The organism is Streptomyces sp. NPDC006207 (assembly GCF_040613835.1).
GTDB lineage: Bacteria > Actinomycetota > Actinomycetes > Streptomycetales > Streptomycetaceae > Actinacidiphila.
The window spans coordinates 1-55,004 of record NZ_JBEXSX010000051.1; the positions used below are offsets into that span (position 1 = coordinate 1).

At 72.8% G+C, this 55,004-nt stretch carries 56 protein-coding genes and 1 pseudogene (1 of these 57 running past the window's edge); 21 read left to right on the plus strand and 36 right to left on the minus strand.

What is annotated here, in order from left to right:
* Positions 1–110: 110 nt before the first annotated feature.
* From ABZ312_RS32000 to ABZ312_RS32010, 3 genes are all read right to left on the minus strand, one after another.
* Positions 111–770 carry a hypothetical protein gene (locus ABZ312_RS32000; protein WP_500439276.1) on the minus strand — a complete coding sequence of 220 codons (660 nt, stop codon included), beginning with the start codon at positions 768–770 and terminating at the stop codon, positions 111–113.
* Entirely contained in the window at positions 767–1,411 is a 645-nt protein-coding gene (locus ABZ312_RS32005; protein ID WP_500439277.1) for a hypothetical protein, read from the minus strand. Before ABZ312_RS32005 ends, ABZ312_RS32000 begins: the two co-directional genes overlap by 4 nt.
* Before the next feature lie 132 nt (positions 1,412–1,543).
* The gene (locus ABZ312_RS32010) at positions 1,544–1,912 is read right to left on the minus strand and encodes an ATP-binding protein (RefSeq protein WP_500326459.1); all 369 of its coding nucleotides are present in this window, start codon (positions 1,910–1,912) and stop codon (positions 1,544–1,546) included.
* Between the two features lie 222 nt (positions 1,913–2,134).
* On the opposite strand from ABZ312_RS32010, the gene ABZ312_RS32015 reads away from it, so the two are divergent.
* On the plus strand, positions 2,135–3,001 hold the full coding sequence (locus ABZ312_RS32015) for a SigB/SigF/SigG family RNA polymerase sigma factor (RefSeq protein ID WP_500439278.1): 867 nt from the start codon (positions 2,135–2,137) through the stop codon (positions 2,999–3,001).
* Positions 3,002–3,079: 78 nt separating this feature from the next.
* Complete coding sequence (locus ABZ312_RS32020; RefSeq protein WP_500326456.1) at positions 3,080–4,276, plus strand: low temperature requirement protein A; 1,197 nt, start codon at positions 3,080–3,082, stop codon at positions 4,274–4,276.
* A 57-nt stretch (positions 4,277–4,333) separates the two neighbouring features.
* On the opposite strand, the gene ABZ312_RS32025 is transcribed toward ABZ312_RS32020, so the two are convergent.
* Positions 4,334–6,511, minus strand: coding sequence for a pectate lyase-like domain-containing protein (locus ABZ312_RS32025; protein ID WP_500326454.1), 2,178 nt, complete (start codon positions 6,509–6,511; stop codon positions 4,334–4,336).
* Positions 6,512–6,936: 425 nt separating this feature from the next.
* On the opposite strand from ABZ312_RS32025, the gene ABZ312_RS32030 reads away from it, so the two are divergent.
* Positions 6,937–7,389 (plus strand): hypothetical protein, encoded by a 453-nt coding sequence (locus ABZ312_RS32030; RefSeq protein WP_500326452.1) that lies wholly within the window; start codon positions 6,937–6,939, stop codon positions 7,387–7,389.
* Here the strand turns inward: ABZ312_RS32030 and ABZ312_RS32035 are convergent.
* Entirely contained in the window at positions 7,337–8,836 is a 1,500-nt protein-coding gene (locus ABZ312_RS32035) for a hypothetical protein (RefSeq protein WP_500439280.1), read from the minus strand. The genes ABZ312_RS32030 and ABZ312_RS32035 overlap by 53 nt on opposite strands.
* Positions 8,837–8,918: 82 nt before the next feature.
* Between ABZ312_RS32035 and ABZ312_RS32040 the strand changes: the two genes are divergently transcribed.
* Positions 8,919–9,254 carry a YkvA family protein gene (locus ABZ312_RS32040; protein WP_500439281.1) on the plus strand — a complete coding sequence of 112 codons (336 nt, stop codon included), beginning with the start codon at positions 8,919–8,921 and terminating at the stop codon, positions 9,252–9,254.
* Positions 9,255–9,278: 24 nt separating this feature from the next.
* Here ABZ312_RS32040 and ABZ312_RS32045 read toward each other — a convergent pair whose 3' ends face one another.
* From ABZ312_RS32045 to ABZ312_RS32055, 3 genes are all read right to left on the minus strand, one after another.
* Positions 9,279–10,736 (minus strand): ATP-binding protein, encoded by a 1,458-nt coding sequence (locus ABZ312_RS32045; RefSeq protein WP_500326448.1) that lies wholly within the window; start codon positions 10,734–10,736, stop codon positions 9,279–9,281.
* Complete coding sequence (locus ABZ312_RS32050) at positions 10,733–12,391, minus strand: NAD(P)/FAD-dependent oxidoreductase (RefSeq protein ID WP_500326446.1); 1,659 nt, start codon at positions 12,389–12,391, stop codon at positions 10,733–10,735. The genes ABZ312_RS32045 and ABZ312_RS32050 overlap by 4 nt, the downstream gene beginning before the upstream one ends.
* A gap of 145 nt (positions 12,392–12,536) precedes the next feature.
* The gene (locus tag ABZ312_RS32055) at positions 12,537–12,893 is read right to left on the minus strand and encodes a DUF427 domain-containing protein (RefSeq protein WP_500326445.1); all 357 of its coding nucleotides are present in this window, start codon (positions 12,891–12,893) and stop codon (positions 12,537–12,539) included.
* Between the two features lie 160 nt (positions 12,894–13,053).
* Between ABZ312_RS32055 and ABZ312_RS32060 the strand changes: the two genes are divergently transcribed.
* Positions 13,054–13,548 (plus strand): hypothetical protein, encoded by a 495-nt coding sequence (locus ABZ312_RS32060; protein WP_500439282.1) that lies wholly within the window; start codon positions 13,054–13,056, stop codon positions 13,546–13,548.
* A gap of 161 nt (positions 13,549–13,709) precedes the next feature.
* Here the strand turns inward: ABZ312_RS32060 and ABZ312_RS32065 are convergent, their stop codons facing one another.
* The 4 genes from ABZ312_RS32065 to ABZ312_RS32080 form a co-directional block, all read right to left on the minus strand.
* Positions 13,710–14,555 (minus strand): endo alpha-1,4 polygalactosaminidase, encoded by an 846-nt coding sequence (locus ABZ312_RS32065; protein WP_500439284.1) that lies wholly within the window; start codon positions 14,553–14,555, stop codon positions 13,710–13,712.
* 88 nt (positions 14,556–14,643) lie between these two features.
* Entirely contained in the window at positions 14,644–14,910 is a 267-nt protein-coding gene (locus tag ABZ312_RS32070) for a hypothetical protein (RefSeq protein WP_499515626.1), read from the minus strand.
* A gap of 175 nt (positions 14,911–15,085) precedes the next feature.
* Positions 15,086–15,238, minus strand: coding sequence for an MFS transporter small subunit (locus ABZ312_RS32075; RefSeq protein ID WP_499515627.1), 153 nt, complete (start codon positions 15,236–15,238; stop codon positions 15,086–15,088).
* Positions 15,235–16,626 carry an L-lactate MFS transporter gene (locus ABZ312_RS32080; protein WP_500326439.1) on the minus strand — a complete coding sequence of 464 codons (1,392 nt, stop codon included), beginning with the start codon at positions 16,624–16,626 and terminating at the stop codon, positions 15,235–15,237. Before ABZ312_RS32080 ends, ABZ312_RS32075 begins: the two co-directional genes overlap by 4 nt.
* Positions 16,627–16,957: 331 nt before the next feature.
* On the opposite strand from ABZ312_RS32080, the gene ABZ312_RS32085 reads away from it, so the two are divergent.
* From ABZ312_RS32085 to ABZ312_RS32095, 3 genes are all read left to right on the plus strand, one after another.
* Positions 16,958–18,490 carry a GMC family oxidoreductase gene (locus ABZ312_RS32085; protein WP_500439285.1) on the plus strand — a complete coding sequence of 511 codons (1,533 nt, stop codon included), beginning with the start codon at positions 16,958–16,960 and terminating at the stop codon, positions 18,488–18,490.
* An 88-nt stretch (positions 18,491–18,578) separates the two neighbouring features.
* A complete protein-coding gene (locus ABZ312_RS32090) occupies positions 18,579–20,369 on the plus strand; it encodes a SpoIIE family protein phosphatase (protein WP_500326436.1) in 1,791 nt (596 codons plus the stop codon).
* 6 nt (positions 20,370–20,375) lie between these two features.
* Positions 20,376–21,221 carry a GNAT family N-acetyltransferase gene (locus tag ABZ312_RS32095; RefSeq protein ID WP_500439286.1) on the plus strand — a complete coding sequence of 282 codons (846 nt, stop codon included), beginning with the start codon at positions 20,376–20,378 and terminating at the stop codon, positions 21,219–21,221.
* A gap of 98 nt (positions 21,222–21,319) precedes the next feature.
* Here the strand turns inward: ABZ312_RS32095 and ABZ312_RS32100 are convergent, their stop codons facing one another.
* Positions 21,320–22,192, minus strand: coding sequence for a chitosanase (locus ABZ312_RS32100; protein ID WP_500326433.1), 873 nt, complete (start codon positions 22,190–22,192; stop codon positions 21,320–21,322).
* Between the two features lie 242 nt (positions 22,193–22,434).
* On the opposite strand from ABZ312_RS32100, the gene ABZ312_RS32105 reads away from it, so the two are divergent.
* On the plus strand, positions 22,435–24,585 hold the full coding sequence (locus ABZ312_RS32105; protein WP_500439288.1) for a SpoIIE family protein phosphatase: 2,151 nt from the start codon (positions 22,435–22,437) through the stop codon (positions 24,583–24,585).
* Positions 24,586–24,658: 73 nt separating this feature from the next.
* Here ABZ312_RS32105 and ykgO read toward each other — a convergent pair whose 3' ends face one another.
* The gene (gene ykgO, locus ABZ312_RS32110; protein ID WP_018562490.1) at positions 24,659–24,781 is read right to left on the minus strand and encodes a type B 50S ribosomal protein L36; all 123 of its coding nucleotides are present in this window, start codon (positions 24,779–24,781) and stop codon (positions 24,659–24,661) included.
* 120 nt (positions 24,782–24,901) lie between these two features.
* On the opposite strand from ykgO, the gene ABZ312_RS32115 reads away from it, so the two are divergent.
* Positions 24,902–25,420, plus strand: a complete 519-nt coding sequence (locus tag ABZ312_RS32115; RefSeq protein WP_500326429.1) for a DUF1003 domain-containing protein — start codon at positions 24,902–24,904, stop codon at positions 25,418–25,420.
* On the opposite strand, the gene ABZ312_RS32120 is transcribed toward ABZ312_RS32115, so the two are convergent.
* Positions 25,415–25,762 carry a hypothetical protein gene (locus tag ABZ312_RS32120; protein WP_500439289.1) on the minus strand — a complete coding sequence of 116 codons (348 nt, stop codon included), beginning with the start codon at positions 25,760–25,762 and terminating at the stop codon, positions 25,415–25,417. The two genes, ABZ312_RS32115 and ABZ312_RS32120, sit on opposite strands and share 6 nt — an antisense overlap.
* A 23-nt stretch (positions 25,763–25,785) precedes the next feature.
* Positions 25,786–25,977: a hypothetical protein gene (locus ABZ312_RS32125; protein ID WP_499515636.1), complete on the minus strand. Its 192-nt coding sequence runs from the start codon at positions 25,975–25,977 to the stop codon at positions 25,786–25,788.
* Between the two features lie 207 nt (positions 25,978–26,184).
* Here ABZ312_RS32125 and ABZ312_RS32130 point away from each other — a divergent pair, with 207 nt between their 5' ends.
* On the plus strand, positions 26,185–27,951 hold the full coding sequence (locus ABZ312_RS32130; protein ID WP_500358111.1) for an ABC transporter ATP-binding protein: 1,767 nt from the start codon (positions 26,185–26,187) through the stop codon (positions 27,949–27,951).
* An 87-nt stretch (positions 27,952–28,038) separates the two neighbouring features.
* On the opposite strand, the gene ABZ312_RS32135 is transcribed toward ABZ312_RS32130, so the two are convergent.
* The gene (locus tag ABZ312_RS32135) at positions 28,039–28,272 is read right to left on the minus strand and encodes a hypothetical protein (RefSeq protein ID WP_500439290.1); all 234 of its coding nucleotides are present in this window, start codon (positions 28,270–28,272) and stop codon (positions 28,039–28,041) included.
* A gap of 295 nt (positions 28,273–28,567) precedes the next feature.
* On the opposite strand from ABZ312_RS32135, the gene ABZ312_RS32140 reads away from it, so the two are divergent.
* Positions 28,568–29,767, plus strand: a complete 1,200-nt coding sequence (locus tag ABZ312_RS32140) for a PP2C family protein-serine/threonine phosphatase (protein ID WP_500326421.1) — start codon at positions 28,568–28,570, stop codon at positions 29,765–29,767.
* Positions 29,768–30,004: 237 nt separating this feature from the next.
* A complete protein-coding gene (locus tag ABZ312_RS32145) occupies positions 30,005–30,163 on the plus strand; it encodes a hypothetical protein (RefSeq protein ID WP_179279708.1) in 159 nt (52 codons plus the stop codon).
* Positions 30,164–30,286: 123 nt separating this feature from the next.
* Here ABZ312_RS32145 and ABZ312_RS32150 read toward each other — a convergent pair whose 3' ends face one another.
* The 8 genes from ABZ312_RS32150 to ABZ312_RS32185 form a co-directional block, all read right to left on the minus strand.
* A complete protein-coding gene (locus tag ABZ312_RS32150; protein ID WP_500358114.1) occupies positions 30,287–30,739 on the minus strand; it encodes a DUF5990 family protein in 453 nt (150 codons plus the stop codon).
* Between the two features lie 2 nt (positions 30,740–30,741).
* The gene (locus ABZ312_RS32155; RefSeq protein WP_500326417.1) at positions 30,742–31,113 is read right to left on the minus strand and encodes an ASCH domain-containing protein; all 372 of its coding nucleotides are present in this window, start codon (positions 31,111–31,113) and stop codon (positions 30,742–30,744) included.
* Between the two features lie 74 nt (positions 31,114–31,187).
* Positions 31,188–32,135, minus strand: coding sequence for a carbohydrate kinase family protein (locus ABZ312_RS32160; RefSeq protein ID WP_500439291.1), 948 nt, complete (start codon positions 32,133–32,135; stop codon positions 31,188–31,190).
* Complete coding sequence (locus ABZ312_RS32165) at positions 32,132–33,121, minus strand: zinc-dependent alcohol dehydrogenase family protein (RefSeq protein WP_500326414.1); 990 nt, start codon at positions 33,119–33,121, stop codon at positions 32,132–32,134. The genes ABZ312_RS32160 and ABZ312_RS32165 overlap by 4 nt, the downstream gene beginning before the upstream one ends.
* Positions 33,118–33,969, minus strand: a complete 852-nt coding sequence (locus ABZ312_RS32170) for a carbohydrate ABC transporter permease (RefSeq protein ID WP_500326412.1) — start codon at positions 33,967–33,969, stop codon at positions 33,118–33,120. The genes ABZ312_RS32165 and ABZ312_RS32170 overlap by 4 nt, the downstream gene beginning before the upstream one ends.
* Positions 33,966–34,940 carry a carbohydrate ABC transporter permease gene (locus ABZ312_RS32175; RefSeq protein WP_500358119.1) on the minus strand — a complete coding sequence of 325 codons (975 nt, stop codon included), beginning with the start codon at positions 34,938–34,940 and terminating at the stop codon, positions 33,966–33,968. The genes ABZ312_RS32170 and ABZ312_RS32175 overlap by 4 nt, the downstream gene beginning before the upstream one ends.
* Positions 34,941–34,947: 7 nt before the next feature.
* A complete protein-coding gene (locus tag ABZ312_RS32180; RefSeq protein WP_500439292.1) occupies positions 34,948–36,342 on the minus strand; it encodes an ABC transporter substrate-binding protein in 1,395 nt (464 codons plus the stop codon).
* A 118-nt stretch (positions 36,343–36,460) separates the two neighbouring features.
* Positions 36,461–37,222: a DeoR/GlpR family DNA-binding transcription regulator gene (locus ABZ312_RS32185; RefSeq protein WP_500326407.1), complete on the minus strand. Its 762-nt coding sequence runs from the start codon at positions 37,220–37,222 to the stop codon at positions 36,461–36,463.
* A gap of 279 nt (positions 37,223–37,501) precedes the next feature.
* Here ABZ312_RS32185 and ABZ312_RS32190 point away from each other — a divergent pair, with 279 nt between their 5' ends.
* A complete protein-coding gene (locus ABZ312_RS32190; protein WP_500439293.1) occupies positions 37,502–38,410 on the plus strand; it encodes a squalene/phytoene synthase family protein in 909 nt (302 codons plus the stop codon).
* Positions 38,411–38,434: 24 nt separating this feature from the next.
* Here ABZ312_RS32190 and ABZ312_RS32195 read toward each other — a convergent pair whose 3' ends face one another.
* Positions 38,435–38,902, minus strand: coding sequence for a hypothetical protein (locus ABZ312_RS32195; protein ID WP_500326404.1), 468 nt, complete (start codon positions 38,900–38,902; stop codon positions 38,435–38,437).
* Between the two features lie 264 nt (positions 38,903–39,166).
* Here ABZ312_RS32195 and ABZ312_RS32200 point away from each other — a divergent pair, with 264 nt between their 5' ends.
* The 4 genes and pseudogenes from ABZ312_RS32200 to ABZ312_RS32215 form a co-directional block, all read left to right on the plus strand.
* A complete protein-coding gene (locus ABZ312_RS32200) occupies positions 39,167–39,370 on the plus strand; it encodes a hypothetical protein (RefSeq protein WP_500439294.1) in 204 nt (67 codons plus the stop codon).
* Between the two features lie 94 nt (positions 39,371–39,464).
* The gene (locus ABZ312_RS32205; protein WP_500439295.1) at positions 39,465–39,836 is read left to right on the plus strand and encodes a DddA-like double-stranded DNA deaminase toxin; all 372 of its coding nucleotides are present in this window, start codon (positions 39,465–39,467) and stop codon (positions 39,834–39,836) included.
* 11 nt (positions 39,837–39,847) lie between these two features.
* Positions 39,848–40,405: an Imm1 family immunity protein gene (locus ABZ312_RS32210; RefSeq protein ID WP_500439297.1), complete on the plus strand. Its 558-nt coding sequence runs from the start codon at positions 39,848–39,850 to the stop codon at positions 40,403–40,405.
* 684 nt (positions 40,406–41,089) lie between these two features.
* A pseudogene (locus ABZ312_RS32215) lies at positions 41,090–41,539 on the plus strand (MHYT domain-containing protein); the annotation flags it as partial.
* A 446-nt stretch (positions 41,540–41,985) separates the two neighbouring features.
* Here ABZ312_RS32215 and ABZ312_RS32220 read toward each other — a convergent pair.
* The 6 genes from ABZ312_RS32220 to ABZ312_RS32245 are packed head-to-tail and all read right to left on the minus strand — an operon-like array spanning position 41,986 to position 48,894.
* On the minus strand, positions 41,986–43,290 hold the full coding sequence (locus ABZ312_RS32220; protein WP_500326397.1) for a vWA domain-containing protein: 1,305 nt from the start codon (positions 43,288–43,290) through the stop codon (positions 41,986–41,988).
* Positions 43,280–44,182 (minus strand): AAA family ATPase, encoded by a 903-nt coding sequence (locus ABZ312_RS32225; RefSeq protein WP_500326395.1) that lies wholly within the window; start codon positions 44,180–44,182, stop codon positions 43,280–43,282. The genes ABZ312_RS32220 and ABZ312_RS32225 overlap by 11 nt, the downstream gene beginning before the upstream one ends.
* Positions 44,179–45,135 carry an XdhC family protein gene (locus tag ABZ312_RS32230; RefSeq protein ID WP_500439299.1) on the minus strand — a complete coding sequence of 319 codons (957 nt, stop codon included), beginning with the start codon at positions 45,133–45,135 and terminating at the stop codon, positions 44,179–44,181. The genes ABZ312_RS32225 and ABZ312_RS32230 overlap by 4 nt, the downstream gene beginning before the upstream one ends.
* Complete coding sequence (locus ABZ312_RS32235) at positions 45,132–47,510, minus strand: aerobic carbon-monoxide dehydrogenase large subunit (protein WP_500326392.1); 2,379 nt, start codon at positions 47,508–47,510, stop codon at positions 45,132–45,134. Before ABZ312_RS32235 ends, ABZ312_RS32230 begins: the two co-directional genes overlap by 4 nt.
* Entirely contained in the window at positions 47,507–48,007 is a 501-nt protein-coding gene (locus ABZ312_RS32240; protein WP_499515655.1) for a (2Fe-2S)-binding protein, read from the minus strand. The genes ABZ312_RS32235 and ABZ312_RS32240 overlap by 4 nt, the downstream gene beginning before the upstream one ends.
* Positions 48,004–48,894: an FAD binding domain-containing protein gene (locus ABZ312_RS32245; RefSeq protein ID WP_500326390.1), complete on the minus strand. Its 891-nt coding sequence runs from the start codon at positions 48,892–48,894 to the stop codon at positions 48,004–48,006. The genes ABZ312_RS32240 and ABZ312_RS32245 overlap by 4 nt, the downstream gene beginning before the upstream one ends.
* A 159-nt stretch (positions 48,895–49,053) precedes the next feature.
* Here ABZ312_RS32245 and ABZ312_RS32250 point away from each other — a divergent pair, with 159 nt between their 5' ends.
* The 3 genes from ABZ312_RS32250 to ABZ312_RS32260 all read left to right on the plus strand — a co-directional run bounded on the left by ABZ312_RS32250 (position 49,054) and on the right by ABZ312_RS32260 (position 52,124).
* Complete coding sequence (locus ABZ312_RS32250; protein ID WP_499515657.1) at positions 49,054–50,013, plus strand: LysR family transcriptional regulator; 960 nt, start codon at positions 49,054–49,056, stop codon at positions 50,011–50,013.
* A 153-nt stretch (positions 50,014–50,166) separates the two neighbouring features.
* Positions 50,167–51,003 (plus strand): SRPBCC family protein, encoded by an 837-nt coding sequence (locus ABZ312_RS32255; protein ID WP_500439300.1) that lies wholly within the window; start codon positions 50,167–50,169, stop codon positions 51,001–51,003.
* An 8-nt stretch (positions 51,004–51,011) separates the two neighbouring features.
* On the plus strand, positions 51,012–52,124 hold the full coding sequence (locus ABZ312_RS32260; protein WP_500358133.1) for an XdhC family protein: 1,113 nt from the start codon (positions 51,012–51,014) through the stop codon (positions 52,122–52,124).
* Between the two features lie 94 nt (positions 52,125–52,218).
* Here ABZ312_RS32260 and ABZ312_RS32265 read toward each other — a convergent pair whose 3' ends face one another.
* The 4 genes from ABZ312_RS32265 to ABZ312_RS32280 all read right to left on the minus strand — a co-directional run.
* Positions 52,219–52,785: a cysteine hydrolase family protein gene (locus tag ABZ312_RS32265; protein WP_500358135.1), complete on the minus strand. Its 567-nt coding sequence runs from the start codon at positions 52,783–52,785 to the stop codon at positions 52,219–52,221.
* Positions 52,786–52,887: 102 nt separating this feature from the next.
* Entirely contained in the window at positions 52,888–54,039 is a 1,152-nt protein-coding gene (locus ABZ312_RS32270) for a glycoside hydrolase family 64 protein (RefSeq protein WP_500326532.1), read from the minus strand.
* Positions 54,040–54,239: 200 nt separating this feature from the next.
* On the minus strand, positions 54,240–54,419 hold the full coding sequence (locus ABZ312_RS32275) for a hypothetical protein (protein ID WP_500358137.1): 180 nt from the start codon (positions 54,417–54,419) through the stop codon (positions 54,240–54,242).
* A 521-nt stretch (positions 54,420–54,940) separates the two neighbouring features.
* Positions 54,941–55,004 carry the 3' portion of a DUF5133 domain-containing protein gene (locus tag ABZ312_RS32280; RefSeq protein ID WP_500326381.1) on the minus strand. Its footprint extends 179 nt past the window's final position, so the window shows 64 of its 243 coding nt (coding positions 180–243); its start codon lies beyond the right edge, outside the window — the gene reads right to left on this strand; the stop codon is at positions 54,941–54,943.

The window sequence follows — 55,004 nt, forward strand, 5'->3', positions numbered from 1 at the left end:
CTCGCCCAGCAATTCACCGCTTCGGAACCCACTCGGACTGAGCTCGTTGGGAAACCCCCGGGTTTCCTGGCCACGGCGTTCGCGTCGTGCGGTCCTGCGTCGTGCGGTCCTCAGACGTGCAGGACGCGGTCGACGAGGTCGCGGTAGCCCCGCAGGGCCACGCGCAGCCGCTCGGTGTCGCCGTCGTCGTGCTCGCCGGCCCGCCAGCCCGAGCGCAGTTCGTCGCGCCGGCTGCGCAGTTCCTCGACCAGTCGTTCGGTGGCCTCGCCGAGGACCTCGTCGGCCTCCTCCACGGCGTGGCGCGGCTCGTCGACGAAGCCGCCGACCGCGTGGTGCAGGCGCTGCTGCAGCTTGTCCACCGCGCCGTCCACCCGCGGCGGCGCGCCGGGGGCGGGCACCCGCCCTTCCTGCGCCGGCCGCCGGGCCGCCGCGGGCCGCTCCGTGTCGCCGGGCTTCTCCGCTGCCGCGGGCTTCCCGACCGTCGCGTGCCTGTCGGCCGCCGAGGGCTTGCCGGCTTCCTCGGGCCGCGACCATCCGGCGGGCCGCTGCGCGGCAGGCGCCTCGCCCTTCTTCCCCGTGGTCTGCGGTGCCTGGGGGGTCCGCTGTTCGCGGGTGCCACCGGCCGTGGGGGACGGCCGCTCGTCGGGGGTCCGCTCGGCGGAGGCTCCGGCCGGGCCGTTGCGTACCTCGCGGCCGGTGCCGTCGGTCTCGTCGGTTCCGTCGGTTCCGTCGGTTCCGTCGGTGTCGCGGTGCTCGTGCGTGGGATTCATCGGCTGCTCCAGGTCGGCATGTGGAAGCGGTGGGAGCCGCGTCGGCCGGAGCCCGTGTCACCTGCGCCGTCCTCGCGCGAGGTGCTGCGGGGCTCCTTGTCCACCGCGATGAGGTCGTCGAACAGCGCCCGGGCGTGGAGCAACCGAGCGCGCAGTTCCTCGGTGTCCGCCGCGGTGCGGTCACCGTCGTTCCGGGGTTGCGAGACCCCGCGCAGGTCGCGGTAGGCCTGGAGGTGCCGCGGGCGGTGGACCGACAGGGCGTCGATCTGCTCGCCCGAGGTGTGCTCCGGGAAGCCGCGGTCGTGCGCCAGCCGGTCCAGCAGGCCCGACGCCTCCTGCACCGCCTGCGCGGGGGAGTCGACGAACCGCTCCTGCAGGGCGGCCCACTCGGCGCGGTACTCCTCGGCCTGACGTGCGTTCAGCGGCTCCGGGGTCAGGCCGCCGTGCCGGTCGACACGCTCCTGCAACTCCCGGTGCGCCGCGTCCGTGTCGCCGTCGTGCCGCGCGACCGTGCGTTCGTACTCCGGTCCGAAGCGGCGCCTGAGCTGTCCCGTGCCGCCGCCGCGCCGCGACATCACGGCCGCGGCGAGGACGATCAGGACAACGAGGACGACCGCCCCGATGATGATGCCCGTGGTCATGGTGTGCCTCCTGGGGGCCGTCGTCGGGCCCCGGCATTCGAACTGACCTTGATGCGGGTCCTTGGTGTGCTCACGGTGCGTGTTTCCGCAATCCGTTCGTCCACACGTACGACGCCGGGAGGTGACGATGCGTCAGCGCGGCAGGTGCACGTGGATGACCTTGCCGCCCGCGCGCAGGAGCGTCACCCGGAAGTCCCGGGCCAGCCGGCGCACCAGGCGCAGGCCGTAGCCGCCCGGCAGGAAGCGGTCGGAGGGCTGGGGCGCGGCCGGCAGCCGGTCGTTGTGGTCCTGGACGGACACGCGGATCGCGTCCGGCACCGCCACCACGTCGAGGGCCGCCAGCCCGCCGCCGTACCGGAAGGCGTTGGTGACCAGTTCGGAGACGACCAGCAGGCAGTCCTCGACCCGCTCCGGATCCACGCCTCTGAGCCGGGCGCGGGCGAAGTCACGCGCCTCGCCTATGGTGGTGGGCAGCGGCCGGTCCGCAGTGGCGGGCCGCACGATCCCCCCGCCTTCCGCGTCTAGGTCAATGCTGTACACGCACGATCACCCCGTAGGCATCATCGGTCCCTCTGTGGTCTGCCCCTGCTGGCCGGTCCTACGCTGCCTTCGGCGCGATTCACGTTCTTCCGGGATCGGGGGGAATGCTTCGCGGAGGAGGGGGTACCCGAGGGGCAACGTACGGGAACATGACGTAGAGGTGCAGAGGTGCGAGGAGGAGCCGTGATCGCCCACGTGAGCGGGACGAGCACCGGGGTCGAGAGCCCCGAGGTCGACGTACTGCCGCAGATCACCGACCCGAGCAGCGTGGCCCCCACGAGCGCGCGCCGGCTGTCCAAGCTCTTCCTCGAGCGCCTGACGGTGCTCGAGGAGGGCACCCACGAACGCCAGTACGCCCGCAACACCCTGATCGAGATGAACATGTCGCTCGTGCGGTTCGCGGCCAGGCGCTTCCGCGACCGCAGCGACGAGATGGAGGACATCGTCCAGGTCGGCACGATCGGGCTGATCAAGGCCATCGACCGGTTCGACATCTCGCGCGAGGTCGAGTTCACGACCTTCGCGGTGCCGTACATCGTCGGTGAGATCAAGCGGTTCTTCCGCGACACCACTTGGGCCGTGCACGTGCCGCGCCGCCTCCAGGAGCGCCGGGTGGAGCTGGCCCGCGCCCGGGACGAGCTGTCCTCCCGGCTGGGCCGCGCCCCCAAGGTGAGCGAGCTCGCGGCGCTCATGGACATCTCCGAGGCCGAGGTCGTCGAGGCCCAGGTGGCCTCCAACGGTTACACCGCCTCCTCCCTCGACGCCGCCATGAACGGCGACGACGGCGACGACGGCGAGACCGTGCTCGCCGACTTCATCGGCGCGGTCGACCCCGCCATGGAACTCGTCGAGGACCTCGGCTCCCTCGCACCGCTCGTCGTGGAGCTCGGCGAACGCGACCGGCAGCTGCTCCATCTGCGCTACGTGGAGGAACTGACGCAGGCCCAGATCGGCGAGATCATGGGCTGCACGCAGATGCACGTCTCCCGGCTGCTCTCGCGCACCCTGGCCCGGCTGCGGGCCGGACTGCTCCAGGACGGCTGCGCCTGACCTCACCCCGTCCCCCGCCACGTGCCCGCGCCCGGTCCCTTCGGGCGCGGGCACGCGCGCACCGCCTACGATGCGCGGATGACCGATCACGATCACGTGGCGCCGGACCGCCGCTTCCGCCCGCTGGTCCGGATGACGGCCCGCGACCCGCACGAACCGCACCGGGTCGCCACCCCGCTGGAACTGCTCTTCGACCTCTGTTTCGTGGTGGCGGTCGCCCAGGCCGGCGCCCGGCTGGTGCACGCGGTCGCCGAGGGCCATGCCGGGCGCGGTGTCCTCGGCTACTGCCTGGTCTTCTTCGCGATCTGGCTGGCCTGGATGAACTTCACCTGGTTCGCCTCGGCCTTCGACACCGACGACGTGCCCTACCGCATCGCCACCTTCGTCCAGATCACCGGTGTCCTGGTCCTGGCGGCAGGAGTTCCCCGGGCCTTCGACGCCAACGACTTCTCGATCGCCGTGGCCGGCTACATCATCATGCGCGTCGCACTCGCCTTCCAGTGGCTGCGCGCGGCACGCAACGCGGCCGGACCGGCACGGACCACGGCGCTGAGCTACGCCGCCGGTCTGGTCGTCGTCCAGGTGGGATGGGTCCTCCTGCTGCTCCAGCCCGTCGGCGGGCTGTGGAACTGGGGCTTCCTGATCCTGGCCGTCGCGGAACTGGTGGTGCCCGCCTGGGCCGAGCGGGCGCAGCGCACCACCTGGCATCCGCACCACATCTCCGAGCGCTACGGCCTGTTCACCATCATCGTGCTCGGTGAGTCGGTGGCCGCGGCGACGGTGGCCGTGCAGTCCGCCGTCGACGAGTCCACCGCGCTCGGCGAGCTGCTGCCCGTCGCCGTCGGGGGGCTGCTCATCGTCTTCTGCGCCTACTGGATCTACTTCGCCATCCCCATCCACCAGCACCTCACCAGCAGCGCGCGGGCGTTCCTGTGGGGTTACGGGCACTACCTCGTCTTCGGCTCGGCCGCCGCCATCGGGGCGGGGCTTGAGGTGGTGGTCGAGCAGGCCGTGCACAAGGCGCACATCTCGCAGACGGCCGCCGCGGCCGCCGTCACGCTGCCGACCGCGCTGTTCCTGCTGACGGTCTGGCTGATCCACTCCCGCAGCGCCAAGCGCGGGTTCGCCGAGCACGCGGTGCTGCCCGCCTGTGCCCTGGTGGTGCTCGCGAGCACCTTCTGCGGGAGCGCGGCGGTGCCGGTGGCGGGGCTCGCCATGGCCGCGGCGGTCGCCGTGGGCGAGGTGCTGCACTCCCGGCGCTGGCCTGCCGCCTGAGGGCGGCGGACGGGGTGCCCCGCCGGAGGACGGGGCACCCCTGCTCCGGCCCTGTCGTCAGGGGAAGGAGACCACCGTGGACGGCGTGGTCGAGGTGCCGGAGGTCGCGGCACCGGTGCCGTTGATGACGTGGTCGTACTGGCCCATGCCGCCCAGGGAGACCACCAGGACGTCGTGCATCTTGATCCCGGACTTCACCGGGACCTCGAAGCCGTGGTCCATGCGGATCGTCGGATCGGTGGTGAAGTTGCAGTAGCTGCCCAGGCCCCAGGCCTCGTGGGTGTTCACCGAGTCGTCCACCTTGTAGGCGGCCCAGCCCTTCGTCGCGCCGTTCTGGATGGCGGCCTGGCTGGGGGCGTCGTAGGCGATCTCGTTCTGGAAGAAGACCGTCCTGCCCCGCTCGCCGCTCCACTGGACGTCGTACTTCTTGAAGTGCTCGACGAACAGGCCGGTGGCCAGGACGTCGTCGCCGTTCACGCGCAGGCCGTAGTCGGCCGGGTTGGTGTCCCAGCCCACTCCGGCGCCGTGGTCGGCGCGCCAGATCCAGGTGTGGTCGATGACGGTGTCGTCGCTGTTGACCTCCATGCTGGTGGTCGCCTTGCCAGGTCCGGCGCCGCCGATGCGGATGAAGACGTCCTGCACGGTCGTCGGGTTGGCGGCGTGGTCGGCGGCCGCGCCCTGCGGGCCGACCTGGAGCAGCACCTGGGAGTTGACCGCACCGGCGTCGATCAGGAAGCCGGCCAGCTTCACGCCGTCGACGTCGGCGACCTTCATGGCGGTGACGCCGTTGTCGGGGATGACCGTCGCGAGGCCGAGGCCCAGCACGACCGTGTCGGCGCGGGTGACGTTGATGGTCTGGTCGACGTGGTAGATGCCCGGGGTGAACAGCAGGTTGAGGCCCTGGGCGAGCGCGGCGTTGATGGTGGCGGCCGTCGCGCCCGGCTTGACCACGTAGAACTGGCTCAGCGGGATCGAGGAGCCCTGCGGCGCGCCGTTGCCCCAGCTGGTGCCGCGGGCGTTGGTGCGCTTGGCCGGCACGAAGACCTTGTAGTCGTTGCCGTCGAGGTAGAGGAAGGGCTTCTCGCGGGAGACGGGGGTGGTGTCGAGCGTGGTGTACGGCGGGTTGGGGAAGCTCTGCGCGGGAGCGCCCTGGACGCCGGAGAAGACCATGTTCCACACGCCGTTGGTCCAGCCGCCGACCGAGCTGTCGCGGGTGTACCACTGCTGCTGCGAGTACGGGCCCACAGTGCCGTCGATCTTGCTGTCGGCGATGTAACCGCCGCTGGCCCAGCCGTAGCCGTTGGGTGCGAGGTTGAGGCCGCCCTTGACGTGCATGCGGCGGAAGGGCGCGGCCTGGGCGACGGCCCAGCGGTCGGTGCCGGAGACCGGGTTGAGGGCGAGGTTCTCCGCGGAGCGCCAGAAGTTCTGGGTGGCGTTGCCGTTGAACCAGCCGGCGTCCACGGTCACGTCGCCGTTGAAGGTGGTGTCGTCGGGGGAGAGGCCGAGCCCGGCGATCGAGGTGTAGAAGCCGATGTTGGCGTTGATGTTGTTGTAGGTGCCGGGCTTGAACAGCAGCGCGTAGCGTCCGGTGCCGAACTGCGCGGACTCCTGCTGCTGGAAGACCTGGTCCAGCTTGGCCTGGATGCCCGGGGTCGAGGGGTCGAAGACCAGGACGTTCGGGCCGAGGTCGCCGCCGCCGGGGATCACCGGGCCGGTGCCGCCGTCGGTGGTGTGCACGGCGAGCTCCCACAGCGAGTAGCCGTATGCGGTGGCGCGGGTGGTGCCGTACACGCGCAGGTAGCGGCCCGTGCCGCTGACGGCGCGGGTCTCGGTGCCGCCGGCGCCGGTGGTCGTGGAGGCGACCGTGGTCCAGTCGGTGCCGTTGGCGGAGAGCTGGATCTGGTAGGCCTTGGCGTAGGCGGCCTCCCAGGTGAGGACGACCTCGCAGACGCTCTGGGAGCCGCCGAGGTCCACCTGGATCCACTGGGGGTCGCTGAAGGCGCTGGACCAGCGGGTTCCGGCGTTGCCGTCGACGGCGTTGGCGGCGGTGAAGGAGCCGTTCTCGGCGGAGGATGCGGTGGCGGTCCTGCCCTGTGCGGCATTGGCGGTGCCGCAGGCGGCGGCGTGGGCCGTGGTGAGCGGTCCGGCCGGGACGGTGATCAGGGCGAGCAGCACCGCCAGGAGGGCGATCAGCCCCAGGGGTCTGCGGCGGGCGGCATTGACTTCGGGTCTCATAGGAACTCCTGTGTCAGCCTCACGACTTAATTTAGGGCGTGAGTTAAGACGTGACAGAAGTCGGGGTCAAGACTCCTCGCAGAAAGTGTTTCTGACGGGCTAACAGCTCGGCTGCCGCTGCAGGCCCTTGCGCAGCCGTGACCTGCAGGGAGTTCCATCCGTTCGGAACTTGAACGCGAGCAGCCTCATCCTGGCCACCTGAAGCTCCCCGCACCAATCTTGACGTGAAGTCTTGACGCCATCCGTGCCCCTCGGTTGACTGCCGCCGCGGCAGCCGGAACCGGCTCGGGTACCGGTTCCGGCCGCTGCCACCACCATGCCCCCGTTCCTCGCGCGCCCCCGCTCTCCACCACCCGGGTTCGCGTCCGGCAGAAGGGCCGATTCCACGGGTCCCACAAATGATCTTCACGGGTTAGACTCCGCGGGTGTCCGAACTCCGCACACTGGTCCTCGGGTTCCGGCAGGCGATCCTCGACTGCCCCGACCCGGGCCTGGTCTCCCTGGAGCGTTTCCCGCACGGCTCGTGCGGGGACGCCTCCATCCTCCTCGGCCAGTACCTGTACGAGAACGGCCAGGGCGTGTGGACCTACGTCAGCGCCTGGGAGAACCGCGCCACCCACGCGTGGATCGAGAAGAACGGCCTGCGCATCGACATCACCGCCGACCAGTTCGACGGGGTCGGCACCCCCGTGATCATCGCCTCGGGAGGCGGCTGGCACGACCGCTTCACGGTCGACCCCACCGCCTCCCACGGCGCTCTCATCGATGTGCGCCAGGACTTCGCCCGACGCGAACTGCGCACCGCCTACGAGCGGTTGACGGCGGTCATCCGGCGGCATCGGCCGGGAGCGGAAGGGGCGCCACCAGCCTGCGCATGACCGCGGGCTCCAGCGCCGGGTTCGCCGCCGCCCGGTGCGCGAGCTCCTCGTCGTCGAGCAACTCCGCGAGCCTGGCCGGAGAGAGGTTCGGATGGCCCGCCCCAGCCGCCCGCACACCGGGATCGGGGTCGTGGGTCAGCCGGTCCACGGTCTCCGCAGCGGTGGCCGGGTCCCGGGCGGCCAGGGCGCGGACGGCCGGGTCTTCGTGCCGGGCGTACAGCGCGAGCCCGGCGGTCGGGAACCGCGGCCGGGTGAGGAGGAGTTCGCGCTCGTACCCGGTGTACTCCAGGAAGGCGCTCAGCAGCAGCTCGGTGGGCGCCTCCGGATGGTTCTGCGCGAGCAGTACCCGCACACCGAGGTCGTCGTCCGCGGCCAGCCGCGCCACCAGGTCGGACGGCAGGCTGTGATCGCCGGCGGCGCGCCGCCGCAGCAACGGGTGCCCGGACAGGGCGTCCCGCCGCACCGCGGCGGGATCCCGGGGCCACAGGCGTTGCAGTACCGGTCCGAAGGTGCCGCCCACCGGCACCTCGTAGTCGATCGCCGCGCGTTCCGCCTCGCTCAGTGCGGGATGCACGGAGAGCGCGAGCCGTACCCGCGGATCGGCGTCCACGGCGAGGGCCCGGCGCTCCTCCGCCCCGAGGTCGCAGCGGTATGCGATCCGTTCCCGCACCTCGGGGTCGGCATCGGCGGCCAGCAGGACCACCACGTCGGCGGGAAGGGTGGGGTTGCCCGCGATCATCCGCCGGTCCCCCTCGCCCACGGGGGCGTTGAGCACACCCTCCACGACGCCTCGGCTCAGGGCGCAGTGCATCAGCGCATGAGTCCGCCCATGGCACGACCGGTCGGGCAGCTCCCGCTCCACCCACGCCGGGTCCTCGTGCCGCAGGTGCTGCCGCACCATGTCCCGTACCTCCTCGTCCGGGTCCGCCAGGAGGACGTCGCGGATCTCGTCCGGCACGCCGCGCCATGCGACGCCCATGCGTCGCACCTTCGGCTCCGGGTGGGCGTGCATCGACTCCATCAGTCCGGCGGAGGCCTGGCGGTAGAGGGTGCCCAGCAACTCCCCCTCGTACGTCAGGATCATGTGGACGACGGCCTGGTCCGGGAGCGGCCGGGGGCGCACGCTCCACGGCATCCGGGGGGTCTCGGCCAGGTGCGCCCGCACGAACCATTCGGTGTCGTCCAGCAGCCGTGCCCGCTGGGCCGGCTCGGCGTGCGGACTGCGGGCGAGGAAGCTGCGGGTGTACCTGTCGGGGTGGCGGACGACGGCGTCGACCACGGCGTCCGGCAGCGCCCGGTCGCGGCACAGGACCATCCGTGCCGCCGGCGGACCGTCGGCGAGCAGCCGCAGCAGGACGTCCTCGGGGGCCGCGGGATTCAGCGCCAGGCCGGCGAGCCGGCGTGCGGGCAGCCCGGCGGTCTCCCAGATCTCCTCGGGTGTGATCATGTAATCTGTGCTTCCTTTCCGCAGGGGCTGGGCACCGTTTCCGCGCACACCGGCCGGGTACACGGGATCGCAGGAGGCAGACATGGACCTGGGTGACTGGTCGACCACGGCCCTCGTGATCGCCGCGGTGGCGGTCGTGGTGATGCTCGTGGTGGCGGTCGTGCTCGTGGTGAAGATGGCGCGCATCCGTACGCTGCTGCGCAGCGCGGACGTACCGCGCTCGGGCAAACTGGCCTTCTGGGCGGGGCTCGTCTACCTGGTCTGCCCGGTGGACCTGCTGCCCGATCCGATCCTCATCGACGACATCGGTGTGCTGCTGCTGGCGCTGCGTTCGCTCAAGAGCGCGGCCGACGGGCAGCTGCCCGTCGGCCGCGACCGCGCACGGACCCATCCCAAGTCCAAGAGCCCGGTGGCCTGAACCACCCCTCCGCCCGGGGAGGGCTCAGCCCGTCCGCTCCGCGTCCCCCGGCTGCCTCTCGGGCTGGGCGACCGGCAGGCACACGGTGAAGCGCGTGTCGCCGGGGCTCGACTCGACCCGGATGTCGCCGTGGTGCTTGTTGACCACGATGCGGTACGAGATATCCAGGCCCAGCCCGGTGCCCTCGCCCACCGGCTTGGTGGTGAAGAACGGCTCGAAGATCCGCGGCCGGATCTCCGGGGAGATGCCGGGACCGGTGTCGCCCACCTCCACCACCAGGCGGTCCGGACCGTCCCACGAGCTGCGCAGCGTCAGGGTGCCCGAACCGTCCATGGCGTCGAGGGCGTTGACGATGAGGTTGGTCCACACCTGGTTGAGCTCGGCGCCGTACGCCTGGATCTGCGGCAGGCTGCGGTCGTACTCCTTCACGACGCGTACCCCGCCGGGGATCTTCGCGTGGAGCATCGTGAGCGTCGCGTCGAGCAGCGCGTGGACGTCCACCGTCTGCTGCGGGGCCCGGTCCAGCTGCGAGTACTGCTTCGCGGCCCCGACCAGTCCGGAGATCCGGGTGACGGCGTCGTCGATCTCGCCCATGAGCAGTTCGGTGTCGAGGGTGTACGTGAGCCAGCGGATCGCCGCCTCCAGCCGGTCCTCGCCGACCGCGTCGACCACGGAGTCCAGCCACTCCGCGTCCACACCGCCCGCGACCAGCGTCGAGGACAGCTCCCAGGAGCCGTTGACGCCGTGGTCCTCGAGCCAGTCCGTCAGTTCGTCCTCGGCGTCGGCCGCCTCCAGCGCCGACCGCTCGGGCGCCGACGCCATGCGCTTGATCGCGGCGTCCTGCAGCTCGACCAGCTGGTGCAGTTGCCGGGTGTCGAGCCGGCCGTCCGCGATCATCGCGAGCTTGTGCCGCATGCCGGCCACCCGGTCGCGCAGCGCCGAGGTGGCGCGCACCGCGGCGGCGGCCGGATTGTTCAGCTCATGGGTGAGCCCGGCGGACAGCGAGCCCAGCGCCAGCAGCCGCTCGCGCTCCCCGACGATGGTGTTCTGCTTGCGGTAGCCGAAGAACGCCCCCTCCAGCAGGTGCACCGCCATCGGGAACCACGCGCGCATCGCCCCGGCGAACTCCTCGGCCGGGATCACGAAGAACTCGCAGTCGGTGACCGCCTTCAGCGAGTTGGGGTACGTCTGCTCCACCCGGTCCCCGAGGTACGCCTGCGTCGCGCCGGCGTACACGCCCCGCAGGTCGGTGCGGTTGACCTCCACCACGTCGCCGTGGACCAGGCGGCCCAGCGACACCGTGCCGCTGAGCAGCACGTAGAAGCAGGTCGCCGGATCGCCCTCGGCGTAGACGGGGTTGTTCGCCGGGACCCGCTCCACCCGGCCCTGTTCGCCCAGCCAGTCCAGTTCCTTCTCGCCGAGCGACTCGAACAGGAACAGGGTCCGCAGCTGCTCCGGCCCGAGCCGGTCCGTCGTGGTCACTGCGCCTCCAGATACCGGTGCACCAGGGATACGGCCATCGCGCCCTCGCCGACCGCGGAGGCCACCCGCTTGACCGACTCCGCCCGCACGTCACCGGCGGCGAAGACACCGGGCACGCTGGCCTCCAGGTGGTACGGGTCACGGGGGAGCGGCCAGCCCGCGGGCCGCTTGCCGCCGCCGATCAGGTCGGGGCCGGTGACCACGAAGCCGCGCCGGTCCCGCTCCACGACACCCTCCAGCCAGTCCGTGCGGGGTTCGGCGCCGATGAAGACGAACAGGAACGAGGCGTCGACGGTGGTCACCGTGCCGGTCTTCGCGTCGCGGAGCATCAGTTGCTCCAGGTGGTCGCCGCCCTTGCCGCCGACGACCTCGGTGCAGGGGCTGACCTTGATGTTGTCGATGGCCGCGATCTGGTCGATCAGGTACTGCGACATCGAACGCTGCAGGTCCGCGCCGCGGATCAGCAGGTGGACCCGGCACGCGTTGCGGGAGAAGTAGACGGCCGCCTGCCCGGCCGAGTTGGCCCCGCCGACGATGTAGACCTCCTGGCCCGCGCAGTTCATGGCCTCGGTCATCGCCGAGCCGTAGAAGACCCCGGCACCGGTGAACTCCGCCAGCCCAGGCGCTTCGAGCCGCCGGTAGGACACCCCGGTCGCCAGCACCACCGTGTGCGCCGCGATGGACGAGCCGTCACCGAAGGACAGCACCCTTCCGGTGCCCACCGCCTCCAGCGCGACCACCTCCCGGGTGCTGAGGATCTCCGCCCCGAACTTCGTCGCCTGCCGGCGGGCCCGGTCGGTCAGCTGGGCGCCGGAGACGCCGTCCGGGAAGCCGAGGTAGTTCTCGATGCGGCTGCTCTGCCCCGCCTGGCCGCCGGTCGCCCGGCGCTCCACCAGTACCGTGCGCAGACCCTCGGACGCGCCGTACACCGCCGCACCCAGCCCCGCGGGGCCGCCGCCGACCACCACCAGGTCGTAGAAGTCGGAGGCCGGGACGGTGCTCAGCCCCACGTGGGCGGCGAGCTCGGCCTCCGTGGGCCGCACCAGCGTCGTCCCGTCCGCGGTGACCACCAGCGGTACGTCGGCCGGCGTCAGCCCGGCCGCGGTCAGCAACTGCTCGGCCTGGGGCTCCTCCGCGGGCAGCCAGCGGTAGGGCACCAGGTTGCGGGTGAGGAAGTCACGCACCTTGAACGAGGGCGCCGACCAGCGGTGGCCGACCACGCGGGTCTCGGACGCCGTCGGGTCCGGCGTGGTGATCCACGCGTCGAGCAGGGTGTCGATCACCGGGTAGAGGTTCTCCTCCGGCGGGCTCCACGGCTTCAGCAGGTAGTGGTCGAGGTCGACGATGTTGATGGCGTCGATGGCCGCGCTGGTGTCGGCGTACGCCGTGAGCAGCACACGGCGGGCGAGCGGGAAGAGGTCCATCGCCGCCTCGAGGAACTCCACCCCGTTCATCTTCGGCATGCGGTAGTCGGCGAGCATCACCGCGAGTTGTTCACCTCGCAGTTTGATCTCCCGCAGCGCGCTCAGGGCCTCGTCGCCGGAGGTGGCGCGCACCACCCGGTAGCGGTCCCCGTACCTGCGGCGGATGTCCCGGGCCACGGCGCGGGACACTGCCGGATCGTCGTCGACGGTCAGGATCGTCGGATTCGCCATGTGACCATCATTGCTCCCCGGCGGCCGTCGTGCGCAGTAAACCGAACAGTCGTGCTTGAACCTGCGCCAGGGGACCCGCCTCAGGCCGCGTGCGCGCTCCGGGACGTCGTGACGGTCGGTGCGCCCCCGCGCACCGTCCGCCAGGTCAGGCGTCCTCGACGGCGACGGCGGCCACGGTGTCGTAGAAGGAGACGTGGCCCGTGATCTCGGGCACCGACGCGAGCGGCTCCTCGTAGACCCAGGCGACGTCGTTGTGGTCGGCGTACGACCAGTAGGAGGCGACGCCCTTGTAGGGGCAGGTGGTGTTGGTGTCGCTGGGGCGGAAGAGCGCGAGGTCCACGTCCTGCGGCGGGATGTAGTAGCGCACCGGCAGACCGGTCTCGTGGACCAGTACCGGCCGCCGGGTCTCGGCCACGACCTTGCCGTCGATCGTGACGGTCACGTGCTGGGTGCCGGGTACCGCGTCCACGCGGTGACCGCGGCGGCTGTCCGTGGGGGGCATGGTCTTCCCTTCCTCGGGTCCGTCCGGATCCGTTGCAACGGCGGCGGTGCCGCCCCACATTCCCCGGGCGCCCCGGGGTCCCCCGCATGCACGCATCTGCGTGACTCCGGCGGCGGTCCCCCGTTGGCCCTTCAAGATCACAGTGAAGGAGGTCCGCCCGATGAGCACCCGCCGTCACCAGAAGGGCCGCAAGCACCGCACGGTCAATCGCACGCCGAGGCCCGTCGCCCCCGTCCGTACCGCGCCGGCGGCCGCACCAGCCGCCCCGGCGGCCTCGCCGGTCCCGCCCGCCCCTTCCGACACCGCCGCCTCGCCGGTCCCGCCCGCCCCTTCCGGCACCGCGGTACCCGCCCCCGTGCCCGCCCCGGCCGCGCCTCCGGGAGCGTCGACCACCCGGCCCCCGTCCCCGGCGCCTGCCGCGGCCGTCGTGCCGGCTCCCGCCGAGCCCCGCCTCGAGGAGTCCGGCCTCGCCCGTACGGCGCTCAAGACCCTCCAGGAACTCCGCGCGGCCGGGAGCGACGGGACGACCATCGACGCCCTGAGCGCCAGCGTCGGCTACCAGCCCGCGACCATTGCACGGCACATCGACAGCCTCGCCGCCCACCACCTGGTCCAGCAGCGGGACGGCCGCTGGTACGCCGTGACCACGTCATGACCCCGGGCGTGGCGGCCGGCCGGTGGCGCGTTCCCCGGAGAGGTCCAGAACGCTGAACCCCAGGCGCCGGTGGAGACCGATCGCCGCCGTCCGCCACGCCCACACCGACAGTGCCGCGCTGCCCTGCCGGACGGATCCGCCCGCGGGCCCTGGCGCGGCGGTCAGCAGCTACGGAAGACGTGGCCCGGCTCCCCGGCGGGCACCACGTCGCGGTCGCGGAGCACCACCGCGAGGCGGGCACCCCAGCGGCGGCAGGTCGCCGTGAAGTCGGCGGCGTCGTACGCCACGACGAGGACGCGGCCGTCGTACGCGGAGGCGTACCGGCCGCACTCGTCGTACGCGCCGCACTCCTCGGCGACTGCGAAGTCGAAGCCGATGGCGGCACGCTGGGGGAGGAGCTCGGCCGTGTTCTTCTGGGCGACGGCCAGCCCCGCCGCATGGGCGCGTGCGGTGAGCAGCCGGGCGAACGCGGCGTTGTCGGCCGCCGTGAGCAGGCCGTCGGAGCGCTCGAACGAGTCGAGGTTGTCCGGCTCGACCGCCTGGAACCCCCGCCGCGCGCAGTCGTCGATCCAGGCGCCGACGATCTCCGCCAGTGCCGTCCGCCCGGCGGCGGTGGAGGTGTCCAGCAGCGCCTCGTCCCACTCGTCGTCCATGACGAGCCCGCCGTCCCCGTCGTGCAGCAGCAGGCCCGGATTCCGGGCGCGCCACCGGGACAGCTCGCCGGGCTGGGCCTGGAAGGCGTTGACGTAGCAGACCGAGTAGACGCCCGGGGCCGGCCGGTCCGCGCGGTCGCGGGAGACCACGCGCACGCCCTTCGGCGGCGGGTAGCCGCCGCCGATCTGGTAGTCGAAGGACGCCCCCGCCTCCGGCGGCACCACGTGCGGGGCGGCGGAGGGGCGGTCGCCGGTACCGCACCCGGTGGTCAGCGCCAGGGCCGCCAGGACGGCGAGGACAGTGAGGACGACGGGGACGGCACGCGGCGCCGCGCACGGGTCGGGGAGGGGCACACACGCTCCTGGACGGCGAAGGCCGGGCGGGGGAGCACCATCCTCCCGTCCGGCCCCGTGGTGCCCTCGGCCGGGTCCGCGCCGCGGCTCACATGAAGCCGCCGCCGGTCCAGTGGGTGCCGGTGAGCCACACGAGCGCGATGAGCGTGTCGATCGCGCCCAGGACGACGGCGATCAGCGGGAGCACCGGCTTGGCGCCGCGGAAGGTGCGGCCCATCGCGAGCCAGCCGCACACGACCGCGGCCGGGCCGAGGATGATGCCGAGAACGAAGAATCCGGCGACCGCGCAGATCAGGCCGACGACGCCCAGGGTGTCGGGGCTCGCGCCGGTACGGGTACCGCTGCTGTGGGGCATGGTTCCTTCCTCCGTGGGTCGGCGCCCGCTCCGCGGCACGGAACGTGCGGTCCTCTACGGGGTCCGGATACCCCCGTCCGGCATGCTCAGCCGTGCCGGTGGGGTCGGCGTGTGACGGGGCCGCCCGGTCCGTGCGGACGGGGCGGCCCGTGGCGGGAGCCGGCGGTGAAGCCGGTCAGCCGGTGAACAACTGCTTGAGCTTCAGGCCGAGTTCGTAGACGCCGTAGGCGAAGGGCGCGCCGACCCACAGCCAGGCGACGACCATGAGCGGCAGCCGGCCGCCCCCGGCGGAGGCGTCGGCGGCGGGCGCGGGGTTCGGGGCGGTCATCGGACGGCTCCTTCCGACTCGGTTCCGGTCGTGGCCTTGGGCTCGGCGGACGGTCCGTCATGGTGGCGCGGATGGACCGGTCGTACCAGCTCGTTGGCGACGAAGCCGATCACCAGCAGCACCATCATGATGACGAAGGACGTGGAGTAGAGGTCGGGCCCCGTCCGTCCCGCCGACTTCTCGTGGTCGGCGATCGCGTTCACGATCAGCGGCCCGAGCACGCCGGCCGTGGACCAGGCGGTCAGCAGCCGTCCGTGGATCGCGCCCACCTGGTATGTCCCGAAAAGGTCCTTGAGGTAGGCGGGCACGGTGGCGAACCCGCCGCCGTAGAAGGACAGGATGACGGCGGCGGCGATGATGAACAGCGGCTTGGAGTCGTCGCCGAGCAGGGCGATGAGCAGGTACAGCAGCGCCCCCGCACCGAGGTAGAGGCGGTAGATGTTCTTCCGCCCGACCAGGTCGGAGGTGGAGGACCAGGTGATCCGGCCGAGCATGTTGCCGAGCGACAGCAGGCCGACGAAACCGGCGGCGGCGGTGGCCGTCACCGGGGTGGAGGTGTTCGCGAAGAAGTCGGTGATCATCGGCGCGGCCTTCTCCAGGATGCCGATGCCCGCCGTCACGTTCATGCAGAGCACCACCCACAGGCACCAGAACTGCGGGGTGCGCAGCGCGTTGCGCGCCGACACGTGGGCGGTGGTGACGAGCGGGCGCGCGGTGTCGGCCGCCGGGGTCCAGCCGGCCGGCCGCCAGTCGTCCGCGGGGACCCGGACCAGCAGCACCCCGAAGGTCATGAAGACCGCGTAGACGAGGCCCATCACCAGGAAGGTCTGCCCGATGCCGGCGGAGTCGGCGCCGAAGGAGGACAGCAACTGCGTCGACCAGGGCGACGCGATGAGCGCGCCGCCGCCGAAGCCCATGATGGCGATGCCGGTGGCGAGCCCGGGCCGGTCGGGGAACCACTTGATGAGCGTGGAGACCGGCGAGATGTAGCCGATGCCGAGGCCTATGCCGCCGACGAGGCCGTAACCGAGGACGATCAGCCAGTACTGGCGCGTGGCGGCGCCGAGGGCCGAGATGAGGAAGCCGGAGGAGAAGCAGAGGGCCGACACGCACATGGCCCACCTGGGCCCGTTGCGCTCGACGAGCGTGCCGCCGAACGCGGCCGACAGGCCGAGCATGACGATCGCCAGCTGAAACGGCAGCGCCGACTGGGTGCCGCTCAGCCCGAGCGAGGACTCCAGCGGGGGCTTGAAGACGCTCCAGGCGTACGCCTGCCCGATGGCGAGGTGGATGGAGAGTGCGGCCGGCGGTACCAGCCAGCGGCTCCAGCCCGGCGGTGCGACGGTGCGGGCACGGGTGAGGACGTCGGGTACGCCCGTTGACGCCATGGCGAGTACCTCCGTGAGGGGACTTGATCCCGTGGACCGTACAACTTTCATCCATCCCTGGGTAGGGCGTCGGGCGATGAACTTGCCCTGGCGGCGGGAGGGTTCGGGGTCCGGGCGGCATCGGGCCGATCCTCGGCGGACCGGCGCCCGCAGGCGCGGCTCACGGACTGGGCGGACATGAGGGATTTGCCGGGATCTGCCCATATCGATTCGTAATAGGTGCAATAACTGGCGGCTTGTTCGGCTATGAGTGGTTGGGGTTATCGTGTCCGGTGTTAGCCGATTCGGGCTATCACTGGAAACGCCGGACGTGGCCGGTCAGAGGTGACCCATGCATGCGATAACGGACAGCTACGACTACGTGGTCGTCGGCGGCGGCACCGCGGGCAGCGTGCTCGCCGCGCGCCTTTCCGAACGAGGCGGCGCGCGCGTGCTCCTGCTGGAGGCGGGCGGAGACCGGCCACCAGCCGCGGCGGCGTCGCCGCCCGCCTGGCCGACGCTGCTGGGGACGCCCGCGAACTGGGGCGACACCACCGTCCGGCAGTCCGCGACGGGCACCACCACCCCCCTCGCGCGCGGCCGCGGCCTGGGCGGGGGGTCAACCATCAACGCCATGACCTTCGTGCGCGGTCACCGCTCCGGCTACGACGCGTGGACCGCGGGCGGCGCGAAGGGCTGGGGCTTCGACGACCTGCTCCCGTACTTCAAGCGCAGTGAGAACGCCCCCGGGCGGGACCCCGTGCTCCGCGGCGTCGGCGGCCCCCTGACCGTGGGACCCGCCAGCCCGCCCCATCCGGTCGTGGCCGCGCTCCTGACGGCGGCGACCCAGACCGGGTACCGGCGGGCGGCCGACATCGCCGGCGGTCTGGAGGAGGGCTTCGGCTGGAGCGACCTCAACATCGTCGGGGGCCGGCGGCAGAGCGCCGCCGACGCCTACCTCACCCCCGCCCGGCACCGCCCCAACCTGACCGTGGTGACCGGTGCACTGGCCCACCGCCTGCTCCTGCGCGACGGCCGGTGCGTCGGGGTGGAGTACGGGCACGCCGACCGCACCGGTACCGGCACCGTCGCGGTCGGGTGCCGCGGCGAGGTCGTCCTCACCGCGGGGACCATCGGTACGGCGCAGTTGCTGATGCTCTCCGGCGTCGGCCCGGAGGCGCACCTGCGGGACATGGGTGTCGACGTCGCCCTCGACCTGCCGGGCGTCGGGTCGAACCTGCAGGACCACCCCCTGGCCGACGTCGTCCACCGCGCGGCCCGGCCCGTTCCGCCCGGGACCAACAACCACGGCGAGGCCGTCGGCCTGGTCCGCAGCCGGCTCGGCATCCGCGACCCCGACGTGCAGGTGCTCCTGGCCGACGCGCCGGGCCGTGCGCCCGCGCCCCACGTGCCGGACGGGCAGGGGTACCGGATCGCGGTCTCCCCGATGCGGCCGTACAGCCGCGGCACCGTACGGCTCGCGAGCGCCGCACCGGACGCCCTGCCCCTGGTGGACCCGGACTACTACGGCGACGAACGCGACCTGAGCACGATGGTCGAAGCGCTCTTCCTGGCACGGGAGATCGGCCGGGCGCACGCCCTCGACGGATGGCGTGCGCACGAGGTCCTGCCCGGGCCCGACGTGAAGGACGACGCCGGCCTGCGGGCCTACGCGCGCAGCACCCTGGCCTCGTACATGCACCCCGTCGGCACGTGCCGGATCGGCATCGACGACCTCGCCGTCGTCGACACGGACCTGCGCGTGCACGGCATCGACGGCCTCCGGATCGCCGACGCCTCCGTGATGCCCACCATCCCCTCCGGCAACATCGCCGCCACGGTCTACGCCATCGCCGAACGCGCGGCGGACCTCCTCGGGCGCTGAGCCCCCCTCGGCCCGGATCCGGCCACCCTCACCGGCCGGATCCGGGCGCCTGCACATCCCCGCAGCCCAGACGAAGGACCGACGCGACATGGCATCACCCGCACCGATCGACCTGGCCGGCCTCCTCCAGCGGGTGGTGGGCGTCACCGGGGCGGCGCTGGGGTCCGCACTCGCCCCCTCGGCGATCGGCCTCGCCCTCTGGAACACCGACCTGCGGTGCACGTGGGTCAATGACTCGCTCGAGGACTACGACGGCATCCCGCGGGAGCGACGGCTGGGACGCCGTCCGGACGCGGCGCTGCCCGCCGGGGCACGCGCGCTGGAGGCCGTGATGCGCCAGGTGCTGGCGACGGGCGCTCCCGTCACCGGCCGCGAGTACCTCGTGCCGGCGGTGGACGGCGTGCGCGCTGAGGGGGCGTACTCCGTCTCCTGCATCCGCCTGGAGGACACGGCGGGCCGGCCGATGGGCGTGTGCCTGGTCGTCCTGCGGATCACGGGCGGGCACCGGCCCGGTGACCGCCTGGCGCTGCTCGGCGAGGCCGGTGCCCGCGTCGGCACCACCCTGGACGTCATGCGCACCGCGCAGGAACTGGCCGCGTTCACCGTCTCGTGCCTCGCCGACTACGTCACCGTCGACCTCGCGGACACCCTGCGGCTCGGTGAGGAGCCGCTGTCCCGGCTCGGCCCGGACGGCGACTACCTGCCGGTGTTCCGCCGGGCGGGCCTGGCCTCGGTCCACGAGGGCGCGCCGGAGGCGGTCTCCCGGGTGGGCGACGTGGTGTACGTACCGTCGTCCTCGCCCCTCAAGCGCGTCCTGTCCACCGGCCGCTCGCTGCTCGAACCGGCGCTGGACACCGCCTCCTCGTGGCTCAGCCGGGACCCGGCACGGGCCGGGAAGATCGACGAGTTCGGGATGCACTCGCTGATGATCCTGCCGCTCAGGGCCCACGGCGTCGTCCTGGGCGTGGTGTTGTTCCTGCGCACCGACGACCCGCGGCCGTTCGACGAGGACGACCTGCTGTTCGCCGAGGAACTGGTCGCCAGGGCCGCGCTGAGCCTGGACAACGCACGCCGCTACACGCACGAGCGCGCCACGGCCCTCGCCCTCCAGCGGGGCCTGCTCCCGCGCCGGGTGTGCGGCGGCCCCTCCTTGGACGTGGTCTCCCGCTTCCTCCCCGCGGACCTCGAGGACGGTGTGGGCGGTGACTGGTACGACGTGATCCCGCTGCCGCGCGACCGGGTGGCGCTCGTGGTCGGCGACGTGGTCGGCCACGGCATCGACGCCGCGGCCACGATGGGCCGGCTCCGGACGGCGGTGCGGACGCTCGCCGACCTCGACCTGGCGCCGGAACAGCTGCTCGCCCACCTCGACCAGGCGATCATCCGCCTCGCCGAGGAGGAGGGGGAGGGCCTCCACGCCGCCTCCGTGAGCGCCACCTGCCTGTACGCCGTCTACGACCCCGCCTCCCGCCGCTGCACCATGGCCAGGGCCGGGCACCCGCCGCCCGCCGTACGCCACCCCGGAGGCGGCGTCACCTTCCTCGACCTGCCCAACGGCACACCGCTCGGCCTCGGGATGCCCCCGTACCAGGCCGCCGAGGTGGACCTGCCCGAGGGCAGCCTCCTTGCCCTCTACACCGACGGCCTCATCGAGGACCGCCGGCACGACGTCGACACCGGGATGGAGCGCGTGCGGCGCGCCCTCGACCGGCCCGGGCTGCGCTTGGACGACCTCTGCTCGGCGGTGCTCGGCACCCTGCCGAGCGCGACACCCCCCGACGACGTCACCCTCCTCATCGCCCGCACCCGCGCGGTGTCCCCGGCGCCTTCGCGCCCCCGGTGCCCGTCACCGTTTCCCGGCAACCGATTCCAGAGGTAGGTCTCCATGACCGCGTTCCACGTCTCCTCCGCCGGCGCCGAGGACATCAGCCGGCTCTCCGACTGGGCCGACGACGAGGGATGGAACCCCGGCAGGTCCGACGGGCAGGCCTTCTTCCCCGCCGATCCGGCCGGCTTCCTGTTCGGCAGGCTCGACGGTGAACCCGTCGCCTCGGTCTCCGCGGTGCGCTACGGGGCCGACTTCGGCTTCGTCGGCCTCTACATCGCCCGGCCGCCCTTCCGCGGCCAGGGTTACGGGTTCCGGGTCTGGCGCGCCGGACTCGACCACCTCGCCGGCCGCAACGTCGGCCTCGACGGGGTCGTCGCGCAACAGGAGAACTACCGCAGGTCGGGGTTCAGCACGGCCTGGCGGAACATCCGTTACCAGGGCGCGCCGTCGGGCGGGGTCATGCCCGGCGGCGTCGCCCTGATCGACGCCAGGAGCGTCGGATTCGCCGAACTGGCCCGCTACGACCGCCGGTTCTTCCCCGCCGCGCGCGACGCCTTCCTCGCCTCCTGGATCACCCTTCCGGACCGCACCGCCCTCGCGGCGGTCGCCGACGGGCGCCTGCAGGGCCTCGGCGTGCTGCGCGCCGCCCGCGGCCCGTCCCGTGTGGGGCCGTTGTACGCCTCGTCCGGGAAGGTCGCCCTCGCGCTCCTCATGGGGCTGGCCCGCACCACACCGGGGGAGCCCCTCGTGATCGACGTCCCCGACCCCAACGAGGCGGCCGTGCGTCTGGTGGAACACCTCGGTCTGGCACCCGTGTTCGAGGCCGCGCGCATGTACACGGGCCCGGTCCCCGACGTCGACCTGACCGGCATGTACGGCGTCACCAGCCTGGAGCTCGGCTAGGCCCGGGCCCGGGCCCGGGCCCGGATCCAGGCCCGGCACCGCTCCGGGCGGCCTCCCCCCGGTCGGGGAGACCGCCCGGAGGGGCGTGCGCGGGGACGTCACTGGTTGATGGTGTAACTGTCCCCGTAGACCTTCCACTTGAGCGGGGGGTTGAGGTCGAGGTTGCCGTTGTTGAGGAAGACGCGCTGTTCCGTATCGACCCGGGTGGTGTCGCTGTGCGCCTCCTCGGTCTTCATCGCCGCCTTGCGCGCGTCGAGGAAGGCGTGGAGGTACGTCGTCTCGTCGCCGCCCTGTGCGGGGGTCCTGGCCTTGGACAGGGCGGTCTTGCGGATGCCGCCGAAGCTGACCTTGTCCTCGCCGGGGCCGTGCATGACGATCGCGTCGTAGTACGCGAACTGGCCGAGCGCGCGCAGCCCGTCCGCCTTGGCCTGCTGGACCGCGGGGCCGAAGTAGACGCGGTCGCGTTCGTCGTTCTGCGCCTGCTGGAACGCCTGGTCGGCGGCGGCGCTGCGCCAGGCGCTCTCGAAGCCGGAGCCGAGGCCGCTGTGCGAGTCGGTCCCGTTGACCCGGCGCAGCGCGGGCAGGTAGCGGGCGAGCGGGTTGCCGGGCTTGCGATCGGTGTACAGCTCGACGAGTTCGAGCATGTCCCCGGTGCCGGAGCAGAAGCCGATGATGCCCGCGGTGTAGCCGCGGCCGTCGCCGATGTCCTCGATGTACTTGTACTGGGCCTTCCAGTCGAGCGAGGAGTTCTCGGCGCTGGACACCAGCTGCATGGCGATGTCCTTCTTGTGTGGGTCGTCGAGCCCGACGCCGGCCGCGGCCGCGGCGGCGGCGGCCGGCTGCCCCGGCGCGGCCGAGGCCAGGGAGCCGACGCCGACGGCCAGGACGCCCGCGGTCAGGGCGGCGGTCGCATAGAGGACGGCGCGCCGGCGGGGGAGGGTGCGTGCATGACGGTGTGGGGGGATCTGCACGGGTGACTCCGTGGGTCAGAAGTTAGGAAACCTTCCTAACAGAGCCACATTGAAGCACCGGGCCAGTCGAACGCCAAGAGGTTCGAACAAAAACGCCGCATGTCATCTGTCCGCAGGGGCAAGGGAGTTGGGCGCCGCTGCCGGATGGCCACACGCCTCCGCCCGGGGCCGTACGTCTCCCGCATGCGCGGTCCGCGGCCCGGAGGCAGTCTGGACGGGAAGAGGCGGAGGAGGTGATACCCGTGCCGGACGGGTTCCCTTCCGCTCCGTCGCACCCCGAGGCCGGGGAGCGGACCGACCAGGGCCTGCTGGCCCCGGCGCTGTTCGCGATGATGGACGGCGTGCGGGCGCACGCGGGGGGGATCTACCTCCTCGCCCCCGGCGAGCCGGTGCTGGAGATGGCCGTCATGGCCGGCCTGCCGCGCGCCTTCGCCGCACCGTGGGAACGGGTGGGGCTGGGCGCCCCGATCCCCGTGGCGGAGGCACTGCGCGAACGCCGGCTGGTCTGGGTCGGCGGCGAGGAGGAGATGGCGCGCCGGTACCCGCGGATCGCACTCGTCCTGCCGTACCCCTTCACCCTCGCCGCACTGCCCGTCGAGACCGCCGGCGCCGCCTTCGGCTCGGTGTTCGTCACCTGGCCGGGCGCCCATCCGCCCGAGCTGGCCGACTGGGAGCGCCAGCACCTGGTCACCGCCTGCGACCGGCTCGCCCGGCACCTGGAACACGAGGCCGCCGCGGGCCGGCCGGTCCGGCGCGGGCAGCATGTGACGATCGGCGCCCCGGTCGCCGGGGTCTCCTCGGCGGTCGAGGCGGTGCGCATGGTGGGCCGGCTGCCGGAGGGACTGTGCTCCCTCGACCTCGACGGGCGGGTCACCTACGCCAACGGGGCGGCGTCCCGCCGGCTGGGCGTACCGGTGCGCAAGCTGCTCGGGCACACGCTGTGGCGGACGCTGCCCTGGCTCGACGACCCCGTGCACCAGGAACGGCACCGCGCGGCGCTGATCAGCCGGCAGCCCACTTCGTTCACCGCGCTGCGCCCGCCGGGCGACTGGCTCACCTTCCAGCTCCATCCCAGCAGCAACGGCGTCAGCGTCCGCATCTCACCGGCCCGCGGCCCGGTGGCGCAGGCGCCGGTGGTGCCCGGCGGCCCGCACGGCGTGACGCAGCCCGCGGTCGGACTGGTGGCCATCTCCCACCTCGTGAACCTGTCCGGGGCACTCACGGAGGCCGTCTGCGTGCAGGACGTGATCGACCTGGTCGCCGAGGAGATCATGCCCGCGGTCGGCAGCCGGGTGGTGGCCATGGTCGCCCCGGAGGCCGGGAGGATGCGCGTGCTCGGCCACCGGGGCTACCGGGATCCGTCGGTCGTCGACCGGTACGACGGCATCTCGATGTCGGCGCCGGTGCCCGCCGCCCAGGTGCTGGCCAGCGGTGCGCCGGCGTTCCTGGAGTCCGAGCAGGAGATGCGGGAGCGCTTCCCCGACCGGCCGCCGGTCGCCGACGGCATGGCGGCGTGGGCCTACCTCCCGCTCATCGCCTCCGGCCGTCCCGTGGGCACCTGCGTGCTGGGATATCCCGAACCGCACCGCTTCGGGGCCGACGAGCGGGCCCTGCTGACCAGCCTCGGCGGCCTGATCGCCCAGGCCCTGGAACGGGCGCGGCTCTACGACGCCAAGCACCGGCTGGCCCACGGCCTGCAGTCCGCGCTCCTCCCGCGGACCCTGCCGGTGCTCCCCGGCCTGGAGGCCGCGGCACGGTACCTCGCGGGCACCGAGGGCATGGACATCGGCGGCGACTTCTACGACCTGCTGTCCGTGGGGGACCGGGCGGCCGCGGTGATCGGCGACGTGCAGGGGCACAACGTCACCGCGGCGGGCCTGATGGGCCAGGTCCGCACGGCGGTCCGGGCGTACTCCGCCGTCGGGCAGTCCCCCGGCCAGGTGATGGAGTGCACCAACCGGCTGCTGCTGGACCTGGACGTGGACCTCCTCGCCAGCTGCATCTACCTGCACCTCGACCCGGACGGGCAGCGGGCTATGGCGGCGGGGGCGGGCCACCCGGCCCCCTTGCTGCGGGAACCGGGTGGCCAGGTGCGGGCGCTCGACCTCGCGCAGGGCCCGCTGCTGGGCATCGACGCGGAAGCGGTCTACCGCACCGTCGAGTTCCCGTTCCCGCCGGGCTCGGTGCTCATGCTCTACACCGACGGGCTGGTCGAGTGCCCGGGGACCGACGTCGACGCCGAACTGTCGGACCTCTCGGACCACCTCGCCGTGGCCGGCGAGCTGCCGCTGGACCGGGTCGCCGACGGCGTGCTCGCCCTCACCGCCGAGCGCCGGCGGCGCACCGACGACATCGCGCTGCTGCTGTTGCGTTCCCTGACGCCGCCCCGGTGACCCGGTCGCGGACGCAGACGCAGACGGGCGCCGCGCGCCGTCATGGGACGGTGCGCGGCGCCCGGTCCGCGGCTCAGCCCTGGCGGGCCTTGAAGCGGGGGTCCCTCTTGTTGATCACGTAGACGCGGCCGCGACGGCGGACGATCTGCGAGCCGGGGGCGTTCTTGAGGGAGCGCAGCGAGGCACGTACCTTCACCGGTTCGCCTCCTTTCGGGCGGTTCTTGATCCGCCCATGCCAACACGGGAAGGGTGCGGTTTCTTCCCCCGCCGGTTCCCGGTGCCGGTGCCGTGGAGCGCCGGGGGCAGGATGAGGGCCATGAGTTCCCCCTCCGACGGCCCCGCCGTCCCCTCGCCGCCGCGCCCGCTCGTCCGCTCCCCGCACGAACGGGTCGTCTTCGCCCGCGGGAGGGGTGCCCAGGACCGGGTCGCGGACGCGATCACCGCCTTCGCCGGCTCGATGGCCTTCGTCTACGTCCACATCGTCTGGTTCGCGGTCTGGATCCTGCTCAACCAGGGGCTCGCGGGGCCGGGCGCGGTCTTCGACCCGTACCCCTTCGGGCTGCTCACCATGATCGTCAGCCTGGAGGCGATCTTCCTCTCCACCTTCGTCATGGTCAGTCAGAACCGCCAGGCCGCCCGTGACAACATCCGCGCCGACCTCGCCTTCGAGACGAACGTGCGCTCCGAGGTCTGGACCGCGCACATAGGCCGGGCCCTGGGCCTCGACCCCGAGGAGGTCGAGCGGAACGTCCGGCAGCTCATCGCCGAGAGCCGGGCCCGGATGGAGGTCACGGCCCCGCCGGCGACGGCGGCCGCGGAGCCGCCCGCGTCATGACCCCTGGCCGTCCGGGTCCGCGCCGCCCAGCGGACCGGGGCCGGTGAAGTCCGGACTGGCGAAGTCCGGACTGGAGTACCCGGGCGACTCGAAACCCGGCGACTCGAAACCGGGCTCCGCGACGACCCCGACCTCCGGCTCCGGGACCTCGTACTCCGGGATCGGCGGGGGCGGCGGTACGGCTCCGCCGTCTCCGTCCCCGACCCCGACCCCGACCCCGTCCCCGGTGCCGGGGTCGGTGCCCGGGCCGGGGCCGTCGGCCGAGGTGGAGAACCCCGGACTGCTGAAGCCCGGGCGGTGCCGTGCCGCGCCTTCGGGCGCGTCATCTCGGCGGTACGTCATGGTCGTCCCCCTCCCCGGAGGGCTCAGCGCCGCCGCCGGCGGTACCCCGACCAGCGGGCGCCCGCGCCCGAGCCGACCCCGCCGAGGTGCGCGGCGAGCAGCGTCAGCCCGACCAGCAGCAGGCTCGTCGGCGTGAACACGGCCTCCGTCGCCGTCCCGGTGGCGTTGATGATGAACGCGACCGCGAAGACGACGGCCGCAACGATGGCCAGCATCGTCCCTCCCAGTGGTCCGGGGGCGCGCCCTCGTGCCGCCCCTTCCCCCACCGTCTGCCCCCGGACCGGCCCCCCAGTCGGCCGGGACCCGTCAGCGCCCCCTGACGGTGTCCCTGGGAGCGCTCACAGCCTAGGATTCCGCGGTGACCGGACGATGAGCCAGTGCCGTCTCATCACCCCGCGCCCTCGTGCACCCGGAGTCCCCGCATGGCGTCGCCGCACGGCCCGCTCGACCACCGCTACCGCGGTGAGCACCCGATCCGCACCCTCGCCTACCTCTTCCGGCACGACCGCGGCCGACTGGCCCTGGCCGTGCTGGCGTTCATGGTCAAGCACACCCCGATCTGGCTGACCCCGCTGGTCACCGCGCAGATCATCGACGTCATCGTGCAGCACCGGCCGCTGTCGGGCATGCTGCTCGGCACCGGCGTGCTGCTGCTGATGCTGGTCCTCAACTACCCCTTCCACCTGCTCTACGTGCGCTGCTGGTACGGCAGCGCCCGCCGCACCGGCACCCGGCTGCGCTCCGCGTTGTGCCAGCGCATGCAGCAGCTCTCCATCGGCTACCACGCGAAGGTCAACTCCGCGGTCCTGCAGACCAAGGTCATCCGGGACGTCGAGGCCATCGAGCAGGCGGTCCAGCAGACCGGCGACATGGGCCTGTCCGCGCTCGCCACGCTGCTGGGCGCGCTGGTGGTCATCGCCGTGCAGGCACCGTCCTTCCTGCCGGTCTTCCTGGTCGTCGTGCCCGCGACGTCCGCGCTGGTGATGTGGCTGCGGGGGCGGCTGCGCGAGTCCAACGAATCGTTCCGCCAGGAGGTCGAGCAACTCTCCTCGCGGGTCACCGAGATGACCACACTCATCCCCATCACGCGCGCGCACGGCCTGGAGTCCACCGCGCTGCGCCGCGTGGACGGCACGCTCAGCCAGGTCCTCACCGCGGGGCTGCGTCTGGACCGGCTCAACGGCCGCTTCGGCTCCCTCGCCTGGATCGTCCTCAACGTCCTGGGCACCTGCTGCCTGCTCGGCTCCGCGCTCGCCGCGTACCACGGCTGGCTCGGTGTCACCCCAGGCGACGTCGTCATGCTGACCACCTACTTCTCCGCCCTCACCGCAGCCGTGACCACCCTGCTCAGCCTCACCCCCGTGGTGAGCAAGGGACTGGAGTCGGTGCGCTCGGTCGGCGAGGTGCTGCAGGCGCCCGACCTCGAGCAGAACGCGGGCAAGTCCGAGGTGGCCGCCGTCCGCGGGCGGGTGGACTTCCAAGGCGTCGGATTCACCTACGACGACGCCGCCGACCACTCGGTGCGCGACTTCTCCCTCACCGTCCGCCCGGGCGAGACCATCGCGCTGGTGGGCGCCTCGGGGGCCGGCAAGTCGACCGTCCTCAACCTCGTCATCGGCTTCCTGCGCCCCACCGAGGGCCGGATCCTGCTGGACGGGGCGGACATGGAGACCCTGGACCTGCGCAGCTACCGCCGCTTCGTGTCCGTCGTGCCGCAGGAGTCCATCCTCTTCGAGGGGACCATCCGGGAGAACGTCGCGTACGGCATGCCGGGCGTCCCCGAGGAGGCGGTACGGGAGGCCCTGCGGGCCGCCAACGCCCTGGAGTTCGTGGAGCGGCTGCCGGCCGGTCTCGCCACGGTCGTCGGCGAGCGGGGAGCCCGGCTGTCCGGCGGCCAGAAGCAGCGCCTGGCCATCGCCCGCGCGCTGATCCGCGACCCCCGTGTGCTGGTGCTGGACGAGGCGACCTCCGCCCTCGACTCCCGCTCCGAGGCCCTCGTCCAGCAGGCGCTGGAACGCCTGGTGCGCAACCGCACCGTCTTCGTGGTGGCCCACCGGCTGTCCACCATCCGCAACGCCGACCGCATCGTCGTCATGGACGGCGGAAGGATCACGGAGGTGGGCTCGCACGAGCAACTGCTCCGCGCAGGCGGCCCGTACGCCGCGCTGCGCAGCGCCCAGACCGCCTGAGCCCGCCGGCCCCGCACGCGCCCGGGGGCGCCCTCCGCGTTCGCGGAGCGGCGCCCCCGGGGCGTTTCCGTGCGGATCGGGCCGAGGTCAGCGGCGGTGGTGGTTGACGACGTGGTGGTGACGGTGCGTCCGGTGCCCGTGCCAGCGGTGGTGATGACGCTTGCCGTGGTGGCCGTGGTGGCCGCGCCCGTGGTCACCGTGCGTGGCGTGCGTGCCGTGGGCGCGGACGGACTCCGGCGTGACGGCGCCGGCGGCCGCCGCACCGCCCAGGACGACGGCCACGGCCACACCGACCGCGGCCACGAAACGGGAAACGCGCATGGATCGACTCCTGTCTCCGCGGGTGCCGTGGGCACCCGCACGGGTGGGACACGAGAAGCGTCGGGCCTCGCGGTGCCGGTTAAGGTGCGGCACGCCCGTATTGGCACTCGATTTGCTGGAATATGACGTTCTGCGGAACCGGCGCCTGTAGGCGATCCGGGGATGCCCGCGTCGCCGCGGCATCGCGTGACTGGACGCATTTGCAGGTCAGGAGCGGTGCGATGTTTCGGGCGAGGTGTCCGGGGCAGGTGCCCCACGTCCCGGCCCGCGGCCGGGGACGGCGCACCGACAGGTGATGGTGACGGTGGACGACACCGGCTTCGGCACCCTGCTGAGCGGGCTCCTGCAGCGCTCGCACAAAGTCGCCCCGGAGGAGTGGGGCGCCGCTGTCGCACGTGCCGCCCACGAGGTGGGCCTGGACGACGTGACGGTCCTCCTCGCCGACGTCCAGCAGTCCCGGCTCGTCCCGCTGCCGGGCGGCCCGGCCTGCGGTGCGCGCCGCGCCGTGGCCGTCGACGGCACGCCCGCGGGCGCCGCCTACCGGACGGTCTCACTGCGCCTGAGCGAGCGGGACGACCGGGTCACGATGTGGCTCCCCCTCGTGGACGGCGTGGAGCGGATCGGCGTCATGGAGGTCACCGCCCACCGGATCGACCCCGAACTGCTCGCCCGCTGCCGCGCGCTCGCCGACGTGACGGGCCTGGCGATCGTCTCCGGTGCGGGGGCGGGCGACGACATGCTGCGGCTCGTCCGCAGCCGCCCGATGAGCGCCGCCGCGGAGCTGGTGTGGGCCTTCCTGCCGCCGCGGACCCTCGGCACGACCGAGGTGACCTCCAGCGCCGTGCTGGAGCCCGCGTACGAGATCGGCGGCGACGCCTTCGACCAAAGCCTCCAGGGGGACCACCTGCACCTGACGGTGGTCGACGCGATGGGCCACGACCTCGCTTCGGGGCTCGTGGCGGCCGTGGCGCTGGCCGGCTGCCGGGCGGCCCGGCGCGCCGGCGCCGACCTGGGCGAGATCGTCAAGTCCGTGGACGAGACCCTGGCCGAGTGGATCCCGGACCGGTTCGCGACCGCGGTCTTCGCCGACCTCGACGTCCGCAGCGGCCAGTTCGCGTGGGCGAACTGCGGGCACCCCGTGCCACGGCTGATCCGCGCCCGGCACGTGGTCAACGGCGCCCTGGAGCGCGACGCGGACCTGCCGCTCGGCCTCGGTCCGGAGTGCGGCGGACGCCCGCGCTCCGTCCACTCCACACGGCTGCAACCCGGTGACCGGGTCCTGGTCCACACCGACGGCGTGACCGAGTCCCGCACCGAGGGCGGCGACGAGTTCGGCGAGCGGCGCCTCACCGAGTACGTCGTGCACGCCACCGCGCTCGGCGACCCCGCCCCGGAGGTCCTGCGGCGGCTCGTCCACGCCATCCTGGCGCACCGGCACGGCCGTCTCGACGACGACGCCACCGTCCTGCTCGCCGAGTGGCACCCCACCCGCTGAACACGGGTGCCCGGGGCGGTTTCCACCGCGTGGCCCGGGGCAGCCGCATTCCGACGGCCCACGGACCGCCCGCGTGGCAGCGGACACGGTCGGTGCCGCGGCCATCGCGCAGCGCGACGGCCGCCGGGCGCCCGCCGGGTGTCCCCGAGAGACATGCCCTGATCGGGAATGTTATGTGGTGTAAATCACGTTCGAACGGGTATGCGGTGTCGAGAAGACCTGAGGAGGCGCCCAGCCGTGGACACACGCAACGGCCACCCGACCAGCACCCGCATCCCCCGCGACCAGCAGATACGCACCTGCCGGCCTGCTGTCGTGAAGGAAGGCCGGGGCAATCCGCCGCAGCGGGAGCCCGACAGCGGCAAGGAATGGAACATCGTCAGGGGCGAGGACTGAGGGACCCGAGCCCCCCTGTGACGGAACGGGACCACTGCCCGGCGCCGGTGGGAAGGCGGAAGCGGTCGTGCGGACCGTGGGCGCGCCCACCGGTGGGGTGGCGGTCCCGTTCGCGCGTCCTCCTCAGCCCCTCGCGTCAGGCGCCTGCGCCGACCACGAGATGAGCGGCGGCCGCACGGCGGCGCACAGCGGGCCGCCCCTGGCGTCGGTGAGGCCCAGCCGCCCGACGAGCATCCCGGAGCGTGTGGCCTCGCGGAGCGTCCCGGTCCCGACGCCGTCGAGCATCAGCTTGGCGCGGCGGAACATCGTGAAGCCGCCGTCACCGGCCACCGTGCCCCAGGACAGGTAGACGAAACGGGCGCCGGGGCCGCCCTGGACGTAGGGGCCCGTGACGTCGACGCCGTCAGGGGTCTCACGGACCCGGCAGTCGAGGTCCCACGTCGCCGCCGCGGCGTCCCCCGGCCGCAGGTCCAGGAGTTCCGAGGGACGGGCGCGGCGCTGCACGGCGACGTGGACGCCGGCGTGGTCGCCGAAGCCGCGGCCGGGCAGGTCGCGTGCCTCGATGCGGAGCCGCACGGTCAGCCTCCCGCCGTCACGAGCCGGAACGCCAGGCACACCACGGACGTCGCGTCCTCGACGGGGGTGCCCGCGCGTTCCCAGAAACGGCGGTGCCCGGCCCGCCAGTCGGTGAGGGAGGCGTCCCCCTCACCCTCGGCGGCGGCGTGCTCCCACGTCACGTCCGCGAACGACGTCACCTCCACGCCGGTGATCTCGATGACGCCCACGCAGCGGCTCTCGCGGTCCAGCAGGGCCAGCCGCTCGCCGACGAACTCCAGCCCCTCGGACTCCTCGACGTACTCGGACAGCAGTCCGGTCGTCGCGGTCTTCCTGCCCGCCAGGACCAGGGAGTTCAGCTCGTCGCGCAGCGCGTCGGGCGTGCCGAGCTCCATGGAGCGCATTCCGTCGACCCGCGGCCACATCGGCGTACCGCCCCTCGTGCGTGGGAGTGCCGTCCGCGGGATCATCACACGACGGGTGTCACCTCCGCCAGGAACGGAGGGTCCGCTCCCGCCCGCCCGCAGGTCAGAGCCGCGACCCGCGCGGCGAGTTCCAGGGCGTCGGCCACCGCGAGCGGCACGGGACCGCCGTCCGCGGCCGCGGACAGCCGCCCCCGGGCCGCCGCCCCGCCGAGCAGCCCGGCGGAGAGGAGACCGGCGAGCAGACCCGCCATGAAGGCGTCACCGGCGCCGATCGTGTCGACGACCTCCACCCGGTGGGCGGGAACACGGTGCCGTCCCCCCGGTGCCCAGTGGGCCTCGGCACCTCCCGCGCCCCGGGTGAGGACGACCAGGCGGGGACCGCGGCGCGCCCAGTCGGCGGCGACGTCGCCCGGATCCCGACCGGGGTGGAGCCACCCGAGGTCCTCCTCGCTGGCCTTCACCACGTCGGCGAGCGCCACCAGCCGTTCGACGCGCGGCCGTTCGGTCTCGGGCGGACCGAGCAGCGCGGGCCTGAGGTTCGGGTCGTACGAGACGGTGTGCCCACGCCGCCGGACCGCCGCGACCAGGGCGAGCAGCCGCCCCGCACCCGGCTCCAGCGCGGTGGCGATCGAACCGGTGTGGAGGTGCCCCGGCACGCCGAGCGGCCCGACCGGGGGCAGGTCCCAGGTGATGTCGAACCGGTACGCGGCGCTGCCGCTCCCGTCGAGCTCGGCCCTGGCCGTGGACGTCGGGGCGTCCACGACCGACCCCGGCAGCAGCGCGACGCTCCCCTCCACCAGCCGTTCGACCAGCGCGTCGCCGTGCGCGTCCCGGCCGATGCGCGTGGCCAGGGTGACCGGGTGCCCGAGCCGGGCCAGGCCGAGCGCGGTGTTGGCCGGGCTGCCGCCCGGGTGGGCCTGCCGCGTCCCGTCGGGTCCCACGACCACGTCGGTCAGCGCCTCGCCGGCGACCAGCGTGGCGGGCGCGGTCACGGCCGCACCAGGATCTTGCGGCCGACCCCCGCCGCGAAGCGCTCGATGGCGTGGGGGTAGTCGGTGAGCGGGAAGCGGTCGCTGATGAACACCCCGGGGTCCAGCACCCCGGCGGCGAAGAGCTCAGCGGCGCGCTCGAAGCTGTGCAGGACCGCCATGGAGCCCGTGATGGTGATCTCCTCGTTGTAGATCCGGTACGGCTCGATGACCGCGCGGGCGGCGTAGTCGGCGACCCCGAACTGCAGGAAGGTGCCGCCCCTGCCGACCCGTTGCAGCCCGTCCTGGATCGCGGCGGCGTTGCCGGTGGCGTCCACGACGACCTCCCAGCCGCGCGGGCGGGCGATCTCCTGAGCCGAGCCGGCCGTGCGGTCGCAGCCCAGCAGCCGCGCGGTGGCGAGCCGTTCGGGGTTGACGTCGACGACGTCCACGCTCGCCGCCCCCGTGCGCTTGGCGAGCTCCAGCATCATCAGGCCCATCGTTCCCGAGCCGTAGATCAGCACATGGGCGCCGAGCCGGCTGCGCAGCACGTCGTAGCCGCGCACGGCGCACGACAGCGGCTCGATCAGCGCGGCGTCGGCGGTCGCCACGTGGTCGGGCAGGACCACGCAGTTGGCGACCGGTGCGACGGCGAACTCGGCGGCGCCGCCCGGCTCGGTGACCCCGATCGCGGCCCACCGCTCGCACAGGTTGCCGCGGCCCAGGCGGCAGTAGTGGCACTCGCCGCAGTGCAGCGAGGGGTCGACGGCGACCCGGGCACCGACCGCCACCTCCGTGACGGCCGAACCGACCGCGACCACCTCGCCGGCGAACTCGTGTCCCGGCACGATCGGCAGCGTCGGCGCGAACTCGCCCTGCAGGATGTGCAGATCCGTTCCGCACAGGCCGCAGGCCGCGACCGCGACCACCACGTCCCGAGGACCGGGGGCGGGGTCCTCGACGGTGGCGAGCTCGATCTTCCCGGGCTCGGCGATGACGACTGCCTTCACTTGACGGCTCCCAGTGACAGGCCCTGGACCAGCCGGTCCTGGGCGGCGAATCCGGCGACGAGGACGGGCAGGGACACCACGACGGCCGCGGCGCAGACCTTGGCGAGGAAGAGCCCCTGACTGGTGACGAAGGAGGTGAGGAAGACCGGCGCGGTCACCGAACGGACACCGGTGAGCACCCGGGCGAAGAGCATCTCGTTCCAGCTGAAGATGAAGCAGATCAGCGAGGTGGCGGCGATGCCGGGGGCGGAGACGGGGATGACGATGCGGCGGAAGACGGCCGGCAGTCCTGCGCCGTCGATCGCGGCGGCCTCGAGGATCGCCACCGGGATCTCGGCGAGGAAGGACCGCATCATCCAGACCGCGATCGGCAGGTTCATCGAGGTGTAGAGCAGGACCATCAGCCAGACGTTGTCCAGCAGCCCGAGGTTCTGCGCCACGAGGTAGACCGGCAGCAGCCCGGCCACCGCGGGCAGCATCTTCGTGGACAGGAAGAAGAACAGCACGTCGGACCACTTGCGGACGGGACGGACCGACAGCGCGTACGCGGCGGGTATCGCCAGTGCCAGCACCAGGAGGGTGGAGACCAGGCTCGCCGTCAGGGAGTTGACCAGGGCGGGCCACGGGCTGGCGCCTGTGGCGGCGCCGAAGAACTCCCGGTAGCCGTCGAGGGTGAGCCCGGCGCCGAGGGAGGGCGGGTTGGTGGCGGCGTCCGTCTCGCTGTGCAGCGAGGTCAGCACCATCCACGCGATCGGCGCGACGAACAGCAGGGCGGCGGCCCAGGCGACCAGCCCCCACAGGGAGGCGGAACGACGCCTGCGCGCACCGGGCGCGGCCACGGCGCTCATGAGGACTCCTCCTTCAGCAGCGTCGACACCAGGCGAAGCGCGAGGGTGGCGACGACGATGGTCCCGGCGACCACGACCACGCCGGCCGCCGAGGCCCGGCCGTAGTCGTGCGCCTTGTAGAAGGACTCGTAGATCGTGTACGGCAGGTTGGCGGTGCCCAGGCCGCCCGAGGTGAGGGTGAAGACCGCGTCGAAGTTCTGCACGACGTAGACCGAGCCCAGCAGCGCGGCCAGTTCGAGGTAGCGCCGCAGGTGGGGCAGGGTCAGGAAGCGGAAGACCTGCCAGGCGTTCGCGCCGTCCACCCGGGCCGCCTCCACGGCCTCCGTGGAGCGGCTCTGCAGTCCGGCGAGCAGGATCAGCATCATGAACGGGGTCCACTGCCACACCAGCGAGGCCCCGATCGCCCCGAGCGGCATCGAGGTGATCCAGTCCGGCTGCGGCGGGCGTCCGCTGCCGAACAGCTGCCACAGCCAGGTCAGGGCGCCGTTGAACAGCCCGTACTCGGGGTTGTAGAGGGCGTGCTTCCACAGCAGCGCCGAGGCGACCGGAACCAGGAGGAACGGCGCGATCAGCAGGGTCCGCACCAGCCCGCGGCCGCGGAACCGCCGGTCCAGCAGCAGCGCCAGGCCCAGTCCCAGCACGAGGCTGACCAGGACGACGCCGGCCGTGAGCCAGACGGTGGTCAGGACGGACGCCCGCAGGTCGGCGTCGCCGAACACGTCGGCGTAGTTGGTCAGTCCGGTGAAGCCGCGCCGGTCGGGGTAGAGGGCGTTCCAGTCCATGAAGGAGATCACCAGCGTGGCCACGAAGGGCAGCTGGGTGACGGCCACCATGAACACCAGCGCCGGCATCAGGGGCGCGCGCCGGGCCCACGCGGCGGCCCGGCCGGGGCCCGCGGTCCGGGCGGCCACCGCCCGGACCGGTGCCCGGTCGCGCACCCCTTCCGTGACGGCGCTCGACGTACCGGTCATGGCCGAATCACCCGTTCCGGTACTGGGCGGCGACCTTCTCCGCGAGTTGCTGGGCCTTGTCCAGCGCCGCGTCCACCGAGGTGCGCCCGGCGATCGCGGAGGCGATCTCCTGCGAGACCTTGGTGCCGAGGTCGGGGAACTCGGGGATGTCGACGAACTGGATGCCGAGCGTCGGCCGCGGCTGGACGCCCGGGTCGCGCGGGTCGGCCCCGGCGATGGCCTCCTCGGTGGCCTTGGCGAAGGGGCCCGCCACCTTCAGGTAGTCCGCGTTCGCGTACGTGGAGGTGCGCTTGCCCGCCGGGACGCGGGCCCAGCCGAGCTTCTCGCCGACGAGTTCCTCGTACCCCTTGCCGGACGCCCAGGCCACGAACTTCGCCGCGTCGTCCTGGTGCTTGCTCGCCTTCTGGATGCCCCACGCCCAGGTGTACAGCCAGCCGGAGCTGTCGGTCCTCACCACGGGCGCCGGGGCGTAGCCGACCTTGCCGGCGACGGGGGAGCCGGCACTGTCGAGGATCCCGGCCGCCGAGGTGGCGTCGTACCACATGGCGGTCTTGCCCTGCTGGAAGGCGCCCAGGCACTCGGCGAAACCGGCCTGCGGCGCGCCCGCCTCACCGTGCTCGCGGACCAGGTCGACGTAGAACTTCGTCGCCTCCTTGAAGGCGGGCGCGTTCACCTGGGCCTGCCAGTCCTTGCTGAACCAGGTGCCGCCGAAGGTGTTGACGACGGTGGTCAGCGGAGCCATCACCTCGCCCCAGCCGGGCAGCCCGCGCAGGCAGATGCCCTTCATGCCGGGCTCGGCGCCGTCGGCCTTCGCCGCGAGGCCGGCGACCTGCTGCCAGGTGGGGCGGTCGGGCATGGTGAGGCCCTTCGCCTCGAACACGTCCTTGCGGTACATCAGGAACGACGACTCGCCGTAGAACGGCTCCGCGTACAGCTTGCCGTCGGCGCCGGTCAGGCTCTCCCTCATCGACGGCAGGATGTCCGCCTGGTCGAAGTCCGGGTCCTTGGCGACGGTGTCGTCCAGCGGGGCCAGCCAGCCGTTCTTGCCGTAGATCGGCGCCTCGTAGTTGCTGATGGACGCGACGTCGTAGGTGCCGGCCTGGCTGGAGAACTCCTGGCTGATCTTGTCGCGGACGTCGTTCTCGGGCAGCACCGTGAAGTTGACCTTGATGCCGGTGCTCTTGGTGAAGTCCGACGCGGTCAGCTTCTGCAGGTCCAGCATCTGAGGGTTGTTGACCATGAGGACGTTCACGGAGGCGCCGTCGCCCTCGCCGTCCCCTCCGCCGCCACCCGCGCCGGCGCAGCCGGTGGCGAGCAGGGCCGTGCAGGCCCCGAGTGCGGTCAGCCGGACGGCGGCGCGGCGCCGTGGCGCCCTTGCGCGGTCGGTGTCGGTCCTGGGCATGGGGAGGCCTTCCTATGAGGGGGATCCCGGCATCGGGCCCGCGGCCCGGGGCGCGTCGGGGTGTGCCGGGGCGACCTGCGGCGGCTCGCGCGCAGGGTGGAGGGGGAGGTGCGGTGGATCAGACGCGCATCACGTTGGGGCCGAGCAGCGAGTAGCGGTGGGCCTCGGGGGCCGGCAGGCCCGTGTCGGTGACGATCGTCTCGAAGTCGCCGATCTCCGCGAACCGGCAGAAGCTCGAGGCGCCGAACTTGGTGTGGATCCCGACCAGGACGCGACGCCGCGCGGAGCGCACCGCCTGCGCCTTGACGTCCGCGACGACGGGATCGGGGGTGGTCAGGCCGAAGTCGCGGGATATGCCGTTGGCCCCCATGATCGCCAGGTCGATGACGAAGGAGGACAGCATCTGGGTGGCCCAGGAGCCGACGGTGGCCAGGGTGCGGCCACGTACGCGGCCCCCGAGCAGCAGCACGGTGGTCTCGGGGGACTGGGCGACCGCCGCCGCGGTCGGCAGCGAGGCGGTCACCACGGTCAGCGGGCGGTCGGTGGGGAGCAGCGCCGCCAGCAACTGCTGGGTGTAGCCCTCGTCGATGAAGACGGTCTCCGCCTCGCCGAGCAGCTTCACCCCCGCCGCGGCGATCCGGCGCTTGCCCTCCACCTGGTGGGTCTCGCGGCGGGCCAGGTCCGTCTCGAAGCCGGCGCTCTCCACCGGGTACGCCCCGCCGTGGGTCCGGCGGACCAGTCCGCGCCGCTCCAGCTCGCTGAGGTCACGGCGGATCGTCTCCGGTGCCACCTTGAAGTCCGCGGCCAGTGCGGTGACCTCCACCCGTCCGGCCTGCCGCACCAGGGCCAGGATCCTGTGCTGCCGTTCGTCGCCGCGCATGGCCGCACCTCCCTGGTCCCGGTTCCGTCATGGCCGTTCGGGCATCGGCCGCCCGTTTCCGCCCGTCCGAGATTTATACCGCCGGGGGGAGCGGTGCGGTCAGCCCGTACAAGGGCGGAGTACGCCCGTTTCTGCCCGCTTCCGGAAGTGAGGTGACGCAGGTCGGCGATGGTTCGACCGGATCACGCCAGTGAGTTTGCGGGTTTTTCTGCGTTTGGGTGATCATCGGGTGGCGACACGGCTGACGTCCGGCCGGCGGACGACGGGAGCGGCGCAGCGATGAGCAGGTGGCGGAAGACCCTCGACCGGGCCGGCATCACCGACCCCGCCCTGCGCGCGGCGTACACCGCCCAACGCCGCCTGGTGGCGCGCTTCGACCGGGCCTCGTACGCCGCCGTGCGGCTGCTGCTGCCGGCGCCGCTCGTCCCCGACGCCCTCGCGGCCACCGCCTTCATGCACCACAGCGACAACCTGCTGGACCGCGGTCCGGACGGCCGCGGCGCCTTCGCCGCGTGGGAGGCGCAGGTCCGCGCGGCCCTCGCGGGTGATCCGGGGGACCCGCTGACGCGTGCTCTCGCCCACACCGTCACCCGGCGGCCGGCGCTCCGCGGCATCGTCGCGGACTACCTCGTCGCCGCCCCCGCCGACGCCGAGTGGCGCGGCCTCGCCACCGAGGCCGACTTCCAGGCCTACGTCGACGCGTACGCGCTGCCCGCCTTCCTCCTCGTCGCGGGACTGCTCGCGCCGCCCACCGGCTTCGACGGCTACCGTGCCGCCTGCCGCACCTTCATCGAGGCCGCCCAGCGCCTGGACTTCCTGGAGGACATGGCCGAGGACCTCGCGGACGGGCGGCTGGGCGTTCCCGAGGACGCCCTGGCCCGCCACGGCCTGAGCCGGGCGGCCCTGGCCCGGGACCCCGACCCGGCGTCGGTGGCCGCGCTCGTCCGTGACCAGGCCGGCCTGGTGCGGTCCGGCTTCGCCGGCGCCCGCGGGCTCGTGGACCTCGTCCCGGAGCCCAACCGTCCCATGGTCAGTGCCCTCATCGCACTCCAGGGGCACCGGTTGCGCAGCGCGGAGCGCGCCGGCGCGACGCTCGCCCGGCGACCCGCCCCGCGTCCGCTGGGTCCAGCCCTGCTCACCCTCGCCCGCGGGTACGCGAGCACCTTCCGGCACCGCGCGCGGCCGTAGGCCGTGTCGTCCGGCAGCGCCGCGTCACGCCGTGGACGAGCCGGGCGGGCGGTGCCGGCCCGTGGCGAGGACCTCGGAGAGGCTCACGGCGGGACAGCCGAGCATCCCCGTCAGCACGCGCCGCTGGCGCTCGGTCAGAGGGGCGACGAAGACCGCCGCGTCGGCATCGGCCGCTTCGCAGACCGCGGCTGCCTCACGGATCTTCCCGTGGCTCAGCAGGGTCCGTGAGGAATAGGGCAGGGCCATCTTCGTGACCCCGCCGTCCGAGACACCGCGCCGCTGGACGATCCGCCCGACGACCCGGGCACCGCGCGCCGCCAGTTCCACGGCCGCGCCATCCATGAGCGCAGCGAAGTCCTTCTCCTTCGCGGAGAAGAGGCCGACGACCACGACACCGGCCCCCGCCAACTCCACGGGCGCGACCCGGCGCTCGCCGGACCCCGGCCTCGCAGGGCGGGCCGGACGCCGGTCGCGCCGTCGGGGCTGGTGCATGACCCACAGGGTAGACGCCGACGCCCCGCCACCGGTGGCGATACGCGTGGTGCCGCCGACCGGTGCGGAAAGAACGCAGGGGCGTTTCAAAGTCCTGGTGATCACGTGAGTCCGCAGGTTAGAGCCGTTCGGCCGGCCCGTCACGTACGCAACGAAGCTCCGGTTGAACGGGGTGACCTTCCCAAGTCGCCCTGATCCACCGGAGCTTCGATGTGACGTCAGTCTGCCACCGTCTGTCTCGTCAAGTCGCCTGCTCTGGAGGGCGTGGCCGGGCTCTCGCTGGTGGAGCGGCTGCGGGTGCTGCCCGATCCGCGTCGGCGTCGCGGACGGCCCGAGAATATGGCCACTTTGCGCAATCTGGCGATCAACGCGCTCCGCGCCGCCGGACACCGCAACATCGCCGCCGGCCTCCGCCACGCCTCCTACGACCCTTTTAACCGGCCGCTGGACCTGCCGAACATCCCCTGACCAGCAGGCCTACATGATCACCGCGACTCTGAAACGTCCCTGCTTCCGGTGCGGACAGAGCAAAAGCCGAAGACTATCGGACAGGTCATCAAATTTGGAGAAGACGGCCGCGCGGAGAAGGTTGGTGATCCCTTCCGGAGCAGCAAGTCTTCGAAATACGACGATAGAAAAGTTCCTCAATGAGTCTCCGGATATCGATACCCCGTCTAACGGTAAGTACGAGGTTGCCAGTCATGTTGAGACCAAACTTGCCTGGAGTATGCGCAATGCGGGCGTGAAGAATCTCGACGTCGTGATCAACCATCAGAGGGGCCCGTGCATACCAGAAGTCGCCGACTACGCATGCAGAGCTGCAGTTCCTGCCATCCTGCCCAAGGGGTCCACCCTGATGGTCTGGTACAAGGATGCGGCGGGTATCCTGCGAAATATCCCGCTGCACGGGGTAGGACCACCAGTGGCTAAGTGAGGTGTGCAACCATGATTCTCAGTGTCGTTTACAACGGTGGGTGGCGTTACGCAGAGGCCTGGGATGAAATTTCGCAGGTCATCCAGGAGGTCATGAGTGGGCTGCATTCGGAGGTTGAAGGGGGCCGCAGCTACTCTCCAGGTGATGACGCCTGGTTCTCCTTCGTCGGCGAGCGACACAGCGACGAGAACCGCGTGGCAGATAATCACCTGCGCCTCGCAGTCAACCATCGGACCGGCTACGGAAGTCTGGTTTGGTTCGTCAATGACAAGAGCCCGAAAAAGGGTGGGATCTACGACTCTGTTTGGGTGTCCGATAATCCTGATCCACCGGATTTCGATCCGCGAGTGGTATCGGATCCTGGCTATCCACTGTTCCATGACCCGGCCAGTACGCTTCCGATCACCCAGGTGCGTGCCGCGGTGGAGGAGTTCTGCCGGAAAGGCACAGGTGAGCGCCCGGAGTGTATCAATTGGGTTCCCGGCGAAATGAATGGCCAACGCTATGACAGGCCTCCCATAATGGATTTTGAGGAAGACCCGGAGATTGATTGGGAGAGCTTGAAGTAGTCGGGTAAAGGGCCTCATCGGACTTGCGTCCGGTGGGGCCCTTTTGGGTCATATTGGTGTGCCTTGCCGCTGACGTCGAAAGGTTGGGGTGACGGGGTTGCAGGGGCTCAGCCGCAGTCCGGTTTAACGCCCCCTTCCGTCAAGCTGGGCACCGCAACATCGCCGCCGGCGTCCGAGAGGTCTCCTACAGTAAGCGCCCCCACCCGCCCACTGTGGCTCCTGGTAATCGCCTGACCAGCAACGCAACACCACGACTTTGAATCAGCCCTGCGAAAGAACGGGCCGAGCGGCCCGCCGTCCCGGAAAGCCGCCCAATGCCTCCGTCCAGCCGCCGGGTTGACGGGAATTCACGGTGGTGAGAATTATCCGGACGGGAACTTGCTGTTTCCGTTTCCGTCGACACGTGGCGTCGCGGAGAAGTTGGTATAAGGTTCAAGAATCGGTCGTCCGGGTGGGGGCCGGCGGGCCGGTCCCGCCTGTCAGTGTGTCTGGGAACGGCAATCGTTCGCTGCGGGATCGCCCGGTGCCGCATTGTCGACGGCGCGCGCCGGAGGGGACGGCAGGCAAAGATGCCGGCCGGGTCCGCGGCCGTTGTGCTCGCCGTCTGTGCCGGTGGGGAGTTCATCAGTGGGGCACCAACAACATCTGTATTCGCACGCCTTCTATCCCGTGCTCGCCTACGTGATGGCGGCCTTGGGCTCTGGCCTCGGGCTCGCCTGTGCGGCCCGCTTCCATGCGCGGGGGCTCGCCAAGGGCTGGGCGTGGCTGGCCGCCGGGGCGCTGACCCTCGGGTCGGGCATCTGGGGCATGCACTTCATCGCCATGCTCGGCTTCTCCGTCGACGGCGTCGAACTCCGTTACGACGTGCCCCTGACCGCCCTCAGCCTGGTCGTCGCGATCGTGATCGTGGGCGTCGGCATGCTGGTCGCCGGGCTGAAGCGGTCCTGGGGCGGGCTGCTCGCCGGGGGAGCCGGCGCGGGGGTCGCCGCCGCCGCGATGCACTACCTGGGCATGGCGGCCCTGCGCTTCCCGGGCACCTTCGCCTACACGACCACGCTCGTGGTGCTCTCGGTGGTCATCGCGGTGGCGGCCGCCACCGTGGCGCTCTGGTTCACCCTGCGCGTGAGACGGGCCCGCGCGACTGTGGGCGCCTCGCTGGTGATGGCGATCGCCATCAGCGGCATGCACTACACGGCCATGACGGCCGTCACGGTACGGAGCGTGTCGGGGGTCGTGAGCGAGGACGGCGTCACCGGGATCACCCTCGTCGCCCCGCTCATCATCGGCCTGGGCATCGAGGTGCTGCTGGTCCTCTTCGCCGTCCTGGTGAATCCCGTCGAGGTCGTGGGGAACGCGGGGGCGGCGCCGCGGGAGGAATTCACCTCCCGCCCGCACGAGAACCGCCCGGCTCCCGAGGCCGTGCAACACACGGCGCCGGCGAGTTATCACGTCCCGGCTCCCGCCGCGCACTTCGAGGCATTCGGTGGCGACCAGGCGATCCGTACGGCGATTCCCGCGAATACCGGGGCTGAAATCCCGGGAATCGAAGGAGAGTGTAGGGGGCCGGGCCGTCGGGGACGTCATTCCCGTCGGCCTCGCCTCCTTCCGCTTGTGCTTCCGTTTTCCCTTCCGGTTCCTTTTCCCCGCGCGCTTCCGCCGATCGCGTCGGCCACCTCGGCGAGCGCGGCGAAGGTGTGGCCGCTGACGAACTCGTCGCAGTGGGGGAGTGCCGCCGCCATGCCGCCCGCGAGCGGAAGGTAACCCGGCGCCGCCTTGCGGGGGTTGACCCATACGACGCGGTGCGCCAGCCGCCGCAGCCGGGCGGCCTCACGCCCCACCGCCCGCGGGTCCTCGCCCTCCCACCCGTCGGAGAAGATCACGACGATCGCGCCGCGTGCCATGCCGCGGCGGCCGAAGCGGTCGTTGAACTCCGCCAGCGCGTGCCCGATCCGGGTGCCGCCCGACCAGTCCGACGCGGCGGCCCCCGCCCGGCGCAGCGCCGCGTCCACCCCGCTCCGGCCCGAGCGGCGCAGCACCGGGGTGAGGCGGGTCAGACGCGTGGCGAAGACGAAGACCTCGGCTGCCACACCGACCGCCGCCGCGCGGGGGAAGAGCCTGAGGTAGGCACGGGCGTACGGCTCCATCGAGCCCGAGACGTCGCAGAGCAGCACCAGCGGACGGCGCCGCAGCCGGGGGCGCGAGCGGGCCAGGCGCACGGGCTCCAGCCCCGTCGTGCGGATCGCGCGCAGCGTGCGGCGCGGGTCCACCCGGGGGCCGTGGGGGTCGGTGTCGCGGCGCCGGGTCCTGCGCAGCGGGGTGCGCAGCACGATCAGCTCCATCAGCCGGTCCAGGGCGGCCAGTTCCGCCGCGTCCAGGGCGGCGAAGTCCTTGTGGGCGACGACCTCCGCGGTGCTGCCCAGTGTCGCCACCGTCCCCGCAGGGCCGTCCGCCTCCTCCCCGGTGCGGGGGCCGGCCACCGTGCGTGCCGGCCCCGTCCCGGCGGGGGACGGGCCCGGTGCCGTGCGGGCACCGGGGGACGGGGCCACCCGCGCGGCGTCCTCGGCGGCGTCCGGGGGAGCGGCGGTACGGTCGCCGCGCTCCGCGGTTAGGCCCGCGAGCCCGCCGAACACACCCTCGAAGACCCGCTCGAAGGGCGCGACGAGTTCCCGGTCGGTCACGAAGGCCAGCCGCGCCGTCCAGTACAGGGCCTCCCGGTCCACCGGCGGCACCAGCCGCAACGACCGCAGGAAGCACACCGTCCGCTCGGGGGTGACCGGCAGGCCCGCGCGGCGCAGCGCCTCGCCGAGCCGGCCGCCGAACTCCGCCGTGTCGAACAGCGGCAGCGGCAGCGGCCGTGCCGGCCCGGACACCGGCTCAGGCGTCACGGCCGCTGCCCACGAGCCACTCCAGGCCCCGGTCCCGGACCAGTTCCTGGTCCTCCCGGTACTTCAGCAGCGTGCCCAGGGTCGCCCCCGCGGCCTCGGCGTCCAGGCGCCGTACGCCGAGCAGGGCGAGCGCCGCGAGCCAGTCGATGCTCTCGGCGATGCCCGGGGCCTTCTGGATCTCCAGGCCGCGCAGCCGCCGCACCGCCGCGGAGATCGCCTCCGCGAGTTCCGCCGAGGTCCCGGGCACCCGGCGGCGGACGATCCGCACCAGGCGCTCGGGGTCGGGGTAGTCGATCCAGTGGTAGAGGCAGCGCCGCTTGAGGGCGTCGTGCAGATCACGGGTGCGGTTCGAGGTGAGCACCACCACGGGCGGCACCACGGCACGGACGGTGCCGAACTCCGGGATCGTCACGGCCGACTCGGCGAGGACCTCCAGCAGGAAGGCCTCGAAGTCGTCGTCCGCCCGGTCGATCTCGTCGATCAGCAGCACCGCGGGCTCCGGGCCGGGATGGGTGAGCGCGGTCAGCACCGGGCGCCGCAGCAGGTACTCCTCCGTGAACAGGTCGGCCTCGGCGAGCCGTTCGCCGCGCGACTCGGCGAGCCGGATGCCCAGCAGCTGGCGCGCGTGGTTCCACTCGTACAGCGCTTCCGCCGCGTCGAGGCCGTCGTAGCACTGCAGCCGCACCAGAGGGCCGCCCAGCACACCGGCGAGCGCCTTAGCCGCCTCCGTCTTGCCGACCCCGGCCTCTCCTTCCAGCAGCAGCGGCTGCGGCAGCCGCAGCGCCAGGAACAGCGCGGTGACCAGCCCGGGGTCCGCGAGGTAGCCGCGCTCGTCGAGCGCCCGGCGCAGACCCGCGGGGTCCGGGACGCGCTCCTGCGTGAACGTGCTCACCGCGCCTCCGCGTAGCGGGCGGGGTCGGCCTCGAACGCCGTGCGGCAGCCCGCGCAGCAGAACCAGCGGCGCTCGCCCCCGGCGTCGGAGTGCGGGGTGTCCGGTACGGCGGCCACCGTCATCCCGCAGACCGGGTCCGGCGCGGTGGGCGGTGCGGGGTCCCCCGCGGCGGGCGGCCCGCCCACCGGGGGTGCGACGTTCGCCTCGTCCCCGCCCCGTACCGAGGCGACCACCTCGGCGAGGATGGACAGCGCGATCTCGCCCGGCGTGCGGGCGCCGATCCACAGGCCCGCGGGCGTACGGACCGCGTCCCGCTGCTCCCGCGTCAGGTCCAGCCCGGCGACCACCGCCGCCCCGCGCCGGGGACTGGCCACCAGCCCCACGTACGGCACGCCCGCGCGCACCGCCGCCGTCAGCGCGGCCTCCTCGTCACGCCCGTGCGAGGCCACCACGACCGCGTGGACCCCGGCCCGCGACTGCGCGGTGAACCCGCCCGCGGGCGGCCCCACGACCTCGTAGCCGAGGGCGGGGCCGAAGCCGGTCAGGGCCCGGGCGATGGGCGTGTCGCCCAGAACCAGGACGCGCGGGACGGGACGCCGGGGTTCGAGGAAGATCTCCAGCTCCCCGCCCGACAGGCACGGGTTGCGCAGGCTCAGTGCTCCGTCCTCCGCCTCGGGCTCCACTCCGGTGCCCTCGTCCGCCGCCTGCGGGGAGATCCGCAGCAGCAGCGCCTCGCCGCTGGCCAGCGTCCGCAGCGCCTGCGCGCGGACCGTGGCCTCCGCGCAGACGCCGCCGACGAACCCCTCGATCCGGCCGTCCTCCAGCACCACGGCGGTGTCGCGGGGGCGCGCGCTCGCCGGGCGGCGGGCGCGCACCACGGTCGCCCGGACGAACGGGACGTGGCGCGCGGTGAGTTCGGCGATCCGCGCGTCCAGCACCGGGGCCTGGCTCATTGCGGCGCCTCGACCTGGCCGTGCCGCATCGCCTGCCACACCCGGCCGGGCGTGAGCGGCATGTCGGCGTGACGCACGCCGATCGCGTCGAGCACCGCGTTGACCACCGCGGGGGGCGAGCCGACGGTCGCGGACTCGCCGATGCCCTTGGCGCCGATCGGGTGGTGCGGGGACGGTGTGACGGTGTGCCCCAGCTCCCAGGCCGGCACCTCCAGCGCGGTCGGCAGCAGGTAGTCCATGAAGGAGCCGGACAGGCAGTTGCCGTCCTCGTCGAAGCCGATGAACTCCATCAGCGCCATGCCGACCCCGTCCGCGAGGCCGCCGTGCACCTGCCCCTCGATGATCATGGGGTTGATGCGCGTCCCGCAGTCGTCCACCGCGATGAAGCGCCGCACCTTCACCGCGCCCGTGCCCGGGTCGACGTCGACCACGCAGATGTACGCCCCGAACGGGTAGGTCAGGTTGGGCGGGTTGTAGACCGTGGTGGCCTCCAGATGGCCCTCCACGCCCTCCGGCAGCTCCAGGGCGCCGTGCGCGGCCAGCGCGATCTCCTGGATCGTCCTGGTCATCGCCGGGTCGCCCTTGACCGACCAGCGGCCCTTGGTCCACTCCAGGTCCTCGGGCGACACCTCCAGCATCGCCCCCGCGATGATCCGCGCCTTGTCCCGCACCTTGCGGGCCACCAGCGCGGCGGCCGCGCCGGACACGGGGGTGGAGCGGGAGCCGTAGGTGCCGAGCCCGAAGGGCGTCTGGTCGGTGTCGCCGTGCACCACGTCGATGTCCTCGGGCGGGATGCCCAGTTCTTCGGCGACGATCTGCGCGAACGTCGTCTCGTGGCCCTGCCCCTGCGTCTGCACGCTCAGCCGCACCACGGCCTTGCCCGTGGGGTGGACGCGCAGCTCGCAGCCGTCGGCCATGCCCAGACCCAGGATGTCCATGTGCTTGCGCGGGCCCGCGCCCACCGTCTCGGTGAAGAACGACAGCCCGATGCCCATGAGTTCACCGCGCCCGCGCTTTTCCGCCTGCTCTCGGCGCAGCTCCTCGTAGCCGGCGAGGTTCATGGCCTTGCGCAGGCACGCCGGGTAGTCGCCCGAGTCGTACTCCCAGCCGGTCTTGTTCCGGTACGGGAACTGCTCGGGCCGCAGCAGGTTGAGCATCCGCAGTTCGGCGGGGTCGGCGCCGAGTTCGGCCGCGAGGCAGTCCACCATGCGCTCGATCAGGTACACCGCCTCGGTGACGCGGAAGGAGCAGGCGTAGGCGACGCCGCCCGGCGCCTTGTTGGTGTAGACGCCGGTGACCTCGCAGTGCGCCGCCTCGATGTCGTACGAGCCGGTGAAGATGTGGAAGAAGCCCGCCGGGTACTTCGTCGGCTGCGCCGTGGAGTTGAAGGCGCCGTGGTCGGCGAGGACCTTGACGCGCACACCGAGGATGCGGCCCTCGCGGGTCGCCGCGATCTGACCCGTCATGTGGTAGTCGCGGGCGAACGAGGTGCTCATCAGGTTCTCCGAGCGGTCCTCCACCCACTTGACCGGCTTGCCCGTGACGATCGAGCCGACGACCGCGCACACGTACCCGGGGTAGATGCCGACCTTGTTGCCGAAGCCGCCGCCGATGTCCGGGGAGATGACCCGGATCTTGTGCTCGGGCAGCCCCGCGACCATCGCGTACAGCGTGCGGTGCGCGTGCGGCGCCTGGGTGGTCGTCCAGAGCGTCAGCTTGCCGTCGACCGGGTCCATGGAGGCCACCGCGCCGCAGGTCTCCAGCGGCGCGGGGTGCACGCGCGGGTAGAGCATCGTCTGCTCGACGACGACGTCGGCGCCGGCGAACACCTCGTCGGTGGCGGCCCGGTCGCCGGCCTCCCAGTCGAAGATGTGGTTGTCGGTACGGCCCTCCAGGTCGTCACGGATGACCGGAGCGGCCGGGTCGAGGGCGCGGCGGGCGTCGATGACGGGGTCGAGCGGCTCGTAGTCCACGTCGATCAGCTCGATCGCGTCGCGGGCCGCGTAGTGGTCCTCGGCCACGACGAAGGCGACCTCCTGGCCCTGGAAGCGGACCTTGTCGGTGGCGAGCACCGCCTGGGTGTCCATCGACAGCGTCGGCATCCACGCCAGCCCGAGCCCGGCCAGCGTCTCCCCGGTGATCACGGCCTTGACCTTGGGGTGCGCCTCGGCGGCGGAGGTGTCGATGGACACGATCCGGGCGTGTGCGAACGGGCTGCGCAGCACCGCGCCGTGCAGCATCCCCGGCAGCTTCACGTCGTCCACGTAACGGCCCTTGCCGCGGACGAAGCGCGGGTCCTCCTTGCGCTTCATCCGGCCGAAGCCGATCGGCCGCTCCTCGGCGGCGGGCGCGGCGGGTTCCTCGACGGTGGTCATGCCTGGCTCCCCGCTTCCGCACGGCTGCCGGCCTCGTGGGCGGCGGCCCACCGGATGGCCTTGACGATGTTGAGGTAGCCCGTGCACCGGCACAGCTGCCCCGAGATGGCCTCGCGGACCTCGTCCTCGGACGGGTCGGGGTTGCGGTCCAGCAGCGCCCGGCCGCTGAGCATCATCCCCGGGGTGCAGAAGCCGCACTGCAGCCCGTGCTCCTCGATGAAGCCCTGCTGCACCGGGTCGAGGCGGTCGCCGTCGGCCAGCCCCTCGACGGTGCGGATCTCATGACCCTCGGCCATGGCGGCCAGGACCGTGCAGCTCTTGACCGGCTCGCCGTCCATCAGCACCACGCAGGTGCCGCAGTTGCTGGTGTCGCAGCCCCAGTGCGTCCCGGTCAGCTCCAGGTCGTCGCGGAGGAACCGGACGAGCAGATGGCGGGCCTCCACCTCACGGGTGTGGTCCTCGCCGTTGACGTTCACCGTGATCCGCACGTCCGTCATCCCTCCTTCGCGGCCGCGGCCGGGGCGGTGGCCCGGGCGACGGCGCGCCGCAGGGCCCTCTTGGTCAGTTCTCCGGCCAGATGCCGCTTGTACTCGGCCGGTCCACGGCTGTCGGTGACGGGCGAGCAGCTCGCCGACGCCACGCGCCCGGCCTCCTCGACGAGCTCCGGCGACGGCTCACGGCCCTCCAGCAGCTCCTGTACCGCCTCCGCGTGCAGCCCGTCGGCGCCGACCGCCGCCAGACCCACCCCGACGTGCGTCATGCGACCGTCGTCGAGGGAGAGCGCCACCCCGGCCGCCGCCACCGCCCAGTCACCGGCCTTGCGCTCCAGCTTCTCGTAGGCGCTGCCGGAGTGGGCCAGGACCGGGAAGCGCACCTCGGTGAGCATCTCCCCGGCGCCGACCGCCGTCTCGTACGGTCCGCGGTGGAAGTCGGCCATGGCGACGGTGCGTTCGCCGTCCGCGCCGCGGATCACGGCGACCGCGTGCAGCGCCGCGCACACCGCCGACAGGTCCTCGGACGGGTCGGCCTGGCACAGCGAGCCGCCGATGGTGCCGCGGTTGCGGACCGGCGGGTCGGCGATCACCCGCTCGGCGTCGTGGATGATCGGGAAGTGCCGGCCGACCAGCGGCGACTCCAGCAGGGTGCGGTGCCGGGTGAGGGCGCCGACCCGCAGCTCGCCGCCGGTCTCGTCGATGTGGTCGAGTTCGGTGAGGTCGTTGATGTCGACGAGCACCTCCGGCCCGGCCAGACGCAGCTTCATCATGGGGAGCAGGCTGTGCCCTCCCGCGAGGACCCTGGCCTCCTCGCCGAAGCGCCCCAGCAGTTCCAGGGCCTCCTCCACGCTCTGCGCCCGTTGGTACTCGAACGAAGCGGGTACCTGCACGGCACCCTCCTTCCCTGCCCGGACGGTCGACGGTGTGGGTCGATGCGGGGTGCATGTGGGGGGAACACTCGCGCCGCGGGCGGGGTCGGTCAACGGCAACTGAAGAGAATGGTTAATCCGGACTGAGACAGTTGACGCTCGAACAGATGTAATGTCCCCATGACGCTCACGCAGTTGAGGGCCTTCGTCGCCGTGGCCCGACTGGGATCGGTCAAGGCTGCCGCCGAGTCGCTGGGCGTCACCGAGCCCGCGGTGTCCGGGGCCGTCGCGGCGCTCCGCCGCGAGCTGGGCGACGTCCTCTTCATCCGCGCGGGCGGCGGCATCAGCCTCACCCCGGGCGGACAGCGCCTGGCCGCGGGAGCCGCCGAGATCGTCGGCCTGGCCGAGGAGACCCGCCACCGCGTACGGCAGGCCAGCGCCGGCACCGTGCAACTGCGCGTGGCGTCCACCGAGACCGGCGCCGAGCAGGTGCTGCCCGCCCTTCTCGCGTCCTTCGGACGGCGCCAGCCCGACCTGGACGCCGACACGCTGGCGGTCCCCGTCGGGGTCTTCGGCGAACTGCTCAGGGACCGCAGGGCCGACGTCACGATCGGGCCCGCGCCCGCCCCGCACCCGGCGATCGAGTCCGTGCCCTTCCTCCGCTTTCAGCTGGTCGTCGTCGCGGCGCCCGGTCACCCGTTGCGGCAGCACTCCCGTATCGCCCCCGGGCGGCTCGGTCGCGAGCCCTGGCTCTTCGGCCCCGCCGGCATGGACCCCGACACCCTCGCCGGTGCCTTCCTCGCCCGCATCGGCGTCGACCCCGCCAAGGCCACCGCCTTCCCGAGCGTGACCGCCTCGCTCAACGCCGTCGCCGCGGGCGACGGGGTGACGCTGGCCCTGCTGCACGTCGTGCGCGAGGAGTTGCGGCGCTCGCACCTCGTCGTCCTCGACGTCCTCGGCATGCCGATCAACGGGATGCTGTACGCGAGCACCCTCGCCTCCGACCGCCGCTCCGCGGTCGCCGCCGCCCTGTGCCGGTTCGTCACCACCCCCGCCGCCACGCAGGCCCTGCTCGCCCGCTCCAACGGCGTCCCGCTCACGGAGTTCCGGCCGCCCGTCCACGTCACGCTCTGGAGCTGACGACCCGGGCGTGCGGGTTCCCGGGCGGCCCCGCGACCGGCGTCTTAAGCGAACGCTGAACTGCGCGTTGACGGCCCGCGACGGCGGGCCCAAGGTGTGGGCACCGTCCGGGACCGCCGATGACGCCACGACCGGAAGAGAGGTCTGCCCTCGATGGACTTCACCAACGAGTTCCGAGTGAGCCTGCCGCCGGACCAGGCCTGGGCCCTGCTCACCGACGTCGAGCGGATCGCGCCGTGCATGCCGGGCGCGCAGCTCACCGGGCGGGACGGCGACACGTACAACGGCCTCGTGAAGGTGAAGGTCGGTCCGGTGACCGTCCAGTACAAGGGCACCGCCGCCTTCGAGGAGCAGGACGCCGCGAGCCGGACCGCTGTGCTGCGGGCGCGCGGTCGTGACGCCCGGGGCCAGGGCAACGCCGACGCGCGCATCACCGCGCGGCTGGTTCCCGAGGGCGAGGCGACGATGGTGACGGTGGAGACCCGGCTGACGGTCACCGGGAAGGTCGCGCAGTTCGGCAAGGGCATGATCGAAGAGGTCAGCAGGAAGCTGCTGGTCCAGTTCGTGGAGGCCCTGGAGCGGCAACTGGCGCAGGAGCGCGTTCCCGAGCCCGCCGCGGTCGGCGGGGGTGGCGGGAGCGGCGGGGACGGCACCGAGCCGTCGGCCGCGGCACCGCCGCCCTCGACGCCTCCGGCTGCGGAGAGCGCCGAGGCGGAACGGGAAGGAGGCGGGGAAGGGACCGCGGAGAGCCGCTCGCAAGGCGACGCCGAAGGCCCGGCACCCGCGCGCGAGCCGGCACCCGCCCCCGGGCCGGCACCCGCGCGCGAGCCGGCACCCGCCCCCGGGCCGGCACCCGGCCCGGTGCGGCCCACGGCGGAACCCGAGCCGATCGACCTCATGGGCGTCGCCAAGGGCGCCGTGCTCAAGCGGGCGATCCCGGCCGCCGTCGCGGTCGTCGTGCTCGTCCTGCTCATCGTCTGGCTCGTCTGAGGCCCGCGGTGCGAGAGCTCGCGGACCCGCTCCGGGCCTGGTACGCGGCCGGACGCACGATCGGACTCGCCACAGTCGTCGCCGCCTACCGCAGCGCGCCCCGTCCCCCGGGTGCGGCGATGGCCGTGTCCGCCGAGGGCGACGTCGCCGGGAGCGTGTCCGGCGGATGCGTCGAGGCCGCCGTGTACGAGGTGGCGCGGGAGGTCGTCCGTACGATGACGCCGCAGCTGCACCAGTACGGGATCAGCGACGACGACGCCTTCGCCGTCGGCCTCACCTGCGGCGGCACCATCGACGTCTTCGTCGAGCCGGTCTCCCCGGCCACCTTCCCCGAACTGCCCGCCGTCCTCGACGACATGGCGGCGGGCCGGGCGGTCGCGGTGGCCACGGTCGTCGCCGGTCCGGGTGCCGGGACCCGCATGGTGGTGCGCCCCGGGGCACGCTCGGGCGGCCTCGGCTCCGCCGTCCTCGACGAGGCTGTGGCCGGGGACGCCCGCGCCATGCTGGCCCGCGGCACGAGCGCGCAGCGCCGCTACGGCGAACGGCGGGTCTTCGTCCGCTCCTACGCGCCGCCGCCCCGCCTGCTGGTCTTCGGCGCCACCGACTTCGCCGCCGCGCTCGCCCGCCAGGGCGCGCTCCTGGGCCACCGCGTCACGGTCTGCGACGCGCGCCCCGTGTTCACCACCGCGGCCCGCTTCCCCGACGCCCACGAGGTCGTCGTCGAATGGCCGCACCGCTACCTCGCCGCGGAGTCCGCCGCGGGCCGCGTCGACGCCCGGACGATGGTGGCCGTCCTCACCCACGACCCGAAGTTCGACGTGCCGCTGCTGGAGGTGGCCCTGCGCCTCCCCTTCCTGGGTTTCGTCGGGGCGATGGGCTCCCGGCGCACCCACGAGGACCGCCTCGGACGCCTCCGGCACGCGGGCCTGACCGACGCCGAACTCGCCCGCCTCAGCTCGCCGATCGGCCTCGACATCGGCGCCCTCACACCTCAGGAGACGGCGGTCTCCATCGCCGCCCAGATCATCGCCGGGAAGCGCGGCGGCTCCGGGTCCCCGCTCAGCGGCACGACGGGACCGATCCACGCCGCGGCGGTCCACGCGGGACACGGCGCCCGCTGACGGGCCATGATCTGCGGGGCGGCGGACGCCGGACGACGTCCGGCATCCGCCCACATGGCCCATGCGGAAGAGCGGGCGCCCGGGCCCGGAGGGCTCAGCTCGTCCCGGCCGCGGCGAAGGAGACGTCCGCGGTGCCGACGGTGCCGCCGCGGCGCCCGGGGGCGCTCTGGTGCTGCCAGTAGAGGTTGGTGTGCGCGATCACCAACTCCGGGGCCGGCGCCCCGTAGGCGCTGAGGTCCTCCGTGGTGTGCGCGTCGCCGACGAGCGTGACGTCGTAGCCCCGGACGAGCCCGCCGTGCAGGGTCGAGCGGACGCAGGCGTCGGTCTGGGCACCCGTGACAACGAGCCGGCCCACGCCGCGGTCGGCGAGCACCGCCTCCAGCTCGGTGTCCTCGAAGGAGTCCCCGTAGCGCTTGTGGATCAGCGGCTCCGGCTCCTCGCGCACGAGTTCCGGCACGTACTGCCAGCTCTCGCTGCCCTTCTGCAGGCCTTCGTCCGAGTGCTGCACCCAGATCACGGGAACGTCCTCCGCCCGCGCCTTGCCGAGCAGGGTGTTGATGTTGGCGATGACGTCGTCCCGGTTGTGGGAGCCGGCCACCACCCCGTTCTGCACGTCGATGACGAGCAGCGCGGTGTTCGGACGGTCGGAAAGGGTCGTCATGGGGACTTCCAGTCTCTCGTCGCGGGTGCCTGTGTCGTCCCCACCCTAGGCCGGGCCACCGACAATCCAGCCCGGCCGGCCCGGCCCCGGGTCGCCGGAGGACTAGTCCAGCGGGTCCAGCGTGAGGGAGGCCTGTTGCGGGTTGGCGTCGTCGACCAGCGACTCGTGGTTGCCCACGTCGTCGAAGGCGAAGGCGTACGCCTTGCCGTCGGCCATCCGAGCGTGGATCTCCCGGGCGTACTGGTTCGTCACGGAGTCCTGGTAGAAGCCGGCCGCGCTCGTGTCCGGCTGGGCGGGGTTGGTGAGCAGGGTGGTGCGGTTGAAACCGGCGCACAGCGTGCGTGAAATCGGGCCGCGCACGAGGTCGTTCGGTGCGTCGAGCAGCTTGTGGCAACCGAACACGCTGTCCGCGTCGGGCTTCTGGAACGAGGTGACGACGGTCCCGGAGGCGTCGGTGAAGTTCATGACGCCGCCGGAGACCCGCCCGTAGTACTTGGTGCCGGGCCGGTCGGCGAAGGGGGTCACCGTGAGCGTCGCGGTGGAGTACTTCTGCCAGACGCGGTTGACGTAGTCGTCCATCACGGTGCGCGGGAGCGCGCCCGTCTCGATCCCGTGGCCGGGGGAGAGGGCGCGGAGCACGGTGCCGTCGGCGCGGGTCTGGACGAGGTTCGCCCAGCCGCCCGTCCGGCCCCGCAGGGCGGCGAAGAAGCCGTTCCAGCCGCCCCGCACGAGGTGCCCGGTGGTGACGGTGCTGCCGTCGGCGCGCTGGAGTCCGACGGCGTACGGGGCGGAGAACATGTCCACCTGCGTGCTGTTGATCCACAGCCCGGAGTCGTTCAGCGTGTACTCGGACCAGTTGAAGAGGATGTCCCGGTTGGGGTCGGACGGGTTCTGCACCGCGGGCTGCACCAGGCCCCCGGTGGTCAGCCGGAAGTCCAGTTTCCGGCCGTAGGAGAAGTAGACCCGGCCGGAGAACTTGGGGAGCCGGATGGTGACGGACCTGCCGTTGGCGGGTCCGGCGATCGAGGCGTCGGGCGCCGGGGTCGGCGGGTTTCCCCCGGCCGGCCAGGGGTGGAAGGTGCCGTTGGCGTCGGCCCAGCCCTGGCGGCCGGTGGCGAGCTCGGTGCCCAGGTCGTAGAGGTACACGGGCTCGTTGCGGCCGGAGTTGTTGGTGATCGTCAGCGGGATGGTGGCGGGGACGGCGGCCTCGGCGCGGGGGGACGTGGTGCCGAGGACGGTGAGGCCGACCGTCATCAGCAGCGCGGCCGGCAGGGCCGCGAGGGGCTTGCGTCGGATGTGCACGCGCTTCCTCCTTGTGTGGGGGCGGAGGGACGCCACGAGGGGCGAAATGGTGCTGAGAGCGCTCTCAAGCGTCGAGGCGTGAGGCGGACATGTCAATCCATGCGTCAGGGTTGTTGAGCACCCCGTGTGGTCGGGCCCCCGGTGGTGCCGTCTCAGCCCGCGTGCCGCAGCCACCCGTACGCGACCGGCTGCGGCACGTTCCACTCCGCGGCCTGCACCGCGGGGACCGGGACGGAGCCCGCCCCGAGGTGGCACCGCAGTGCGGCGGCGGTGTCGGGGTGGACGCGCAGGAAGACCTCGGCCAGGCCGGTCAGCCGGGCCCGGGCGGCCAACCCGGCGACCGGACGCCGTCCGACTCCGCGGCCGCCGGCGGCGGGCCGCGACGATGAGGCGGGCCGGTTCGACCTCGTCCTCCTCGGCGTCGAGCCGGAGTTCGCCGGTCACGGCGAACTCCCGCCCGTCGTGGAGCAGGTGAGCCTCCACGTCCTCCGCGTCCTGCTCGCGGTGGTGCTCCGCCGGCGCCCCCTCTGCGGGCGTGGCCGGCTCCCCTCAGGTCGCGGGCTGCGGGCTGGGGCCCGGAGGCGGGAGCGGTCCGGGTTCGGGTCCGGGGCCCGGCGGCGTGGGGTCCGGGGGCACGGGGTCCGGCCCGGGCGGCGCGGGCGTGGGCGGCAGCGGGTCCGGGCCGCCCGGCGGCACGGGACCGGGCGCCGGACCGGGCTCCGGGCCCAGGGGGCCGGGCGACGGGGTGGGGTTCGGGGGCACCGGATCGTTGGGGGGCGTGGCGTTCGTCGTCATGCGTTCCTCCCGGTTCGGGCCGTTTCGGCTGAGGGGCGCGTACCCGGGAGTCCGCCGCTCACGCGGCCCCGTCGCAGGGACCGTGGCCCCGACCGTCCGCCGGCCGTGCCCCCGGCAGCCTG

Coding starts and splice junctions, on each gene's coding strand:
- ABZ312_RS32000 (WP_500439276.1), bottom strand. CDS start 770: ATGAATCCCACGCACGAGCACCGCGACACCGACGGAACCGACGGAACC.
- ABZ312_RS32005 (WP_500439277.1), bottom strand. CDS start 1,411: ATGACCACGGGCATCATCATCGGGGCGGTCGTCCTCGTTGTCCTGATC.
- ABZ312_RS32020 (WP_500326456.1), top strand. CDS start 3,080: ATGACCGATCACGATCACGTGGCGCCGGACCGCCGCTTCCGCCCGCTG.
- ABZ312_RS32025 (WP_500326454.1), bottom strand. CDS start 6,511: ATGAGACCCGAAGTCAATGCCGCCCGCCGCAGACCCCTGGGGCTGATC.
- ABZ312_RS32035 (WP_500439280.1), bottom strand. CDS start 8,836: ATGATCACACCCGAGGAGATCTGGGAGACCGCCGGGCTGCCCGCACGC.
- ABZ312_RS32040 (WP_500439281.1), top strand. CDS start 8,919: ATGGACCTGGGTGACTGGTCGACCACGGCCCTCGTGATCGCCGCGGTG.
- ABZ312_RS32050 (WP_500326446.1), bottom strand. CDS start 12,391: ATGGCGAATCCGACGATCCTGACCGTCGACGACGATCCGGCAGTGTCC.
- ABZ312_RS32055 (WP_500326445.1), bottom strand. CDS start 12,893: ATGCCCCCCACGGACAGCCGCCGCGGTCACCGCGTGGACGCGGTACCC.
- ABZ312_RS32060 (WP_500439282.1), top strand. CDS start 13,054: ATGAGCACCCGCCGTCACCAGAAGGGCCGCAAGCACCGCACGGTCAAT.
- ABZ312_RS32070 (WP_499515626.1), bottom strand. CDS start 14,910: ATGCCCCACAGCAGCGGTACCCGTACCGGCGCGAGCCCCGACACCCTG.
- ABZ312_RS32075 (WP_499515627.1), bottom strand. CDS start 15,238: ATGACCGCCCCGAACCCCGCGCCCGCCGCCGACGCCTCCGCCGGGGGC.
- ABZ312_RS32080 (WP_500326439.1), bottom strand. CDS start 16,626: ATGGCGTCAACGGGCGTACCCGACGTCCTCACCCGTGCCCGCACCGTC.
- ABZ312_RS32085 (WP_500439285.1), top strand. CDS start 16,958: ATGCATGCGATAACGGACAGCTACGACTACGTGGTCGTCGGCGGCGGC.
- ABZ312_RS32090 (WP_500326436.1), top strand. CDS start 18,579: ATGGCATCACCCGCACCGATCGACCTGGCCGGCCTCCTCCAGCGGGTG.
- ABZ312_RS32095 (WP_500439286.1), top strand. CDS start 20,376: ATGACCGCGTTCCACGTCTCCTCCGCCGGCGCCGAGGACATCAGCCGG.
- ABZ312_RS32115 (WP_500326429.1), top strand. CDS start 24,902: ATGAGTTCCCCCTCCGACGGCCCCGCCGTCCCCTCGCCGCCGCGCCCG.
- ABZ312_RS32120 (WP_500439289.1), bottom strand. CDS start 25,762: ATGACGTACCGCCGAGATGACGCGCCCGAAGGCGCGGCACGGCACCGC.
- ABZ312_RS32125 (WP_499515636.1), bottom strand. CDS start 25,977: ATGCTGGCCATCGTTGCGGCCGTCGTCTTCGCGGTCGCGTTCATCATC.
- ABZ312_RS32130 (WP_500358111.1), top strand. CDS start 26,185: ATGGCGTCGCCGCACGGCCCGCTCGACCACCGCTACCGCGGTGAGCAC.
- ABZ312_RS32135 (WP_500439290.1), bottom strand. CDS start 28,272: ATGCGCGTTTCCCGTTTCGTGGCCGCGGTCGGTGTGGCCGTGGCCGTC.
- ABZ312_RS32140 (WP_500326421.1), top strand. CDS start 28,568: ATGGTGACGGTGGACGACACCGGCTTCGGCACCCTGCTGAGCGGGCTC.
- ABZ312_RS32155 (WP_500326417.1), bottom strand. CDS start 31,113: ATGGAGCTCGGCACGCCCGACGCGCTGCGCGACGAGCTGAACTCCCTG.
- ABZ312_RS32170 (WP_500326412.1), bottom strand. CDS start 33,969: ATGAGCGCCGTGGCCGCGCCCGGTGCGCGCAGGCGTCGTTCCGCCTCC.
- ABZ312_RS32175 (WP_500358119.1), bottom strand. CDS start 34,940: ATGACCGGTACGTCGAGCGCCGTCACGGAAGGGGTGCGCGACCGGGCA.
- ABZ312_RS32180 (WP_500439292.1), bottom strand. CDS start 36,342: ATGCCCAGGACCGACACCGACCGCGCAAGGGCGCCACGGCGCCGCGCC.
- ABZ312_RS32185 (WP_500326407.1), bottom strand. CDS start 37,222: ATGCGCGGCGACGAACGGCAGCACAGGATCCTGGCCCTGGTGCGGCAG.
- ABZ312_RS32190 (WP_500439293.1), top strand. CDS start 37,502: ATGAGCAGGTGGCGGAAGACCCTCGACCGGGCCGGCATCACCGACCCC.
- ABZ312_RS32195 (WP_500326404.1), bottom strand. CDS start 38,902: ATGCACCAGCCCCGACGGCGCGACCGGCGTCCGGCCCGCCCTGCGAGG.
- ABZ312_RS32210 (WP_500439297.1), top strand. CDS start 39,848: ATGATTCTCAGTGTCGTTTACAACGGTGGGTGGCGTTACGCAGAGGCC.
- ABZ312_RS32230 (WP_500439299.1), bottom strand. CDS start 45,135: ATGAGCCAGGCCCCGGTGCTGGACGCGCGGATCGCCGAACTCACCGCG.
- ABZ312_RS32235 (WP_500326392.1), bottom strand. CDS start 47,510: ATGACCACCGTCGAGGAACCCGCCGCGCCCGCCGCCGAGGAGCGGCCG.
- ABZ312_RS32240 (WP_499515655.1), bottom strand. CDS start 48,007: ATGACGGACGTGCGGATCACGGTGAACGTCAACGGCGAGGACCACACC.
- ABZ312_RS32250 (WP_499515657.1), top strand. CDS start 49,054: ATGACGCTCACGCAGTTGAGGGCCTTCGTCGCCGTGGCCCGACTGGGA.
- ABZ312_RS32255 (WP_500439300.1), top strand. CDS start 50,167: ATGGACTTCACCAACGAGTTCCGAGTGAGCCTGCCGCCGGACCAGGCC.
- ABZ312_RS32265 (WP_500358135.1), bottom strand. CDS start 52,785: ATGACGACCCTTTCCGACCGTCCGAACACCGCGCTGCTCGTCATCGAC.
- ABZ312_RS32270 (WP_500326532.1), bottom strand. CDS start 54,039: ATGACGGTCGGCCTCACCGTCCTCGGCACCACGTCCCCCCGCGCCGAG.